Annotated in this window: 52 protein-coding genes and 1 tRNA gene (1 of these 53 running past the window's edge); 38 read left to right on the plus strand and 15 right to left on the minus strand. The window is 72.5% G+C overall.

The window, feature by feature from the left end; all coding sequences use genetic code 11:
* Positions 1-35 precede the first annotated feature (35 nt).
* From pafA to hisF, 3 genes are all read left to right on the plus strand, one after another.
* On the plus strand, positions 36-1397 hold the full coding sequence (gene pafA, locus QRT05_RS06740) for a Pup--protein ligase (RefSeq protein WP_289446270.1): 1362 nt from the start codon (positions 36-38) through the stop codon (positions 1395-1397).
* A gap of 127 nt (positions 1398-1524) precedes the next feature.
* Positions 1525-2403: an FKBP-type peptidyl-prolyl cis-trans isomerase gene (locus QRT05_RS06745; protein ID WP_289446271.1), complete on the plus strand. Its 879-nt coding sequence runs from the start codon at positions 1525-1527 to the stop codon at positions 2401-2403.
* Positions 2400-3170 carry an imidazole glycerol phosphate synthase subunit HisF gene (gene hisF / locus QRT05_RS06750; RefSeq protein ID WP_289446272.1) on the plus strand — a complete coding sequence of 257 codons (771 nt, stop codon included), beginning with the start codon at positions 2400-2402 and terminating at the stop codon, positions 3168-3170. Before QRT05_RS06745 ends, hisF begins: the two co-directional genes overlap by 4 nt.
* A gap of 12 nt (positions 3171-3182) precedes the next feature.
* On the opposite strand, the gene QRT05_RS06755 is transcribed toward hisF, so the two are convergent.
* The gene (locus QRT05_RS06755) at positions 3183-3827 is read right to left on the minus strand and encodes a TIGR03085 family metal-binding protein (protein WP_289446273.1); all 645 of its coding nucleotides are present in this window, start codon (positions 3825-3827) and stop codon (positions 3183-3185) included.
* Positions 3828-3978: 151 nt separating this feature from the next.
* On the opposite strand from QRT05_RS06755, the gene QRT05_RS06760 reads away from it, so the two are divergent.
* The 15 genes from QRT05_RS06760 to pyk all read left to right on the plus strand — a co-directional run bounded on the left by QRT05_RS06760 (position 3979) and on the right by pyk (position 23377).
* The gene (locus QRT05_RS06760; protein WP_289447371.1) at positions 3979-5796 is read left to right on the plus strand and encodes an ABC transporter ATP-binding protein; all 1818 of its coding nucleotides are present in this window, start codon (positions 3979-3981) and stop codon (positions 5794-5796) included.
* Positions 5793-7595 carry an ABC transporter ATP-binding protein gene (locus QRT05_RS06765; protein WP_289446274.1) on the plus strand — a complete coding sequence of 601 codons (1803 nt, stop codon included), beginning with the start codon at positions 5793-5795 and terminating at the stop codon, positions 7593-7595. The genes QRT05_RS06760 and QRT05_RS06765 overlap by 4 nt, the downstream gene beginning before the upstream one ends.
* A gap of 70 nt (positions 7596-7665) precedes the next feature.
* Positions 7666-8061, plus strand: coding sequence for a phosphoribosyl-AMP cyclohydrolase (hisI, locus tag QRT05_RS06770; RefSeq protein WP_289446275.1), 396 nt, complete (start codon positions 7666-7668; stop codon positions 8059-8061).
* A complete protein-coding gene (locus QRT05_RS06775) occupies positions 8058-9644 on the plus strand; it encodes an anthranilate synthase component I (protein WP_289446277.1) in 1587 nt (528 codons plus the stop codon). Before hisI ends, QRT05_RS06775 begins: the two co-directional genes overlap by 4 nt.
* 7 nt (positions 9645-9651) lie before the next feature.
* Positions 9652-10245: a Trp biosynthesis-associated membrane protein gene (locus tag QRT05_RS06780; protein WP_289446278.1), complete on the plus strand. Its 594-nt coding sequence runs from the start codon at positions 9652-9654 to the stop codon at positions 10243-10245.
* 67 nt (positions 10246-10312) lie between these two features.
* Positions 10313-10618 (plus strand): HGxxPAAW family protein, encoded by a 306-nt coding sequence (locus QRT05_RS06785; protein WP_289446279.1) that lies wholly within the window; start codon positions 10313-10315, stop codon positions 10616-10618.
* A gap of 141 nt (positions 10619-10759) precedes the next feature.
* On the plus strand, positions 10760-11230 hold the full coding sequence (locus QRT05_RS06790) for a CD225/dispanin family protein (RefSeq protein WP_289446280.1): 471 nt from the start codon (positions 10760-10762) through the stop codon (positions 11228-11230).
* A gap of 33 nt (positions 11231-11263) precedes the next feature.
* The gene (locus QRT05_RS06795) at positions 11264-11725 is read left to right on the plus strand and encodes a DUF2752 domain-containing protein (protein ID WP_289446281.1); all 462 of its coding nucleotides are present in this window, start codon (positions 11264-11266) and stop codon (positions 11723-11725) included.
* A 143-nt stretch (positions 11726-11868) separates the two neighbouring features.
* Positions 11869-12681, plus strand: coding sequence for an indole-3-glycerol phosphate synthase TrpC (gene trpC / locus QRT05_RS06800; RefSeq protein WP_289446282.1), 813 nt, complete (start codon positions 11869-11871; stop codon positions 12679-12681).
* 44 nt (positions 12682-12725) lie between these two features.
* Positions 12726-13976, plus strand: a complete 1251-nt coding sequence (trpB, locus tag QRT05_RS06805) for a tryptophan synthase subunit beta (RefSeq protein ID WP_289446284.1) — start codon at positions 12726-12728, stop codon at positions 13974-13976.
* Positions 13973-14794: a tryptophan synthase subunit alpha gene (gene trpA, locus QRT05_RS06810; RefSeq protein WP_289446285.1), complete on the plus strand. Its 822-nt coding sequence runs from the start codon at positions 13973-13975 to the stop codon at positions 14792-14794. Before trpB ends, trpA begins: the two co-directional genes overlap by 4 nt.
* Positions 14791-15672, plus strand: a complete 882-nt coding sequence (gene lgt / locus QRT05_RS06815) for a prolipoprotein diacylglyceryl transferase (protein ID WP_289446286.1) — start codon at positions 14791-14793, stop codon at positions 15670-15672. The genes trpA and lgt overlap by 4 nt, the downstream gene beginning before the upstream one ends.
* 153 nt (positions 15673-15825) lie before the next feature.
* Positions 15826-20400 carry a glutamate synthase large subunit gene (gene gltB / locus QRT05_RS06820; RefSeq protein ID WP_289446287.1) on the plus strand — a complete coding sequence of 1525 codons (4575 nt, stop codon included), beginning with the start codon at positions 15826-15828 and terminating at the stop codon, positions 20398-20400.
* Complete coding sequence (locus tag QRT05_RS06825; RefSeq protein ID WP_289446288.1) at positions 20393-21853, plus strand: glutamate synthase subunit beta; 1461 nt, start codon at positions 20393-20395, stop codon at positions 21851-21853. Before gltB ends, QRT05_RS06825 begins: the two co-directional genes overlap by 8 nt.
* A 93-nt stretch (positions 21854-21946) precedes the next feature.
* On the plus strand, positions 21947-23377 hold the full coding sequence (gene pyk, locus QRT05_RS06830) for a pyruvate kinase (protein WP_289446290.1): 1431 nt from the start codon (positions 21947-21949) through the stop codon (positions 23375-23377).
* Positions 23378-23446: 69 nt separating this feature from the next.
* Here pyk and QRT05_RS06835 read toward each other — a convergent pair whose 3' ends face one another.
* Genes QRT05_RS06835 through QRT05_RS06845 form a run of 3 tightly spaced genes read right to left on the minus strand, consistent with a single transcriptional unit; the run spans position 23447 to position 26221 of the window.
* Positions 23447-24343, minus strand: a complete 897-nt coding sequence (locus tag QRT05_RS06835) for an ABC transporter permease (RefSeq protein ID WP_289446291.1) — start codon at positions 24341-24343, stop codon at positions 23447-23449.
* The gene (locus QRT05_RS06840) at positions 24333-25121 is read right to left on the minus strand and encodes an ABC transporter ATP-binding protein (RefSeq protein WP_407650314.1); all 789 of its coding nucleotides are present in this window, start codon (positions 25119-25121) and stop codon (positions 24333-24335) included. The genes QRT05_RS06835 and QRT05_RS06840 overlap by 11 nt, the downstream gene beginning before the upstream one ends.
* The gene (locus QRT05_RS06845) at positions 25118-26221 is read right to left on the minus strand and encodes an ABC transporter substrate-binding protein (RefSeq protein WP_289446292.1); all 1104 of its coding nucleotides are present in this window, start codon (positions 26219-26221) and stop codon (positions 25118-25120) included. The genes QRT05_RS06840 and QRT05_RS06845 overlap by 4 nt, the downstream gene beginning before the upstream one ends.
* Before the next feature lie 546 nt (positions 26222-26767).
* On the opposite strand from QRT05_RS06845, the gene QRT05_RS06850 reads away from it, so the two are divergent.
* The gene (locus QRT05_RS06850) at positions 26768-27181 is read left to right on the plus strand and encodes a transferase (RefSeq protein WP_289446293.1); all 414 of its coding nucleotides are present in this window, start codon (positions 26768-26770) and stop codon (positions 27179-27181) included.
* A gap of 22 nt (positions 27182-27203) precedes the next feature.
* Here QRT05_RS06850 and QRT05_RS06855 read toward each other — a convergent pair whose 3' ends face one another.
* Positions 27204-27695, minus strand: a complete 492-nt coding sequence (locus QRT05_RS06855) for a MarR family winged helix-turn-helix transcriptional regulator (RefSeq protein ID WP_289446294.1) — start codon at positions 27693-27695, stop codon at positions 27204-27206.
* Positions 27696-27801: 106 nt separating this feature from the next.
* Here QRT05_RS06855 and QRT05_RS06860 point away from each other — a divergent pair, with 106 nt between their 5' ends.
* Entirely contained in the window at positions 27802-28425 is a 624-nt protein-coding gene (locus tag QRT05_RS06860; RefSeq protein WP_289446295.1) for an NADPH-dependent F420 reductase, read from the plus strand.
* A gap of 8 nt (positions 28426-28433) precedes the next feature.
* Complete coding sequence (locus QRT05_RS06865) at positions 28434-29309, plus strand: VOC family protein (RefSeq protein WP_289446296.1); 876 nt, start codon at positions 28434-28436, stop codon at positions 29307-29309.
* Here the strand turns inward: QRT05_RS06865 and QRT05_RS06870 are convergent.
* Positions 29306-30067, minus strand: a complete 762-nt coding sequence (locus QRT05_RS06870; RefSeq protein ID WP_289446298.1) for an ABC transporter permease — start codon at positions 30065-30067, stop codon at positions 29306-29308. The two genes, QRT05_RS06865 and QRT05_RS06870, sit on opposite strands and share 4 nt — an antisense overlap.
* A gap of 352 nt (positions 30068-30419) precedes the next feature.
* Between QRT05_RS06870 and QRT05_RS06875 the strand changes: the two genes are divergently transcribed.
* Genes QRT05_RS06875 through QRT05_RS06885 form a run of 3 tightly spaced genes read left to right on the plus strand, consistent with a single transcriptional unit; the run spans position 30420 to position 32834 of the window.
* Entirely contained in the window at positions 30420-31487 is a 1068-nt protein-coding gene (locus QRT05_RS06875; RefSeq protein WP_289446300.1) for a YihY/virulence factor BrkB family protein, read from the plus strand.
* A complete protein-coding gene (locus tag QRT05_RS06880; RefSeq protein WP_289446301.1) occupies positions 31484-32425 on the plus strand; it encodes an ANTAR domain-containing protein in 942 nt (313 codons plus the stop codon). Before QRT05_RS06875 ends, QRT05_RS06880 begins: the two co-directional genes overlap by 4 nt.
* 37 nt (positions 32426-32462) lie before the next feature.
* On the plus strand, positions 32463-32834 hold the full coding sequence (locus tag QRT05_RS06885; protein WP_289446302.1) for a DNA polymerase ligase N-terminal domain-containing protein: 372 nt from the start codon (positions 32463-32465) through the stop codon (positions 32832-32834).
* A gap of 43 nt (positions 32835-32877) precedes the next feature.
* Here the strand turns inward: QRT05_RS06885 and QRT05_RS06890 are convergent, their stop codons facing one another.
* A complete protein-coding gene (locus tag QRT05_RS06890; RefSeq protein ID WP_289446304.1) occupies positions 32878-33801 on the minus strand; it encodes a polysaccharide pyruvyl transferase family protein in 924 nt (307 codons plus the stop codon).
* Between the two features lie 137 nt (positions 33802-33938).
* Complete coding sequence (locus QRT05_RS06895; protein WP_289446305.1) at positions 33939-34409, minus strand: VOC family protein; 471 nt, start codon at positions 34407-34409, stop codon at positions 33939-33941.
* Positions 34410-34509: 100 nt separating this feature from the next.
* Here QRT05_RS06895 and QRT05_RS06900 point away from each other — a divergent pair, with 100 nt between their 5' ends.
* Positions 34510-35484, plus strand: a complete 975-nt coding sequence (locus tag QRT05_RS06900) for a helix-turn-helix transcriptional regulator (protein WP_289446306.1) — start codon at positions 34510-34512, stop codon at positions 35482-35484.
* Here QRT05_RS06900 and QRT05_RS06905 read toward each other — a convergent pair.
* Both QRT05_RS06905 and QRT05_RS06910 read right to left on the minus strand, forming a co-directional pair.
* The gene (locus QRT05_RS06905) at positions 35481-35954 is read right to left on the minus strand and encodes a CD225/dispanin family protein (protein ID WP_289446307.1); all 474 of its coding nucleotides are present in this window, start codon (positions 35952-35954) and stop codon (positions 35481-35483) included. The genes QRT05_RS06900 and QRT05_RS06905 overlap by 4 nt on opposite strands.
* Positions 35955-36047: 93 nt before the next feature.
* Positions 36048-37694, minus strand: coding sequence for a thiamine pyrophosphate-binding protein (locus QRT05_RS06910; protein ID WP_289447373.1), 1647 nt, complete (start codon positions 37692-37694; stop codon positions 36048-36050).
* Positions 37695-37794: 100 nt separating this feature from the next.
* On the opposite strand from QRT05_RS06910, the gene QRT05_RS06915 reads away from it, so the two are divergent.
* A complete protein-coding gene (locus QRT05_RS06915) occupies positions 37795-39702 on the plus strand; it encodes an FAD-binding monooxygenase (RefSeq protein ID WP_289446308.1) in 1908 nt (635 codons plus the stop codon).
* Between the two features lie 3 nt (positions 39703-39705).
* On the opposite strand, the gene QRT05_RS06920 is transcribed toward QRT05_RS06915, so the two are convergent.
* The gene (locus QRT05_RS06920; protein WP_289446310.1) at positions 39706-40596 is read right to left on the minus strand and encodes a phenylalanine 4-monooxygenase; all 891 of its coding nucleotides are present in this window, start codon (positions 40594-40596) and stop codon (positions 39706-39708) included.
* Between the two features lie 142 nt (positions 40597-40738).
* Between QRT05_RS06920 and QRT05_RS06925 the strand changes: the two genes are divergently transcribed.
* From QRT05_RS06925 to QRT05_RS06935, 3 genes are all read left to right on the plus strand, one after another.
* A complete protein-coding gene (locus QRT05_RS06925) occupies positions 40739-41266 on the plus strand; it encodes a gluconokinase (protein ID WP_289446311.1) in 528 nt (175 codons plus the stop codon).
* The gene (locus QRT05_RS06930) at positions 41263-42639 is read left to right on the plus strand and encodes a GntP family permease (protein ID WP_289446312.1); all 1377 of its coding nucleotides are present in this window, start codon (positions 41263-41265) and stop codon (positions 42637-42639) included. The genes QRT05_RS06925 and QRT05_RS06930 overlap by 4 nt, the downstream gene beginning before the upstream one ends.
* A 77-nt stretch (positions 42640-42716) precedes the next feature.
* Complete coding sequence (locus QRT05_RS06935; RefSeq protein ID WP_289446314.1) at positions 42717-43748, plus strand: aldo/keto reductase; 1032 nt, start codon at positions 42717-42719, stop codon at positions 43746-43748.
* Between the two features lie 57 nt (positions 43749-43805).
* On the opposite strand, the gene QRT05_RS06940 is transcribed toward QRT05_RS06935, so the two are convergent.
* Positions 43806-43879: transfer RNA gene (locus QRT05_RS06940), tRNA-Leu, on the minus strand.
* A 100-nt stretch (positions 43880-43979) separates the two neighbouring features.
* On the opposite strand from QRT05_RS06940, the gene QRT05_RS06945 reads away from it, so the two are divergent.
* Positions 43980-44657, plus strand: coding sequence for an ANTAR domain-containing response regulator (locus QRT05_RS06945; protein ID WP_407650315.1), 678 nt, complete (start codon positions 43980-43982; stop codon positions 44655-44657).
* Between the two features lie 12 nt (positions 44658-44669).
* On the opposite strand, the gene QRT05_RS06950 is transcribed toward QRT05_RS06945, so the two are convergent.
* Positions 44670-45437: an endonuclease/exonuclease/phosphatase family protein gene (locus QRT05_RS06950; protein ID WP_289446316.1), complete on the minus strand. Its 768-nt coding sequence runs from the start codon at positions 45435-45437 to the stop codon at positions 44670-44672.
* A 206-nt stretch (positions 45438-45643) separates the two neighbouring features.
* Here QRT05_RS06950 and QRT05_RS06955 point away from each other — a divergent pair, with 206 nt between their 5' ends.
* Positions 45644-46327 (plus strand): GNAT family N-acetyltransferase, encoded by a 684-nt coding sequence (locus QRT05_RS06955; RefSeq protein WP_289446317.1) that lies wholly within the window; start codon positions 45644-45646, stop codon positions 46325-46327.
* On the opposite strand, the gene QRT05_RS06960 is transcribed toward QRT05_RS06955, so the two are convergent.
* Positions 46243-46656, minus strand: coding sequence for a PaaI family thioesterase (locus QRT05_RS06960; RefSeq protein WP_289446318.1), 414 nt, complete (start codon positions 46654-46656; stop codon positions 46243-46245). The genes QRT05_RS06955 and QRT05_RS06960 overlap by 85 nt on opposite strands.
* Here QRT05_RS06960 and polA point away from each other — a divergent pair.
* The 3 genes from polA to QRT05_RS06975 all read left to right on the plus strand — a co-directional run bounded on the left by polA (position 46655) and on the right by QRT05_RS06975 (position 51521).
* Positions 46655-49384 (plus strand): DNA polymerase I, encoded by a 2730-nt coding sequence (gene polA, locus QRT05_RS06965; RefSeq protein WP_289446319.1) that lies wholly within the window; start codon positions 46655-46657, stop codon positions 49382-49384. The two genes, QRT05_RS06960 and polA, sit on opposite strands and share 2 nt — an antisense overlap.
* 134 nt (positions 49385-49518) lie before the next feature.
* Positions 49519-49872, plus strand: a complete 354-nt coding sequence (locus tag QRT05_RS06970; protein ID WP_289446320.1) for a DUF485 domain-containing protein — start codon at positions 49519-49521, stop codon at positions 49870-49872.
* A 17-nt stretch (positions 49873-49889) separates the two neighbouring features.
* The gene (locus tag QRT05_RS06975; RefSeq protein ID WP_289447375.1) at positions 49890-51521 is read left to right on the plus strand and encodes a solute symporter family protein; all 1632 of its coding nucleotides are present in this window, start codon (positions 49890-49892) and stop codon (positions 51519-51521) included.
* Between the two features lie 24 nt (positions 51522-51545).
* On the opposite strand, the gene QRT05_RS06980 is transcribed toward QRT05_RS06975, so the two are convergent.
* Positions 51546-52364, minus strand: coding sequence for a class I SAM-dependent methyltransferase (locus QRT05_RS06980; RefSeq protein WP_289446321.1), 819 nt, complete (start codon positions 52362-52364; stop codon positions 51546-51548).
* 131 nt (positions 52365-52495) lie between these two features.
* On the opposite strand from QRT05_RS06980, the gene QRT05_RS06985 reads away from it, so the two are divergent.
* From QRT05_RS06985 to QRT05_RS07000, 4 genes are all read left to right on the plus strand, one after another.
* Positions 52496-53521 carry a 6-phosphofructokinase gene (locus tag QRT05_RS06985; protein WP_289446323.1) on the plus strand — a complete coding sequence of 342 codons (1026 nt, stop codon included), beginning with the start codon at positions 52496-52498 and terminating at the stop codon, positions 53519-53521.
* Positions 53522-53714: 193 nt separating this feature from the next.
* A complete protein-coding gene (rpsA, locus tag QRT05_RS06990) occupies positions 53715-55211 on the plus strand; it encodes a 30S ribosomal protein S1 (protein WP_289446324.1) in 1497 nt (498 codons plus the stop codon).
* Positions 55212-55339: 128 nt separating this feature from the next.
* Positions 55340-55969 carry a dephospho-CoA kinase gene (coaE, locus tag QRT05_RS06995; protein ID WP_289446325.1) on the plus strand — a complete coding sequence of 210 codons (630 nt, stop codon included), beginning with the start codon at positions 55340-55342 and terminating at the stop codon, positions 55967-55969.
* A 144-nt stretch (positions 55970-56113) separates the two neighbouring features.
* Positions 56114-56391 carry the 5' portion of a hypothetical protein gene (locus QRT05_RS07000; RefSeq protein WP_289446326.1) on the plus strand. Its footprint extends 130 nt past the window's final position, so 278 of the gene's 408 nt are visible here — the first part of the coding sequence; the start codon lies at positions 56114-56116; its stop codon lies off the right edge, out of view.

Below are 56391 nucleotides of genomic sequence, written 5' to 3' on the forward strand. Positions count from 1 at the left end.
TCCGGGGCCGACGAGGGTGGAGTGAGGCGAGGGACATGGACAGGCGGATCTTCGGACTGGAGACCGAGTACGGCGTGACCTGCGCGTCCGACGACGGTCGCGGGCTGTCGGCCGACGAGGTGGCGCGGTACCTGTTCCGCAAGGTGGTGGCCTGGGGCCGGTCGTCGAACGTGTTCCTGCGCAACGGCTCGCGGCTGTACCTCGACGTCGGCTCGCACCCCGAGTACGCGACGGCCGAGTGCGACGACGTGCGGCAGCTCATCACCCACGACCGCGCGGGCGAGCGGATCCTGGAGGGGCTCGTCGCCGACGCCCAGCAGCGCCTCGAGCACGAGGGTCTGCCCGGAACCATCCACCTGTTCAAGAACAACACCGACTCGGCGGGCAACTCCTACGGCTGCCACGAGAACTACCTGGTGCGCCGGCAGGGGGACTTCGGGCGGCTCTCGGACGTCCTCGTCCCGTTCCTCATCACCCGGCAGATCCTCACCGGCGCCGGGAAGGTGCTCACGACACCCCGCGGCGCCGTGTACTGCCTGTCCCAGCGGGCGGACCACATCTGGGAGGCCGTCTCGAGCGCGACCACCCGGTCGCGACCCATCATCAACACGCGCGACGAGCCGCATGCCGACGCGGAGCACTTCCGGCGCCTGCACGTCATCGTCGGCGACTCCTCGATGGCCGAGCCCACCACGATGCTCAAGGTCGGTGCCACCGACCTGGTGCTGCGCATGATCGAGGCGGGCGTGCCCATGCGGGAGACGACGCTCGAGAACCCCATCCGTGCGATCCGCGAGATCAGCCACGACATGACGGGCAAGCACCCGATCACCATGGCCAACGGCCGCACCGCGACGGCGATCGAGCTGCAGGAGGAGTACCTGGGCCGCGTCGTGGACTTCGTCGACGCCCACGGCGGCCCCACGCCCGAGGTCAAGCAGGTGCTCGACCTGTGGGAGCGCGGACTGACCGCCCTCGCGACGGGGGACCTGTCCCTGGTCGAGCGCGAGCTCGACTGGGTGATCAAGTACCGGCTCATCGAGCGCTACCGGGCGAAGCACGGCCTGGAGCTGTCCGACGTGCGCGTGCAGCGCCTCGACCTGGCCTACCACGACATCTCCCGCACCGAGGGTCTGTACAACCTGCTCGCGGCACGGGGGCTCGTGGAGCGGCTCACGCACGACGTCGAGATCTTCGAGGCGACCGCGGTGCCGCCTCAGACCACGCGCGCCAAGTTGCGCGGCGACTTCGTGCGGGCGGCCCAGGAGGCCCGGCGCGACTACACGGTGGACTGGGTGCACCTCAAGCTCAACGACCAGGCGCAGCGCACGGTGCTGTGCAAGGACCCGTTCCGCAGCGTCGACGACCGGGTGGAGCGGCTCATCGAGTCGATGTGACGGCGGCCGCGGGCGAGACGCGCTGGCCGGCGCCCCAGGTCGGGGTCGTACAGTGTCCCGCGCGGAGGGCCCTCGGGTCCCGCCGAGCCGCGGTCAGCGGCGGACTCCACCGACGGGAAGGGACGACGTGCGACGACTGCAGGGCGCGCTCGCGCTCGTGCTGGCGACCACGCTCAGCCTGGCCGGGTGCACCGACGACGCCGCACCGCCGCCCGACGTCACCGTCTCGGGCGTGTCCGGCGTCGCGCCGACGATCACCTACCTCACGCCCCTCGAGGTGGACTCCACCACGCGCGAGCAGATCTGGACCGGCACGGGCGACGAGGTGGTGGAGGACAAGCCCGTGCTGCTCGACTACTGGATCGAGGACGCCACCGACGCGAGCCTCGTCAAGGAGAGCTACTCGACCACGCCGGTCGCCCGCGTCATGACCCGCGCGGACCTGGGGTCCGACCTCTACGCGACCCTGACGGGCCAGCGCGCAGGTGCGCGGGTGCTCCAGGTGAGCCCGGGCACGAGCACGGGCGCCGACAACGACCCCACGGTGACCGTGGTCGACGTGCTGCCGGTGCGCGCCAGCGGCACGCACGTGCCGCCGCGTGCGGACCTGCCTGCGGTGACGCTCGCGCCCGACGGCGCGCCGTCGATCAAGCCGACGGGCAAGGCGCCCCCCACCGACCTGGTCACGCAGCCGCTGATCCGCGGCACGGGGGCGCAGGTCACCGCGACCGACACGATCACCGTGCAGTACACGGGCTTCTCCTGGAAGTCGGGCGAGGCGTTCGACACCACGTGGACGCAGGGCATGCCGGTCTCGTTCTCGCTGCAGGACGTGCCGACGTGGGCCGAGGGCCTCGTCGACCAGCCCGCCGGGAGCCAGGTCATGCTCGTGGTGCCGCCCACCTACGCGCTCGGCGCGACGGCGAGCAAGGCGCTCTCGGGGCAGACCGTGGTGTTCGTCATCGACATCCTTTCCACCCGGACCCCTCAGGGAGCGGACTCGTGAGCCTCGCACTGCGTGTGATCCCGTGCCTCGACGTCGACGCGGGCCGCGTCGTCAAGGGCGTCAACTTCGAGAACCTCCGCGACGCCGGGGACCCCGTGGAGCTGGCGCACCGGTACGACGCGGAGGGCGCCGACGAGCTGACCTTCCTGGACGTGTCCGCCTCCTCCGGCAACCGGGCCACCACGTACGAGGTGGTGCGCCGCACGGCCGAGGAGGTGTTCGTGCCCCTGACCGTCGGCGGCGGCGTGCGTACCGCGGAGGACGTCGACCTGCTGCTGCGGGCCGGCGCCGACAAGGTGGGCGTCAACACCGCGGCGATCGCACGGCCGGAGCTGATCGCCGAGGTCGCTCACCGCTTCGGGAGCCAGGTGCTGGTGCTGTCGGTCGACGCCCGGCGCGTCACGGGCGAGACGCGCACCGACTCGGGGTACGAGGTCACCACGCACGGCGGCCGGCGCGGCACGGGCATCGACGCCGTGGCGTGGGCTGCGAAGGCCGCGCAGCTCGGGGCGGGCGAGATCCTGCTCAACTCGATGGACGCCGACGGCACCAAGGACGGCTTCGACCTCGAGATGCTGCGCGACGTCCGCGCCGAGGTGTCCGTGCCGTTGATCGCCAGCGGCGGAGCCGGAACGGCCGAGCACTTCGTCGCGGCCGCGAGGGCCGGGGCCGACGCCGTGCTCGCCGCGAGCGTGTTCCACTTCGGCGAGCTGACCGTCGCCGACGTCAAGGACGCGCTGCGCGCCGACGGCATCACCGTCCGCTGAGGCGTTCGGCGATCAGGCGGGCAGCCGGGCGCCCAGCACGCTGACGTCCGCGGGGTCGCCCTCGAGCCGGACGTCGCTCGCGGCCCCGCGACCGAGGGCCCACAGGACGAGCTCGGGGACCGCGCCACGCACGACGACGGTGCCGTGGTCGCCGCGCGGCTTGCGCGCGCGGGTGCGGACCCCGTCGTCGCGCACGAGGACCACGCCCACGGGCAGACGTCGCAGCCGCATGCCACCGGAACGCAGCAGCTGCTCCCAGAGCGCCTCGACGAGCGGGGGGTCGAGCTGCCGGGCCGGGACCGGACCGGAGCCGCGCCGCACGTCCTCGCCGTGCACGAACAGCTCGACGAGGTTGGCCAGGTCGCCGCCCAGGGCGACGGGGTTCCACCGGGACGGTCCCGCGGCGACGCGGTCGACGAGCTCGCGATAGCCGGCCTCGCTGCGTGCGGTGTCGGCGAGCGCCGCGATCGCGGACTCCGCGCGGGAGGCCAGCCCCGGCACCACGAGCGCCGCGGGGACGGTGGCCGACGACTCGCGCAGCACCACGTGCGCGGCGACGTGGCGGGCCTGCCACCCCTCGCACAGGGTGGGTGCCTCCGGGGAGACCTCCCGGAGAGCATCGGCCAGCTGCGCGCGCAGGAGCGGGTGCCAGGTCACCCGAGCATGCTCGCACGACCGCGGCCGGGCCGTGTGGGCAACGCGTGAGACGATGACGACTTCCCCTGCTCCACCCGCTCGAAGGAACGACGTCGTGCCTGCTCGCGCCCCGAACGTCCCCCACCCCGCCGCGCTGCAGGGCTCCACCGGCATGCGCGGGGTCCGGCTCGTCGGGCGGGCGCTGCGCTCGCACCCGTGGGTGTACACGGCGGCCATCGGCGTCTCCGCGGTCTTCGGTGTCGCCACGGTCGCGGTGAGCCGGGTGCTCGGGTGGGCCACGGACCAGGTGGTGGTGCCCGCGCTCGAGGGCGACCAGGCGGCGCGCGACCGCATCTGGCAGGCCGGGCTGGTCATGATCGCCGTGGCGGTCACTCTCGCCGTGTCGGTGGCCCTGCGCCGCATCCTCGCGGGCCTCGGCTTCTCCCTGGTCCAGGAGGACCACCGGCTCGCGGTCACCCGTCAGTACCTGCGCCTGCCGCTGTCGTGGCACCGGCGCCATCCCGCGGGTCAGCTGCTGTCCAACGCGGGGGCCGACGTCGAGGCGGCGACCACGGTCCTCAACCCGCTGCCGTTCGCGCTGGGTGTGCTGGCGATGATCTTCGTGGCGGCCTTCCAGCTGTTCCGCACGGACGTCTACCTCGCGATCGCGGCCCTCGCGGCGCTGCCGCTGACCCTCGTGGCGAACCTCGTGTTCCAGAAGTACATGTCGCCCGCCATCACCCGCGCGCAGCAGCTGCGTGCCGAGGTGGCGGACATCGCGCACGAGAGCTTCGAGGGTGCGGTGCTGGTCAAGTCGCTGGGCACGGAGGACCGCGAGGAGCAGCGCTTCGCCGCGCGCGCGTCCCAGCTGGCCGCGGCCAACGTACGCGTCGGCATCGTGCGTGCGTTCTTCGATCCCGTCATCGAGCTGCTGCCGAGCCTCGGCACGCTCGCCGTGCTGGTGGTCGGCACCGCGCGCGTCATCCACGGCGACATCGACACGGGCGACGTGGTGGGCGCGGCCTACCTGCTCACCCTGCTCGCGTTCCCGGTGCGCGCCTTCGGGTGGGTGCTCGGTGACATGCCCCGCGCCCTGGTGGGTCACGACCGCATCGCCCGCGTGCTGGACGCGCGCGCCGACCTTCCCCCGGGGGACCGCCGCTGGTCCCCGACGGGGGCCGGTGCCCGCGTCGAGCTCGACGGCGTGACGCGCACCGTGCCGACGCCGGAGGGGGAGGTCGCTCTGGTGCGGGACGCCCACCTCGAGGTGGCCGCAGGCACCACGGTCGCCGTCGTCGGTTCGACGGGCGCGGGAAAGACGAGCTTGGTCGCGCTCGTCGCGCGGCTCGCCGACCCGAGCGCCGGCGTCGTGCGGATCGACGGGCTCGACGTGCGCGAGGTGCTCCCGGCGGACCTGTCCGCGCACGTCGCGTTCGTGGCGCAGTCGACCTTCGTCTTCGAGGACACGGTCCGCGGCAACGTCTCGCTCGCCGACGAGGGCGACGTCGGGGCACCCACGGACGACGAGGTGTGGGAGGCGCTGCGCCTGGCGCGCGTCGACGACGTGGTGCGCGCGCTGCCCGGCGGCCTCGACGCGCCGCTCGGCGAGCGGGGGGCCAACCTGTCGGGCGGTCAGCGCCAGCGGCTGGCCCTCGCACGGGCGCTCGTGCGGCGGCCCAAGGTGCTCGTGCTCGACGACGCGACCTCGGCGGTGGATCCCCGGATCGAGCAGCAGATCCTCACCGGGCTGCGCGGGGAGGCCGGCGCGCCCACGGTGCTGCTGGTCGCCTACCGGATGTCCTCCGTGCTGCTCGCCGACGAGGTGGTGCACATCGAGGGCGGCCGCATCGTCGACCGTGGCTCGCACGCCGAGCTGCTCGCCCGCGACGAGGGCTACCGCGAGCTGGCGACCGCGTACGAGCAGGAGTCGGACCGGCGCGCGGCCGAGGCCGCCGACGAGGCCGCCGCGGAGATGGGGGTCGCGCGATGAGCGAGCACCGGATGGCACCCGCGAGCACCCTGGGCGTGCTCGCCACCCTGCGCCGCGGGACGGAGGTCTCGCCGCAGCTGCTGCACGGGCTCGCGGTGACCGTGCTGCTCGCGGTGCTCGCCGCGGTGGGGCGCGTGGTGGTCCCGATCGCCGTGCAGCAGACCGTCGACACCGGGATCCTCGCGCCGGGCGGCCCCGACCTCGAGCGCGTGGTCTGGCTGGCGTCGGCGGCGACGGTCGTGCTCCTGGTCGGCGCGGTGTGCTCGGCATACGTCAACGTGCGGCTCTTCCGGGCCAGCGAGGCCGGCCTGCTCGAGCTGCGCACGCGCGCGTTCCGGCACGTGCACGACCTGTCGGTGCTCACCCAGAACACCGAGCGGCGTGGGTCGCTGGTCTCGCGCGTGACCTCCGACGTCGACACCATCTCGCTGTTCGTCCAGTGGGGCGGCATCATGCTGCTCGTCTCCGGGCTGCAGATCCTGGTCGCCACGGTGCTCATGGCCGTCTACGCGTGGCAGCTCGCGCTGCTGGTCTGGCTTTGCTTCGTGCCCTTGGTGGTCGTCCTGCAGCCGCTGCAGAAGCGGGTCAACGCGCGCTACACGCTGGTGCGCGAGCGCTACGGCGCGATGCTGGGTGCGGTCTCCGAGGCCGTGGTGGGCGCGGAGACCATCCGTGCCTACGGCGTCGCCGACCGCTCCCAGCGGCGCATCGACGCCAGCATCACGGGAACGCGCGGCGCGATGGTCCGGGCGCAGAACCTGGTCGCCACCGTGTTCGCGTCGGGCGTGCTCGTCGCCAACACGGTGCTGGCGGTCGTGATCGTCGCGGGCACCTACCTCGGGGTCACGGGCGAGGTGAGCGCCGGCCAGCTGCTCGCGTTCCTGTTCCTGGTCCAGCTGTTCACCGGGCCGGTCCAGATGGCGACCGAGGTGCTCAACGAGCTGCAGAACGCCATCGCGGGCTGGCGTCGCGTGCTCGGGGTCATCGAGACGCCGGTGACGGTCGTCGACGCGGGCGAGTCGGGCGTGCCGTCGCCGCGCGGGCCCGCCGGCGTCCGGCTGGAGGGCGTCGACTTCTCCTACCCGGACGGCCCGACCGTGCTGCGTGGCGTGCACCTGCACGTCCCGGCCGGCTCGTCGGTGGCCGTGGTCGGCGCGACCGGCTCGGGCAAGACGACGATCGCCCGGCTCGTCGCGCGGTTCATGGACCCCTCGTCGGGCCGCGTGCTGCTGGACGGTGACGACCTGCGCGACGTGCCGCTCGCGACGCTGCGCGAGCGCGTGGTGCTGGTGCCCCAGGAGGGCTTCCTGTTCGACGGCACGCTCGGCGAGAACATGGCGTACGGGCTGCGCGACGGGCCGGTCGACGACGCTCTCGACCAGCGGGCGCTCGTGCGCGAGGCCGTGGACGCGCTCGGTCTCGACGGCTGGGTCGGCGAGCTCGGCGCGGGGCTCGACACCCCGGTGGGCCAGCGCGGCGAGTCGCTGTCGGCGGGGGAGCGGCAGCTGGTCGCGCTCGTGCGTGCCTACCTCGCGAGCCCCGACCTGCTGCTGCTCGACGAGGCCACCTCCGCGGTCGACCCGGCGACCGAGGTCCGGATCGCGCGCGCGCTCGCCTCGCTCACGCGGGGCCGCACGACGCTGACGATCGCGCACCGGCTCTCCACGGCGGAGGCGGCCGACGCGGTCGTCGTGGTGGATGCGGGCGTCGTGGTCGAGCACGGCCACCACGACGAGCTCGTCGCGCTGGACGGGGTGTACGCCTCGATGCATCGGGCGTGGGTGTCACAGACCCGCTGACGCCGGAGGCGGCTGCGAGCAGCGACGGACGGTGCCGTCGGCGCGCGTCGCCGCGTGGCAGGATCGGCACGTGCCTGAGCTCGACACCCCCCTGGATCCCGCCGTCGCAGCGCGCCTCAAGCGCGACGAGAACGGCCTCGTCGCTGCCGTCGTGCAGCAGCACGACTCGCTCGAGGTGCTCATGCTCGGCTGGATGGACGACGAGGCCCTGCGCCGCACGCTCACCACGGGCCGCGTGACCTTCTGGAGCCGCTCCCGCCAGGAGTACTGGCGCAAGGGCGACACTTCCGGGCACCGGCAGTACGTGCGAGCCGTCAGCCTGGACTGCGACGGGGACGCGCTGCTCGTCTCGGTCGACCAGGTGGGGGCGGCGTGCCACACGGGCGCACGCACCTGCTTCGAGGCCGGCGGGCCGCTTCCCGCCGTCGTCGGCGACCGCGAGACCAGCACGGGGGGATCGGCATGAGCTCCACCACCGCACGGCCGACCGAGCGGTCCACCCAGCAGGTGCCCGAGGTCACCGTCCCGTGGGGCGCGACGTGGCCCTCGCTCGAGGACTTCCGCGCGCTGGCGACCGACCGGCGCGTGATCCCCGTCGTCCGCCGGCTGCTTGCGGACGACACGACGCCCGTGGGGCTGTACCGGACGCTCGCGGCCGGGCGGCCGGGCACGTTCATCCTGGAGTCGGCCGAGTCCGACGGGACGTGGGGCCGCTACTCGTTCGTGGGCGTGCACGCACGCGCGACGCTCGGCGTGCGCGACGGCCGGGCGGTCTGGACGGGCGACGTGCCCGTGGGCGTGCCCGCCGAGGGAGACGTGCTGGACGTGCTCGGCGGGACCCTCGACGTGCTGCGCACCCCGGCCGTCCCCGGGCTGCCGCCGCTCACGGGCGGTCTCGTCGGCGCGCTCGGCTGGGACGTGGTGCACCACTGGGAGCCGACCCTGCCGCGCAAGGCGCCCGAGGAGCTCGACGTCCCCGAGCTCACGCTGCTGCTCGCCACCGACCTCGCCGTGGTCGACCATCACGACGGCTCGGTGTGGCTAGTCGCCAACGCGATCAACTTCGACGACACCGACGCGCGCGTCGACGAGGCCCACGCGGACGCCGTCGCCAGGCTGGACGCGATGCAGGCCGCCCTGCTCCGCCCGGCCGACCCGGGCGTCGCGGTGCTCGTCGACGAGCCCGAGCCGGAGCTGCGCTTCCGGTCGGCGCGCGAGGAGTTCGAGCAGCAGGTCCGGCTGGGCAAGGAGGCGATCCGCGACGGCGAGGTCTTCCAGGTGGTGATCTCGCAGCGCCTCGACCTGGACTGCCCGGCCGACCCGCTCGACGTCTACCGCGTGCTGCGCACCATCAACCCGAGCCCGTACATGTACTACGTGCAGCTGCAGGACCCGGACGGCCGCGACTTCGCCGTGGTGGGCTCCAGCCCCGAGACGCTGGTGAAGGTCTCGGACGGGCGCGTCACGACGTTCCCCATCGCCGGTTCGCGGCCGCGCGGCGCGACCCCGGAGGAGGACCGCGCCCTCGCCGACGAGGTGCTGGCGGATCCCAAGGAGCGCGCCGAGCACATCATGCTCGTCGACCTGTCGCGCAACGACCTGGTCAAGGTCTGCGAGCCGAGCAGCGTCGAGGTCGTCGACTTCATGGCGATCAGCCGCTACTCGCACATCATGCACATCACGTCGACGGTCGTCGGCCAGCTGCGCCCCGGCGCCACCGCGCTGCAGACGCTCACGGCGACGTTCCCCGCGGGGACGCTGTCGGGAGCGCCCAAGCCGCGCGCCATTGCGCTGATCGACGAGCTGGAGCCCGCCCGCCGCGGCATCTACGGCGGCACCGTGGGCTACTTCGACTTCGCCGGGGACATGGACATGGCGATCGCGATCCGGACCGCCCTCATCCGTGAGGGCCGCGCGAGCGTCCAGGCGGGTGGCGGCATCGTCGCGGACTCGGTGCCCGCGCTGGAGTACGAGGAGTCGCGCAACAAGGCCGCCGCGGCCGTGCGCGCCGTGCAGATCGCCTCGCGGCTGCGCCGCGCGGGGGCGTGACGAGGCCGTGACCGCACCGGAGGACGCCCGCCCGGAGCGCCGGCGGGGTGGGCGCGGCCGTGCTGCCGGCCTGCTGGTGCTGCTCGCCGCGCTGACCGGCCTGACCGCGCTGCCCACGTGGTTCACCACGACGGCCTCGACCGCGCTCGACCCCAGCGTCGTGGTGCACGCGTCGGGCGCCGACGTGGCACCCGCCGTGCCCGCGGCGGCACTCGTGCTGCTCGCGTGCGGGGCCGCGATCGCGCTCGTCGGGCGCATCGGTCGGTGGGTGGTCGTCGCGGTCGTCGCGGCGATGGGGCTGCTCGTGGTGGCGGCTGCGCTGCAGGCGCTGGCGGACCCCTGGGGCTCGGGCCTGCACCAGCTGGTGGTCGGGGCCACGAGCGTCGGCAGCGACGAGTCCGACGTGACGACGTCCGCCTGGCCGTACGTCGCGGTCGTGGTCGGGGTCGTGGTGCTCCTCGCGGCGGTCTGGCTGGGCAGCGCGTCCCGCCGCTGGGCCGCCCCGTCCCGCAGGCACGAGGGCACCACGGGCCCGAAGCCCGAGGTCCAGGACGAACGGTCCGCGTGGGACGCGCTCTCGCGCGGCGACGACCCGTCGTGACGTGCGGGTCCGTCCCGCGACGGTCCGCTAGGGTGAAGGCCGAACACCGCACGAAGGGCACTACCTGATGGCTGACAACACCCTGGCGCACCGCGCCCAGCACGCGACGACCACCGAGGCCGTGCACCTGCCGCCCACGGCGGCTCCCACCAACCACGGCAAGACGCTCGCGGCGTGGGTGACGTGCTGGACCATCGTGATCGGTGGCACGCTCGCCGGTCTGGCCGTTGCGTTCGCGCTCGTGTGGGGCTTCTGGGTGGGCATCGGCATCTGCGTCGCCGGCATCATCGCCGGGCTCGTGCTCAAGGGCATGGGCTACGGCCAGGGTGGCGCCGAGACGATCAAGCGTCAGAAGGCGAACGGCGGGCACTGACCGCCTGACCGCCGTACCGCTGTACCGCTGTACCGCTGCACGACGGTCCCTCGCGGACCGGCTCCACCGAGGTAACACCGACGTTCCCATGACGACCGCCCGGCCGTGCCTGGTGGCCGCACCCGCGATCCAGGAGGACCGATGACCACGCCGAACGAGCCGCAGAACCCGTACGGGGAAGAGCCGCAGAACCCCGCCGACCCGTTCCGCAAGCCCGAGCAGCCCGGTCCGCCGGCGCCGCAGTACGGTGCGCCCCAGGCCCCGCAGTACGGGGCGCCCCAGTACGGCGCGCCGCAGTACCCCGGTGCCTCGCAGTACCCGAGCGCGCCGCCGTACCAGGGCGGTTACGGTCCCGTCCCGCCGCCCAACTACCTGGTATGGGCGATCCTCTCCACCGTGCTGTGCTGCCTGCCGCTCGGCATCGCGTCGATCGTCTACTCGTCGCAGGTGAACACGAAGTTCGCGCAGGGCGACTACGCGGGTGCGCAGGCCTCTTCGCAGAAGGCCAAGAACTTCGCCATCTGGGGTGCCGTCATCGGCCTCGTCCTCGGCGTCGTCTGGGGAGTGGTCGTCGTCGTCACCGGCGGCATGGAGAGCTCGTCGCAGCTCTGAGCCGCGGCAGGTGAGCTGAGCAGGAGCGTGGGCATGGCATCGTCCGACCACCGGTCGCCGACCGCCGTGCCCACGCTCGCGCCCGGCACGCACCGCGGCATCGTCGCCCGGTGCGCGGGTCCCGCCGCGGTCGCGGCCGCTGCCGTGGGCGCCCTTGCCGTCCTGGCCCGGGTGGACCCGAACGCGCCGGGGCACTACCCGACGTGCCCGTTCCTGTTCCTCACCGGGCTGTACTGCCCGGGATGCGGGGCGTTGCGCGCCCTGCACGACCTCACGCAGCTCGACCTTGCCGGCGCGTGGGGCATGAACCCGCTGCTGGTGCTCGTCCTGCCCGCGCTCGTCGCGGCGTGGGTCGGGTGGACGGTGCGGTCCGCGCGCGGCCGGCCGCGCTCTCTCGTGGTGCCCGCGCGGTGGATCAACGCGTTCCTGGTGCTGGTGCTCGTGTACTGGGTGGCCCGCAACGTCCCGGCGCTCGCGCCGTGGCTGGCGCCCTGACCGGTATGGGCGGATCCGGACGACCGGTCCCACTCCTCGGGCTGTGGTCAGGGGCACCTGTGCCCGCCCGTACGATGGCGGAAGATCCCGCCCCGGTCGTCGGCTGAGCGGGGTGTGCGACCGGGGGAAGAGGTGAGGCTTCGATGACCGTCCTGGATGACATCGTCGCGGGCGTCCGTGAGGACCTCGCGCAGAGGCAGGCCGAGACGTCGCTCGACGCGCTCAAGGCAGCCGCGCTGAAGCGGCCGTCGGCCATCGAGTGCCTGAACCGCCTGCGGGTCGAGGACGCCGTCACCGTCATCGCCGAGGTCAAGCGCTCGAGCCCCAGCAAGGGTGCGCTCGCGAAGATCGCCGACCCCGCGGCGCTCGCCGCCGAGTACGAGAAGGGCGGCGCGACCGCCATCTCGGTGCTCACCGAGCAGCGTCGGTTCAACGGCTCCCTGGCGGACCTGGACGCCGTGCGCGCGACGGTCGACATCCCCGTGCTGCGCAAGGACTTCATCGTCACGCCGTACCAGGTGTGGGAGGCGCGCGCGCACGGTGCCGACCTGTGCCTGCTCATCGTCGCCGCGCTCGAGCAGACGGTGCTCGAGTCGCTCGTCGAGCGCGTGCATTCGCTCGGCATGACCGCCCTGGTCGAGGTGCACGACACCGAGGAGGTGGCCCGCGCGGTCGACGCGGGCGCCCGCGTCATCGGCGTCAACGCGCGCGACCTCAAGTCCCTCGAGGTGGACCGCACCACGTTCTCCCGCGTCGCCCCGGCCATCCCCTCGAACATCGTGAAGATCGCGGAGTCGGGCGTGCGCGGACCGCACGACGTCATGGACTACGCGCGCGCCGGTGCGGACGTCGTGCTCGTCGGCGAGGCGCTCGTCACCGACGACGCGCCGCGGGAGTCGGTCGCCGACCTGGTCGCGGCCGGCGCCCACCCCTCGCTGCGGGCGGTGCGCCAGTGACCGGCGGTGCCGCAGCGGGCCGTCCCGACGTCCACCCTCAGGCCGTGAGCGGCCCCCTCGCCTCGCACGCCGGCCCGTACTTCGGCGACTTCGGCGGCCGCTTCGTCCCCGAGGCGTTGATCGCCGCGCTGGACGAGCTCGACACGGCGTACCACAAGGCGCAGAGCGACCCGGCGTTCGGCGCCGAGCTGGCGCGCCTGCACCGCACCTACACCGGGCGGCCCAGCCCGCTGACCGAGGTGCCGCGGTTCGCCGCGCACGTCGGCGAGGGGGTGCGCGTGTTCCTCAAGCGCGAGGACCTGAACCACACGGGCTCGCACAAGATCAACAACGTGCTGGGCCAGGCGCTGCTGGTCAAGCGCATGGGCAAGACGCGCCTCATCGCCGAGACGGGTGCCGGGCAGCACGGCGTGGCCACGGCCACGGCCGCGGCGCTCATGGACCTCGAGTGCGTCGTGTACATGGGCGAGGAGGACACCAGGCGCCAGGCGCTCAACGTCGCCCGGATGGAGCTGCTCGGCGCGACCGTCGTGCCCGTCCAGGTGGGCACGCGCACGCTCAAGGACGCCATCAACGAGGCCCTGCGCGACTGGGTGGCCAACGTCGAGACCACGCACTACCTGCTGGGCACCGTGACCGGGCCGCACCCGTTCCCCGAGATGGTGCGTGACTTCCACAAGATCATCGGCGAGGAGGCGAAGGCACAGCTCGCCACGGAGATCGGACGCCTGCCGGACGCCGTCGCCGCGTGCGTGGGCGGGGGCTCCAACGCGATGGGCATCTTCAACGCGTTCCTGGACGAGCCCGACGTGCGCCTGTTCGGTTTCGAGGCCGGTGGGCTCGGCGTCTCGTCGGGCAAGCACTCCGCGCGCTTCTCCGGCGGCGAGCCCGGCGTGCTGCACGGCTCGCGCTCGTACCTGCTGCAGGACGAGGACGGCCAGACGCTGCCCAGCCACTCCGTCTCGGCCGGGCTGGACTACCCCAGCGTGGGGCCCGAGCACGCGTGGCTGCACGACATCGGCCGTGCGGAGTACCGGCCGGTGAGCGACCACGAGGCCATGGAGGCGTTCCGGGTCCTGTGCCGCACGGAGGGCATCATCCCCGCGATCGAGTCGGCGCATGCCCTGGCCGGCGCGATCCAGCTGGGCCGCGAGGCGCGCGAGTGGTCGGACGAGCCCGTGCTGCTGGTGAACCTGTCCGGGCGTGGGGACAAGGACGTGGCGACCGCGGCCGCGTGGTTCGACCTCATCGAGGACGAGCCCGTGGTCAAGGCGGACGAGGGGGAGCAGCTGTGAGCGTCACCGTCGCGTCGCAGGTGGGCGCGCACCTGGACGAGCTGAGGGCCCAGCAGGGCCGCGCGGCGCTCGTCGGCTACCTGCCGGTCGGGTTCCCGACCGTGCCGGGATCGGTCGACGCCGTCCGCACGATGGTCGACGCGGGCGTCGACGTCGTCGAGCTCGGCATGCCCTACAGCGACCCCGTCATGGACGGGCCGACCATCCAGCGCGCCGCGGACGTCGCCCTCGCCGGGGGCACGCGCGTGCGGGACACCATCGCCGCCGTCGAGCAGGTCTCGGGCCGCGGTGCGCCCATCCTGGTGATGACGTACTGGAACCTGGTGCTGCGCTACGGCGTCGACGCCTACGCGCGCGACCTCGCCAACGCGGGCGGCGCCGGGCTCATCACGCCGGACCTCATCCCCGACGAGGCGGCCCAGTGGCTCACGTCGTCGGACGCCTACGGTCTGGACCGCGTGTTCCTGGTCGCGCCCAGCTCGACGCGGGAGCGGCTGGCCTCGACCGCGGCCGCGTCCCGTGGCTTCGTCTACGCGGCGTCCACCATGGGCGTCACGGGCGAGCGGGCGACCGTGGGCGACCGCGCCGAGCAGCTGGTGGCCGACACCCGCGCCGCCGGCGCCGAGCGCGTGTGCGTGGGTGTGGGTGTCTCGACCCCTGAGCACGCGGCTCAGGTCGCCTCCTACGCGGACGGCGTCATCGTCGGTTCGGCGCTGGTGCGCACCCTGCTCGACGCGCCGGACCCGACTTCCGGGCTCGACTCGCTCGCCGGCCTCACGGCCGCGCTGGCGGCCGGCGTGGCCTCGGTGTCGCGGTGATCGCGTCGATCCCGAGCCCGTCGCAGGGCGTCTGGGAGCTGGGACCGGTCCCCGTGCGCGCCTACGCGCTCGCCATCCTGGTGGGCATCGTCGCGGCGGTGTTCATCGCTCGGCGACGGTGGGCGGAGCGCGGCGGCGACCCCGACACGATCCTCGAGATCGCGTTCTGGGCCGTGCCGTTCGGCATCGTCGGCGGCCGGATCTACCACCTCATCACCTCGCCCGACCAGTACTTCGGTCCGGGCGGCGACCCGTGGCGCGCCCTCCAGATCTGGGAGGGCGGCCTCGGCATCTGGGGCGCGATCGCGTTCGGCGCGGTCGGCGCCTGGATCGGTGCGCGACGCCAGGGCGTCAGGCTGCCGCCGTTCGCGGACTCGGTGGCCCCGGGACTGCTCGTGGCGCAGGCGATCGGACGCCTCGGCAACTGGTTCAACCAGGAGCTCTTCGGCAGCCCGACCACGCTTCCGTGGGGCCTGCAGGTCAGCGACGAGAAGGCGCTCGAGGCGGGCTACGAGCCCGGCACGCTCTTCCACCCGACGTTCCTGTACGAGCTGGTCTGGAACCTCGGTGGTGCCGCGTTGCTCGTCTGGCTCGACCGCAAGTTCCGGCTCGGGCACGGCCGGGTGTTCTGGCTGTACGTGATGATCTACACGAGCGGCCGGTTCTGGATCGAGATGCTGCGCATCGACGACCAGGCCTCGACGTTCCATCTGCTGGGTCTTCGTATCAACGTCTGGGTATCGATCGTGGCCTTCGTCGGCGCGCTGGTAGCGTTCGTGGTGGTCGGACGCCGCCACCCCGGACGTGAGACGACCCTTCTGCTGGCACCCCCGACCACGCAGGACGACGAGGACGAGGCTGCAGACCTGAGCCGCTGACCAGCGCAGGTGTGAGCCACCTCACAAGAGGCGATGCGTTCGGAAATGTTTCCGAGTTGTATCGTCGCCACACGTCAGGGCCGACGACGTCCCGCGTTCCCCCCATGTTCGTGCTATGCCCCGATGTCGTCGGGGTCCGTAAGGACGGTACTGATGTCGACGTCGCCCCTGAGCCCCCTCGTGGCGTCTCCGCCCGGCTCACGCTCGGCCGCGGGCCTGTACGACCCCGCCTCCGAGCACGACGCCTGTGGCTTCGCGTTCGTCGCGACCCTGCGTGGCACGCCCGGCCGTGACATCGTCGACGCCGGTCTGACCGCGCTGCTCAACCTCGACCACCGCGGCGCGGTGGGTGCCGAGGAGGACAGCGGCGACGGCGCGGGCATCCTCACCCAGATCCCCGACGCGTTCCTGCGCGACGTCGTGGACGCCGAGCTGCCCGCGGCCGGCTTCTACGCGATCGGCATGGCGTTCCTGCCGCGTGACCCCGCCGAGCGCGCGGGCACCGAGGCGGCCATCGAGGCGATCGCGGCCGAGGAGAAGCTCGAGGTGCTGGCCTGGCGCGACGTCGTCGTGACCGAGGACCTCGTCGGGCCCACGGCCCGCGCGTCGATGCCCACCTTCCGTCAGCTGGTCGTCGCGGACCCGTCGCGCGAGCTGTCGGGCGTGGCGCTCGACCGCCGCACGTTCCGGCTGCGCAAGCGCACCGAGCGCGAGCTGGGCACCTACTTCGCGTCGCTGTCGGCCCGCACGCTCGCCTACAAGGGCATGCTCACGACGGGCCAGCTGGAGCCGTTCTTCGCGGACCTGTCCGACCCGCGGTACGCGAGCGAGATCGCGCTGGTCCACTCGCGCTTCTCCACCAACACGTTCCCGTCCTGGCCGCTCGCACAGCCCTTCCGGCTCGTCGCGCACAACGGCGAGATCAACACGGTGCGGGGCAACCGGAACTGGGTCGCCGCGCGCGAGGGCATGCTCTCGAGCGACCTCATCGGCGACCTGAGCCCGCTGCTGCCCGTCTGTACGCCGGGCGGCTCGGACTCCGGCAGCTTCGACGAGGTGCTCGAGCTGCTCCACCTCGCGGGCCGCCCGCTGCCGCACGCCGTGATGATGATGATCCCGGAGGCGTGGGAGAACCACGCCCAGATGGACCCGGCCCGGCGCGCGTTCTACGAGTACCACTCCACGCTCATGGAGCCGTGGGACGGCCCCGCCGCGATGTCGTTCACCGACGGCACGCTCATCGGTTCGGTGCAGGACCGCAACGGCCTGCGTCCGGGCCGGTACTGGGTCACCGAGGACGGCCTGGTCGTGTGCGCCTCCGAGGCCGGCGTGCTGGACATCGACCCCGCGCGCGTCGTCGCGAAGGGCCGGCTCGAGCCGGGCCGCATGTTCCTCGTCGACACCGGCCAGGGCCGGATCATCGAGGACGACGAGATCAAGGGCCAGCTCGCCGCGCAGCGCCCCTACGCGCAGTGGGTGCGGGAGAACTCCGCGTACCTCGAGCAGCTGCCCGAGCGCGAGCACGTCGCGCACTCGGCCGCCTCGGTGCGCCGCCGCCAGCGCGCGTTCGGCTACACCGAGGAGGAGCTCAAGATCCTGCTCGCGCCCATGGCCTCGGCCGGCGCCGAGCCGCTGGGCGCGATGGGCTCGGACACCCCGATGGCCGTGCTCTCCAGCCGCCCGCGGATGCTGTTCGACTACTTCACGCAGATGTTCGCGCAGGTCACCAACCCGCCGCTGGACGCGATCCGCGAGGAGCTGGTCACCTCGATCGGCGGCGCGATCGGCCCCGAGCCGAACCTGCTCGCCGACGGCCCGGAGCACGCGCGCAAGCTGATCCTGCCGTTCCCGGTCATCGACAACGACGAGCTCGCGAAGATCGTGCACGTCGCCAAGGAGCCGTCGCTCGGCTTCCGCGCCACCACCATCCGCGGCCTGTACCGCGCGGCGGGTGGGGGAGAGGCGCTCGAGGCCCGCCTCGAGGAGATCTTCGCCGAGGTGGACCGCGCGGTCGACGACGGCGTGAGCTTCCTGGTGCTGTCGGACCGGAACTCGGACGCCGAGCTCGCGCCCATCCCGTCGCTGCTCCTGCTGTCCGCCGTGCACCACCACACGCTGCGGCGCCACACCCGCACGCAGATCTCGCTGGTCGTCGAGGCCGGTGACGTGCGCGAGGTGCACCACGTGGCGCTGCTCATCGGGTACGGCGCGGCGGCCGTGAACCCGTACCTGGCCATGGAGACGGTCGAGGAGATGGCCCGCTCGGGCTACCTCGGCGACGTCGCGCCCCCCAAGGCGGTCGCCAACCTCATCAAGGCGCTCGGCAAGGGCGTCCTGAAGGTCATGTCCAAGATGGGCATCTCGACGATCGCGTCCTACCGCGGCGCGCAGGTCTTCGAGGCGATCGGGCTCTCGCACGCGCTCGTGGAGAAGTACTTCACCGGCACCACGAGCCGCCTGGGCGGCATCGGCCTGGACGTCATCGCGGCCGAGGTGGCCGCTCGGCACGCCGACGCCTACCCGGCGAGCGGCAACCGCTTGGCGCACCAGCGACTCGCGGTGGGCGGCGAGTACCAGTGGCGGCGCGACGGCGAGGACCACCTGTTTGACCCGGAGACGGTGTTCCGGCTCCAGCACGCCACCCGCACGCGGCAGTACGACATCTTCCGGCAGTACACGCGCCGGGTGGACGAGCAGAGCTCGCGCCTGATGACGCTGCGCGGCCTGCTCGACTTCAAGACCGGCGTGCGCGAGCCCGTCGACATCGACGAGGTCGAGCCGGTGAGCGAGATCGTCAAGCGGTTCAACACCGGTGCCATGTCCTACGGCTCGATCTCGGCCGAGGCGCACGAGACCCTCGCGGTCGCCATGAACCGGCTGGGCGCCAAGTCCAACACCGGGGAGGGCGGCGAGGACTCCGAGCGCCTGCACGACCCGGAGCGCCGCTCGGCGATCAAGCAGATCGCCTCGGGCCGCTTCGGCGTCACGAGCGAGTACCTGACCAACGCCGACGACATCCAGATCAAGCTCGCGCAGGGCGCCAAGCCCGGCGAGGGCGGTCAGCTGCCGGGGCACAAGGTGTACCCGTGGGTGGCCAAGACGCGGCACTCGACGCCGGGCGTCGGGCTCATCTCGCCCCCGCCGCACCACGACATCTACTCGATCGAGGACCTGGCGCAGCTGATCCACGACGCCAAGAACGCCAACCCGAGCGCGCGCATCCACACCAAGCTCGTCTCGGAGTTCGGCGTCGGCACCATCGCCGCCGGGGTGGCCAAGGCGCACTCCGACGTCGTGCTCATCTCGGGCCACGACGGCGGGACCGGCGCGAGCCCGCTCACGTCGCTCAAGCACGCCGGGACGCCGTGGGAGATCGGCCTCGCCGAGACCCAGCAGACCCTGGTGCTCAACGACCTGCGCGACCGGGTCGTGGTGCAGGTGGACGGCCAGCTGAAGACGGGCCGTGACGTGCTCATCGGCGCCCTGCTCGGCGCCGAGGAGTTCGGCTTCGCCACGGCGCCGCTCGTGGTGAGCGGCTGCATCATGATGCGTGTCTGCCACCTCGACACCTGCCCCGTGGGCGTCGCGACGCAGAACCCGGAGCTTCGCGCGCGCTTCACCGGCAAGCCGGAGTTCGTCGTGACCTTCATGGAGTTCATCGCGCAGGAGGTGCGCGAGCTGCTCGCGCAGCTGGGCTTCCGCACGCTGCTCGAGGCCGTCGGCCACGTCGAGGTGCTCGACACGCGCGCCGTGATCGACCACTGGAAGGCCGAGGGCCTGGACCTGACGCCCGTGCTGGCGCAGCCCGAGCCGGTCGCCGGCTCGTCGCTGCACCACACGCGGGCGCAGGACCACGGGCTGGCGCGCGCGCTGGACAACCAGCTCGTCGCGCTCGCGTCGGACGCCCTGGAGCGGCGCGAGCCGGTCCGCATCGACCTGCCGGTCCGCAACGTCAACCGCACCGTCGGGACGATGCTCGGCCACGAGGTCACCAAGCGGTACGGCGGCGCGGGCCTGGCCGACGACACCATCGACGTGACCCTCACGGGCTCGGCGGGCCAGTCGTTCGGCGCGTTCCTGCCGCGCGGCATCACGCTGCGGCTGTTCGGCGACGCCAACGACTACGTCGGCAAGGGGCTGTCCGGCGGGCGGATCATCGTGCGGCCGGACCGCAAGGCCGTGCTGTCGGGCGCCCACAACGTGGTCGCCGGCAACGTGATCGGCTACGGCGCGACGTCCGGCCAGATCTTCCTGCGCGGGCTCGTGGGCGAGCGTTTCGGGGTCCGGAACTCCGGTGCCACGCTGGTGGTCGAGGGCGTGGGCGACCACGGCTGCGAGTACATGACGGGCGGCACCGTGCTGGTGCTCGGACGCACGGGGCGCAACTTCGGGGCCGGCATGTCAGGCGGCACGGCCTACGTGCTGGACCTGCGCCCCGCGCTCGTGAACGTCGACGCCGTCCGCACCGGCGAGCTCTCGCTGGACCCGCTTGACGACGAGGACTTCGCGCTCGTCGAGCAGCTGATCCGCGCGCACCACGAGGAGACGGGCTCGCCCGTCGCGGCCCAGCTCCTCGACGACCCTGCGGCGACGCGTGCCCGCTTCACGCGCCTGCTGCCCACCGAGTACGCCCGCGTCCGCCGCGCGCTGGCCAAGGCCGAGGCCGACGGCCTCGACCCGGCCGCGCCCGGCGTGTGGGACCAGATCCTGGAGGTGGCCCGTGGCTGACCCCCGCGGCTTCCTGAAGGTTCGCGACCGCGAGCTTCCGCCGAACCGTCCCGTCGAGGTGCGCCTGCGCGACTGGAAGGACGTGCACGCCCACCTCGAGCAGGGCCAGCCCTTCCTCAAGGAGCAGGCGGGCCGCTGCATGGACTGCGGCATCCCGTTCTGCCACAACGGCTGCCCGCTGGGGAACCTCATCCCCGAGTGGAACGACCTGGTGTGGCGCGGCCAGTGGGGCGACGCGATCGACCGGCTGCACGCGACCAACAACTTCCCCGAGTTCACGGGGCGCATCTGCCCGGCGCCGTGCGAGTCGTCGTGCGTGCTGGGCATCAACCAGCCGCCCGTGACCATCAAGAACGTCGAGGTCTCGATCATCGACGAGGCGTTCGACCGGGGACTGGTCACGCCGCAGGTGCCGCAGCGCCTGACCGGCCACACGGTCGCCGTCGTGGGCTCCGGCCCTGCCGGGCTGGCCGCCGCGCAGCAGCTCACGCGCGCCGGGCACACCGTCGCGGTGTACGAGCGCGACGACGCGATCGGCGGCCTGCTGCGCTACGGCGTGCCCGACTTCAAGCTCGAGAAGGTGCACATCGACCGGCGCCTGGAGCAGATGTCGGCCGAGGGCACGCGGTTCCGCGCTGGTGTCGAGGTGGGTCGCGACGTGACGTGGGCCCAGCTGCAGGCGCGCTACGACGCGATCGTCATCGCGACCGGCGCGACCGTGCCGCGTGAGCTGCAGGTGCCGGGCAAGGAGCTCGCCGGCGTCCACCCCGCCATGGAGTACCTGCACCAGGCGAACGCGGTCGCCGCGGGCAAGACCGTCGAGAACCAGATCTCGGCCGAGGGCCGGCACGTCGTCATCATCGGGGGCGGCGACACCGGCTCCGACTGCCTCGGCACCGCGCTGCGGCAGGGGGCGGCGTCGGTCACCACGCTGGCCATCGGCAAGAAGCCGCCGGTGGACCGGCCGGCGAACCAGCCGTGGCCCACGGACCCGATCACGTTCGAGGTGTCGTCGTCGCACGAGGAGGGTGGCGAGCGCGCCTACCTCGCGTCGACCGTCGAGTTCGTGGGTGGCGACCGGGTGCAGAGCCTGCGCCTGGCGACCACCGAGTACCTGCCGGACGGCCGTCGCGTGCCCACCCCGGGCACCGAGCGCGAGATCCCCGCGGACCTCGTCCTCGTGGCGATGGGCTTCACCGGCCCGGAGACCACCCCGCTCACCGACCAGCTCGGCATCGAGCTGACCGGCCGTGGGCTGGTCGCGCGCGACGACGACTTCGCCACGACCGTGCCCGGCGTCTTCGTCGCCGGCGACGCGGGCCGCGGGCAGTCGCTCGTCGTGTGGGCCATCGCCGAGGGCCGCGCCGCGGCCGCGGCGGTGGACACCTATCTGTCGGGTGCCACCGAGCTTCCGAGCCCGGTCACCGCGTCCACAGTGGCCTTGCGCCCCTGACCACACCCGGACCGTTCGCTACCGCCCGGGGACCTCGGTCGGCCGGGACGTTCGGTCCGACCATCAGAACCCGAAAGGCATAGGCTCGCTTTCATGCGTAGAGCAAAGATCGTCTGCACCCTTGGTCCCGCGACCGAGTCCCTCGAGCAGATCCAGGCCCTGGTCGACGCCGGTATGGACGTCGCCCGCATCAACCGGAGCCACGGCGAGGCCAGCGAGCACGCCCAGGTGATCGCCAACGTCCGCGCGGCCGCCCAGGCCTCCGGTCGCTCGGTCGCCGTCCTGGTCGACCTCCAGGGACCCAAGATCCGCCTCGGTCGCTTCGTCGAGGGCAAGCACGACCTCGCGGTCGGTGACACCTTCACGATCACGACCGACGACGTGGACGGCACCAAGGAGCGCGTCTCGACGACGTTCAAGGGCCTGACCGGCGACGTGAGCCCCGGCGACCCCATCCTCATCGACGACGGCAAGGTGCTGGTGCGCGTCATCAGCGTCGAGGGCAACGACGTCGTCACGCGCGTCGAGGTTCCGGGCACGGTCTCGAACAACAAGGGCCTCAACCTCCCGGGCGTCGCGGTCTCGGTCCCCGCAATGAGCGACAAGGACGAGGCCGACCTGCGGTGGGGCCTGGCGCAGGGCGCCGACTTCATCGCGCTGTCCTTCGTCCGCAACGCGGCCGACTACGACGGCGTGCGTCGCATCATGGACGAGGAGAACCGGGTGGTCCCGGTCATCGCCAAGATCGAGAAGCCGCAGGCCGTCGACAACCTGGCCGAGATCGTCGCTGCGTTCGACGGCATCATGGTCGCCCGTGGCGACCTCGGTGTCGAGCTGCCCCTGGAGCAGGTGCCGCTGGTCCAGAAGCGCGCGGTCGAGCTCGCCCGCCGCAACGCCAAGCCGGTCATCGTGGCCACCCAGGTGCTCGAGTCGATGACGACCAACCCCCGTCCGACGCGCGCCGAGACCTCGGACTGCGCCAACGCGGTGCTCGACGGCGCGGACGCGGTCATGCTCTCGGGCGAGACGAGCGTCGGCATCTACCCCATCGAGACGGTCCGCACCATGGCGCGCATCATCGAGGCGACCGAGGAGCTCGGCCGCGAGCGGATCGCGCCGCTCGGCTCGACCCCGCACACGCGCGGTGGTGCCATCACGCGTGCCGCCGCCGAGATCGGCGAGACCGTGGGCGTGAAGTACCTCGTCACGTTCACGCAGTCCGGTGACTCGGCGCGCCGCATGTCGCGTCTGCGCTCGGGCATCCCGCTGCTGGCGTTCACGCCCGAGCACTCGGTGGCCAACGTCCTCTCGCTGTCGTGGGGCGTCCAGTCCTACGAGGTCCCCTCGGTGGGCAGCACGGACGAGATGGTGCACCAGGTCGACCAGACCCTGCGCGCCAACGGCCTCGCCGAGGACGGCGACTACGTCGTCGTCGTGTCGGGCGCACCGGTCGGTGTCGCCGGCTCGACCAACTCGATCGTCGTGCACAAGATCGGTGACGACGCGGGCGGCCGCGTCGCCTGACGTCTGACAGCACGAGAGCGGGCCCGTGACCTCAGGTCACGGGCCCGCTCTCGTCATGTGCCGGCGGGCTCAGCTGGTCGAGACGCGGCCCGTCAGGCCACGGGCGCGCAGCACGTGCCGCTCGAGCGGGGCGAAGAACAGCAGCTCGATGGCGATGCCCACGAGGAAGATCAGGCCGATCGCGGCCACCACGAGCGCCATGTCGCTCGTGTCGCGCCCGATGGCCAGGACCTGACCCAGCCCGGTGCCGAGCTGCGGGGACATGGTGATGAGCTCGGCCGCCATGAGGGAGCGCCAGGCGAAGGCCCAGCCCTGCTTGAGCCCGCCGAGGAAGCCGGGCAGCGCGGCGGGCAGCAGCACGAACCGGATGCGGGTCCAGCCCTGGGCCCCGAGCACCTGCCCCACGCGCAGGTAGAGGGGCGGCACCTGGTCCGTGCCGGAGAGCAGGCCGTTGACGATCGACGGCACGGCTCCGAGGAGGATCACCGCGTAGATGGTCGCGTTGCTCAGCTGGAACCAGATGATCGCGGCGGGCACCCAGGCGACCGAGGGCAGGGTCTGCAGGCCCGTGATGATCGGCCCGAGGGCGCGGCGCAGGAAGCTCGACGCGGCCAGGGCGACACCGAGCGCGACGCCGACGACGACCGACATGGCGAAGCCGACGACGGCGCGCTGCAGGCTCAACGCCACGGCCCGGCCGGCCGTGCCGTCGCGCACGGCCTCGACGAACGCCGTCCACGTGTCGGCAGGACTCGGCAGGGCGTAGGGGGGCTTGAGCTCGAGCAGGTAGGCGACCTGCCACAGCAGCACCAGGGTGGCGAGCGCGGCGAGGACCGGCCAGACCGACCGCCAGGCCTCGCGCCACCAGGGGGCGTGCTCGGCGACGACGGGCGTCTCGAGGGCGTCGAGGCCCGCGGCGAGCTCGTCGGCCGAGGACCGTGTGAGCGGCGTCGTCTCAGTGGCCATGGCGGGCGATCTCCGTCCGGAGGTGGTCGGTGATCTCGAGGCTCAGCCGCGAGACGTCAGGGTCCTCGATGCGACGGGGATGGGGGATGTCGACCGTCCACTCGCGGGCGATCCGGCCGGGGCGGGACGACAGGAGGACCACGCGCTGCCCCAGTCGTACGGCCTCGCGCACGTTGTGCGTCACGAACAGCACGGCCCGGCCGGTCTCGGACCAGATGCGGGTGAGCTCCTCGTGCAGCACGTCGCGGGTGATCGCGTCGAGAGCGGCGAACGGCTCATCCATGAGCAGCAGCTCACCCTCCTGGGCGAGTGCCCGCGCCAGCGCCACGCGCTGCCGCATGCCGCCCGACAGCTCGTGCACGCGCTTCGCATGCGCGTCCTCGAGGCGGACCAGGCTGAGCAGGCGCAGGGCCTCGGCCCGGCGCTGGTTGCGCGGGACGCCGCGCAGGCGCAGGGCGAGCTCCACGTTGGCGCCCGCGGTGAGCCACGGGAACAGCGCAGGCTCCTGGAACATCAGGGCGGGGCTGCCCGCGGGCACCTCCACCGTCCCCGCGGTCGGCTGGTCCAGCCCGGCGACGAGCGCGAGGAGGGTGGACTTGCCGCAGCCGGAGGCGCCCAGGAGGCACACGAACTCGCCGGGAGCCACCGCGAGGTCGATGCCGTCCAGCACGGGTGGCCGCGAGGTCTCCCCGAAGTGGTGGGACACACCGGTCAGGCGTGCCGCGACGGCGGCCGGGACCGCGAGGCCCGGGCCGCCGACCGCCGTCGCGGTGCTCACGCGCCCTGACCCAGGCCGGCGTCGGAGACGGGCTCCTGACCGTCGGCCTTGAGCACCTCGTTGAGCAGCGTCAGGTCGTAGATGCCGTGCAGGTCGGTCTCCTTCGAGGTCCCCGCCGCGACGCCGTGGTCGGCCGAGGTCTGCAGGCTCGAGGCGATCGGGTCGAGCGTGATCCGCAGGTTGCCCCACGCCCGGTCCAGCACGTCCTGCGAGAGGGCCTTGTCGCTCAGCTTCTCGATCGCCTCGTTGGCCTTGGTCTTGGCGGCGTCGGAGTTCTGGGAGATCCAGTCGACCGTCTGCGACTCGGCCTCGAGCAGGTGCTTGACCGTGGCGGGGTACTTCTCGAGGTAGTCCGTGGAGACGATCAGGTGGGTCGTGACGAAGTCGCCCTGCGGCCACAGGTCCTTCTCGTCCACGAGCACGTGCGCGCCGGCGTCGACCACGAGCCGCGAGGCCCAGGGCTCGGGCAGCCACGCACCGTCGACCTCGCCCGCCTTGAACAGGTCGAGCGTCTGCGAGTTCTCCTGCGGCGCGATGTTGACGTCGCTGGCACCTCCCGTCAGGGACGTCTTGAGCCCCTGGTCGGACAGCCAGGCGCGCAGCGCGACGTCCTGCGTGTTGCCCAGCTGCGGCGTCGCGAGCGTGGTGCCCTTGAGGTCCGCCGGCGAGTCGATCCCGTCGCGGACCACCAGCTGCGCGCCGCCCGAGGTGGCGCCCGCGATGATCCGGACCGCCTTGCCGTCGGACTTCGAGAAGGCGTTGATGGCGGGGTTCGGGCCGACGAACGTCGCGTCGATCGCGCCGGCGAACAGCGCCTCGACCGCCTCGGGACCGGCGTTGAAGATCTGGGTGCTGAGCTTGGTCGAGCCGAGGTCCTTCTGGAAGGTGCCGTCGGCGACCCCCACGAGCGGGACGGCGTGCGTCAGGTTGGCGAAGTACCCGAGCCGCAGCTCGGGCGCCTGCTCGGCGGAGGCGCCCGACGGCTTGGTCGTGGCCTGGGCGTCGTCGGAGGAGCAGGCGGCGAGCGTGGCGACGAGTCCGGCGAGCGCGGTCGCGGCGATCGCGACGGTCAGACGGCGGGGGCGACGGGCGGAGTTCATGAGATTCCTCGAGGGCAGTGGCGCGAGGCGCCGGGGATCGGTGGGCAGCAGCTCTGGCGGGCACGACGAGGTCGACGACATCGACGGGAGCGGGCGCCGCGACGCGCAGCCGGATCAGGGGCAGCGTCGACGACCGGGGACGAGAGAACGGGCGCCATGCGGCGCAACCTCCGCGGGGGACGGATGGCGCGTGCGTCGCACCCGGCCGTCATCCATGACGGCGCGACCGGGCGTCGAACGCTCGGCCAAGGTGGGGGACAGGGGCCGGGAGCTCAGACGGTCCGCGGACAACAGGTGCCCGCGCACGGCATGACGCGGCGACACGTCATGGCTGCTCGGCTCGTCTGCATGGCATGAGGATGGCGCTCCGCCCGCGCGCGCGGCAGGGGCGTCTTGCAATGTGGACCAAACGACTCAGTTTTGGTGCCTATTGGTTCACCGGGCGCCGGAACTGGTTGGAATCTTGTGCGACGCTCGCTCGTTATGTCAGCTGAGAACGGTCCCGAGAAGCGGCGCGAGTGCGTCGTGGCGAGCACAGGAGGCCTAGTGGCACGAGTGGCATCACGCGTCGAGTTCGAGGCGGACAACGGCCAGGTGGTGAAGTACGTCCGGCACACCAACGGCGGTGGGCTCGTGTCGCCGCAGGCGCGTGTCGACGGTGACGCGTGGGTGGCGCCGACCGCCTACGTCGAGGCCGGCGCGCTCGTCGGCGCCCGGGCCCGGGTGGGCAGCGGGAGCTGGCTGGACGAGGGCGTGGTGGTGGGAGCGGACGCGCTCATCGGCAACAACGTCCGCCTCGGGCCGTCCACCCGGGTGGGCAACCGCGCCCAGGTGGGCGCCAACGCTCGCGTGGGCCGCGCGGTGGTCATCGACCAGGGCGCACGGGTCGACTCCGACGAGGTCGTCGCCGACGGCGCGTCCGTGGCCGGCGGAACCCGTCGCGGCGGCACGTCCGCCTAGCTCTGCGTCCGCCATCCTCGGCTCACGGTCGGGGCGTCGGCTCCGCGTGCATCGCGTTGGTCGGGTCGAGCACGCTCAGGACCCTGAGCATGATCCGGTCGAGGTCCGCCACGTCCGCGGGCGTGAGCGGGTCGATGACGTGTCGACGGACGGTGTCGACGTGGCCGGGCGCGGCGGCGACGACGACCGCGAGCCCGGCCTCGGTCAGCACGCCGTTCGTGGCGCGCCGGTCCTCGGCGCACGGTTCCCGGCGCACCAGGCCGCGTCGTTCGAGCCGGGAGACGACGTGGGAGAGCCGGGCGAGCGTCGCGTTCGTGGCCGCCGCCAGATCGCTCAGCCGCAGCGTGCGGTCGGGTGCCTCGGAGAGCATCGCGAGCGTGAAGTACTCGAAGTGCGTCAGGTCGGCGTCGCGCTGCAGCTGGGCCTCGAGCGTCCCCGGGAGCAGCTCGACGACAGCGATGAGCTTCTTCCAGGCGCTGAGCTGCTCGGGGGTGAGCCAGGTCGTCTCGGGCATGCGTGCACTCTAGCGAATACTTGACACGACAACTATTCGACGTACGATAGTTGAAGCGACAACAAAGGGTCCGATCGGGCTCATCGCGAGAGTCAGGAGCGTCGTCATGGTCTCCAGCACGAACGTCACCGTCGTGGGCGCCGGCTCCATGGGGGCAGCCATCGCGGCGCGGCTCGTCCAGGGCGGCGCCTCGGTCCAGGTGCTCGCGCGCGACGCCGGCAAGGCAGCCGCGCTGCCGGGGGTCGTGCCCGGCGCCATCGGTGACCCGATCACCGGCGGCATCGTGGTGCTCGCACTGCCCTATGCCGCGGTCGGCGAGGTCGTCGCACGGTACGCCGACCAGCTGGACGGCGCGGTGCTGGTGGACCTCACCAATCCCGTCGACTTCGCCACCTTCGACTCGCTCGTCGTGCCCGCCGGGAGCTCGGCCGCGGCCGAGATCGCGGCGCTCGCGCCCGGGGCGGCGGTCCTCAAGGCGTTCAACACCACCTTCGCCGCGACCCTGGCGAGCGGCACGGTGGGCGCGGAGCCGACGACCGTCCTGGTGGCCGGTGACGACGCGGACGCCAAGGCGGCCTTCACCACGGCGGTGGAGGCGGGCGGGCTCCGGGTGGTCGACGCGGGGTCGCTCAAGCGCGCGCACGAGCTCGAGGCGCTCGGGTTCCTGCAGATGACGCTGGCCGCAGCGGGTGCGACGTCCTGGTCCGCCGGCTTCGCGCTGGCCCGGTGAGCGCCGACATGAGCCCCATCCAGAGCTCCGACATCCTCGGGTCCGCGACGGACGTCGGGCCGGTGACCCTCAAGGTCGGCGACCTCGACGCCATGACCGACTACTACGCCCGCGGGGTGGGCCTGCAGGTGCTGGGTCAGGAGGGCTCGGTGGTGACCCTCGGTCGCGGCGGCGTCGCGTCCGTGGTGCTCGAGCACTCCCCGCTCCTCAAGCACGCATCAGCCTCCGCGGCGGGCCTGTTCCACACGGCGATCCTGTTCGAGGACCAGGCCGACCTCGCCGCCTCCGTCTACTCGGTCGCCCGCCGTTTCCCGCGGTCGTTCACCGGCAGCTCCGACCACGCCGTCTCCAAGGCGCTCTACTTCGACGACCCCGAGGGCAACGGCGTGGAGCTCTACTGGGACCGACCGCGCGAGGACTGGCAGTGGCGCGACGGCCGCGTGGTCATGGGTACGCAGTACCTCGACCCGAACGGGTTCCTCCAGGAGAGCCTCACCGAGGCCGGCGCCGAGGGGCCGGGCGACGGTGCGGCCGCCGTCGGGCACGTCCACCTCAAGGTGGGCGACATCGAGACGGCGCGTCGCTTCTACGTCGACACGGTGGGTTTCGAGGTCACGGCTCAGCTGGGCGACCAGGCGCTGTTCGTCTCCGCCGGCGGCTACCACCACCACCTCGGCATGAACACCTGGCAGAGCCGCGGCGCCTCCGGTCGGTGGCCGGCGCTCGGGCTCGGCGAGCTCACCATCGAGCTCGGGTCCCAGGACGATCGCGGGGCGTTGCGGGATCGGCTCGTCACGGGTGGCGTCGTCATCCGTGAGGACGACCAGGCTCTGGTGCTCGAGGACCCGTGGAAGAACGAAGTCCGGGTGACGGTGGTCTCCTAGCCGGCGGAGATCCTGCCGGCGAGGTCCGCGGGGAGCAGCCGGCCGGTCCGTATCACGCGGAACTCCGTGACCACCGTCAGCGTCTGCGCTCCGAGCAGGCCGACGAGCACGAGGACCTGCGCCATGGCGGCCTGCAGGGCGCTGCCGCCACCGAGTAGCACGCCGACGAACGCACCCGGCAGTGTGACGAGGCCGACTGTGCGCGTCTGGTCCATGCCCGGGACCAGGGCTTCCGGCACGAGCCTGAGCGCCACGAGGTCGATGGCGTCACGGGGCAGCAGGCCGAGCGCCAGCGCGGCCTCGCAGGTGTTCCACTGCTCTCTCAGCGCGCCGATCACGCGTCGTCCGGCGAGCGAGTGGGCATTCATGGTGCCGCCGATGATGATGCCGGCGAAGGGAACCAGCGCCGCCGCGCGGAAGGGAACCGCGCCGGTCGCGAAGACCACGGCCAGGACGGGAGCGATCCCCGCGGCCATCGCCAGGGCCGCCCACGGCCACGCACCGGGGACGCCGATCCGTCTCGTCGTGATGACCACCGCGACCGCGAACATGGCGAGGACGAACACCATCGACCAGGCCATCGACCGCAGCACGAGCGCGATGACGAGCGAGACGAGCGCCAGCTGCAGGACCGCCCGGAGCGCCGCGGAGGCGATCTGCCGTTCGGTGCGCAGCCGCCCCACCGCGGCCGCGCCGACGGCCAGGGCGACGAGCAGGGCGAGCGCGACGATCGCGGGTACGCCGGGCTGGGCGGGCACCGCGCCAGCCTATGCAGTCGGCGGCCGGTCGTCGGCAGGTCGTCCGCCCGGTCGGGACGCGGCCGTGTTCCGCTGCGGGTCACGTCCGGCGCCCCGCAGACGGCGGCGCGAGCGCTCCGGTGGCGGGGCGCGCGCGAGCGGCCTAGCGTCGTCCCACCATGCCGGTCCCGCGCGGGCCGGCACCTTCGCCGGGGGTAGGAAGCACCGCCCGACGCCGCCAGCGTGACGCGATGCGCGCACGGACCCAGCGCCGCCGCACGCCGCCGACCCAGGTCGCGGCGACCGCACGCGCGACCGACAGCACGACGGGCCGGGACGCCTCCCTGCCCGTCGCCCGCCCTGGGAGGACCTCATGACACACGACGACACCAGCACCACGAGCGCGGCGCCCGATCCCGAGGACTCGCGGAAGCCCGACTCTCCCGGCGAGCTCACGTCGCGGTCATGGACCTACATCGTGCGCAAGACCCTGCGGGAGTTCTCGCGGGACGAGTGCACCGACCTGGCCGCCGCGTTGACCTACTACGCCGTGCTGGCGATCGCCCCGGCGGCGCTGGCGATCGTCTCGATCTTCGGCCTGGTGAGCGATCCGAAGCCCATGGTCGACAACGTGCTCAAGATCGTCGGCGACGTCGGCTCGCAGTCAGCGGTTGACAGCGTCAAGCCGGTGCTGGACAGGCTCACGCAGGCACCGTCGGCCGGGGTGGCGCTCGTCGTCGGCGTGCTGCTCGCGCTGTGGTCCGCCTCGGGCTACGTCGCGGCGTTCAGCCGCGGTCTCAACCGTGTCTACGAGGTCGAGGAGGGCCGGCCGATCTGGAAGCTGCGGCCCGCACTCCTGCTCGTGACCCTCGTGCTCGTCGTCATCGCGGTGCTGGTCGCGGCGCTCATCGTGCTCTCCGGCGGTGTGGCGAGCTCGGTCGGTGACGCCATCGGCCTGAGCGACCCGGTCATCACGGTGTGGAACTACGGCAAGTGGGTCCTGGTCCTCGCGCTCGTCGTGCTCGGGGTCGCGATCCTCTACCACTCGACGCCCAACGTGAGGCAGCCGAAGTTCCGCTGGATCAGCCTCGGCGCGATCGTCGCGATCCTCGTGTGGATCGTCGCCTCGCTCGCGTTCGGCTTCTACGTCGCCAACTTCTCCAGCTACGACAAGACGTACGGCTCGCTGGCCGGCGTCGTCGTCGCGCTGCTGTGGCTGTGGATCACCAACCTCGCGCTGCTGTTCGGCGCGGAGCTCGACGCGGAGGTGGAGCGCGGCCGGGAGCTGCAGGGCGGCATCGAGGCCGAGCGGTCCATCCAGCTGCCGCCGCGGGACACCAAGGCGAGCGACAAGAAGCAGGCCAAGCTGGAGGACGATGTCCGCAAGGGCCGCGAGCTGCGCGAGCACGCCGAGCCGGACGAGGCACGCGGTGAGCGGTGACGCCTCCGCTCGACCGTCGGGCCGAGCCCGAGCGCCCCGATCCCGAGCGCCCCGAGCGCCCCGATCCCGAGCGCCCCGAGCGCCCCGAGTCCGAGCGGCCCGAGCCCGAGCGTCGCGGGGAGGAGCGTCCTAGAGTCGACGACGTGCCCGAGAACGTGATGAATGCCGTCGACGCCGACCCCCGGGTTGAGGCACCCGGTGAGGCCCGGGTCGAGCGCGCCGCGGCGATCACCGAGCTCCAGTCCATCCTGCTCGAGACCTCCGACGTTCAGGACCTGGTGCAGGGCGTGGCCGACGCGGCCGCGGCCCGCCTGGCGACGCGCGCGGAGGTGACGGTCACGCTGCGCCGGGAGGGACGGCTCGGGGTCGTCGCCAGCAGCGGCGACCGCGCGCGCTCGTGCGACGAGGTCGAGTACGACGCGGGCGAGGGTCCCTGCGTGGAGGCGGTGGACGGGGGCGTGGTCGTGCGCGTCCCCGACCTTCCCTCGGAGGAGCGTTGGCCCGCGTGGGCCGCAGCCGCCCGAGCTGCAGGCTTCGTCTCCGCGGCCGCCTTCCCGGCCGTGGTCGAGCCCGGCGTCGCGGTCGCCGTCAACGTCTACAGCGAGGACCCCGAAGGCTGGGGGCCGGTGGCCACCGATCGCGGCGTCATGTACGCCGCGGAGGTGGCCCGAGCGGTCCGCCTCTCCCTACGGGTGGCGCGCGAGGCGGAGGTGTCCCAGGACCTGCGCGCGGCCCTGTCCTCGCGTGCGGTCATCGACCAGGCGCTCGGCGTCATCATGGCGCAGAACCGGTGCGCGGCCGACGAGGCCTTCGCCATCCTGCGGCGTGCGTCGCAGCACCGGAACGTGAAGCTGCGCGACGTCGCCGTCTCGGTGGTCGCGAACATCACCGGGCAGGCGCCGAGCGCCGAGCGGTCCTTCGTCGAACGGTCGTCCTGACCGTGCGGGGCGCCGCGGCCGGGTCCTGCTCGACGCCGTGACGGCGGCCCCGCGGACGCGCCCGGCGTTCGTGCTGCACGACCACCGCCGGCCCCGCCCGCACTACGACCTCCGCCTGGAGGAGGGTGGGGTGCTCCGCTCGTGGGCCTTGCCGCGCGGGCTGCCGACGCAGGTGGGGCAGCCGCGACTGGCCATCGCCGTGCCCGACCACGACCTCGACCACCTGACGTTCACGGACGAGACCAAGTCCATCGCCGACACCGGGTGGTGGGAGCTGGAGGACCGCGACGAGCACCGGACGGTGCTGGTGCTGCACGGCCGGGGCGTGCCGGTGCGCTACGCGCTCGTGACGACCGACCGGGGGCTTCTCCTCAGTCGCACCGAGGAGCAGCCCGCGGCGTCGGCGTGACCACGGGCGGTCCCTGCGCGGGGACCGCCCGTGCGAGGCCAGCTCAGGCGCGAGCGCGCGGCCGCATGAACGGTGCCGCGGTGAGCAGCTTCTTGTAGTCGAACGTGATGGGGCGGGCGTCGAACCGGAACGCCTTGCGCAGCACGTCGACGGTCAGCGGCTGCGCGGCCGGGTCGAACTTGACCGGGTAGCGGTGCTTCTTGACCGACGCGAAGTAGTCGTGGAACTTGAACTCGCCGCCGCGCGGCGTGCCGGACGCGAGCCACGCGCTGGGGATGCCGTAGGCGTCGGACACGATCAGGCCGTGCAGCGAGGACGTGACGATGCGCTTGCAGGAGAGCATCTCGTCGATGATGCGCTCGATGTCGCCCGAGCCGTAGTCGATCACGCGCACGCCGGGCCCGACCTCGGCCTCCGCCCAGGAGCGCTCCGCCCAGCGCACGATGACGCCGACCTCGTAGGTGGGCGTGATCTTCGGCAGGTAGTACAGCGGAGCGAGCAGCGCGGGGTCGCCGTACACCGCGGGGCACGTGCCCTTGTAGTGCAGCACCTTGGCGCGCGTCAGCGGACCACGCACGGCCGTGTACCGCGCGTTCTTGGAGACGCGACCGCCGGCCTCGGTGCCGAAGGAGCCGGTGCCCCACACGATCGACTCATCGGTCGCGCGGCCCAGGATGGAGCCCACCGCGACGTACGCGCGCTCGCCCGGCTCGGCCAGGGACACCTTGCGGCCCGTCATCTTGGCCAGGAGCCACGGCGAGAGCAGGTCGCCGAAGTTGACGTGGTTGTCCCACCAGACCAGCGGGATCGAGCCGTCCTCGCGGAGCACCATGTCCTCGCTCGGAACGAACTGCTGCACGAGCTGCTGGTGGCGGCCGGGGCCGAGGGTGTGGGGGAAGCGACGGCCGAGTCGTGCGGAGACGAGGCGGCCCGCACGTCGGCGCGCGGCGCGCGTGAGGTCGGTCATGGGCCGCATGATTTCACGAACTGCCCGCCGGCCGGGCCGGGGCGACACGCCGCGGACCGTCGTGCGAGGGGCGGTCCCGGACGAACCGCCTACGCCGCGCACGGACGGTCCGCGTCCGGGCGCGGCCGGCGTGCGGATCAGCCCGCGGCCGGGGCCGCGCCGGCGACGCCGAGCACCCAGGTCACCCCGAAGCGGTCCGTGAGCATGCCGAAGCCGGCGCTCCAGGCGGATGCCGCGAGCGGCTCGACGACGGTGGCTCCGGCGGCGAGCCCGTCCCAGACCCCCTGCACCTCCTCGAGGGTGCTCGCGTCCACGGAGACGAAGAACGGCTGGTCGGTCAGCGTGACGCCGTTCTCGCGGCGCGTGGAACCGGCGGCCGTCGCGGACCCCTCCGTCCGGCCCGGCACGTCGTAGGCGAGCAGGCGGAAGCCGTCCTCGGTGGCGAGCCGGGCGAAGACCACCTTGTCGGCCTCCGGCGCCCCGGCGGGCATCCCGAGCTCGCCGTAGGTGGTGATGCTCAGCGCTCCTCCGAACACGGACTGGTAGAGCCGGAGCGCGTCGCGCGCGTCGCCGCGGAAGTTGAGGTGGGTGGCGGTCGTGAGACTCATGGCTCCTCCTGGGTCGTCGCCGGGCTCGTCCCGGCGTTCGGCCCGATCCTCAACCCGGTCTAGGTCAGTTCCTGTCCTAGACCGTGCCTAGCCTTGCACCATGTCCACGAGCCGCCAGCTCCACCTGCTGTCGCTCCTGCAGACCCGGCGCGACTGGCCAGGGACGGTTCTCGCCGAACGCCTCGGCGTGAGCAGCCGCACCGTCCGCCGTGACGTCGAGCGCCTGCGCGAGATGGGCTACAGCATCCGGGCGGACCTGGGCCCCGCCGGCGGCTACCGCCTGGACGCCGGGAGCGAGCTCCCGCCGCTGCTCTTCGACGACGACCAGGTGGTCGCCCTCGCGGTCGCGCTGCGGACGGCCGCCGTGAACGGCGTCGGCATCGACGAGGCGGCGCTGCGGGCGCTGACCACGGTGCGGCAGGTGATGCCGTCGAGGCTCCGTCATCGCCTGGACGCCGTGGACGTCACCGCGATCGCCGGCGGCGCCTCGCGCGCACCGGTCTCGCCCGACGTGCTCGTCGCCCTGTCGTCGGCTGTCCGGGCCCGTGAGGTCCTTCGCCTCGAGTACGCGGCGGTGCCCGGCGCCCCGGGCGCGCCGTCGGCACGACGAAGGGTCGAGCCGCACCACGTGGTCGCCACCCTCGGCCGCTGGTACCTCGTGGCCTGGGACCTCGATCGCGAGGACTGGCGGACGTTCCGCGTCGACCGCGTCACGCCGCTCACCCCCACGGGGCCGCGCTTCGCGCCCCGCTCCGTGCCCGGTGGCGACGTGCGCGCCTTCGTCGCCGGCCAGTTCAGGGGCTCGGGCGGCGCCGACGGGTGGCCGTGCGTGGGAACCGTCGTCCTGCACCGGCCGGCCGCCGAGGTCGTCCCGTTCGCCGGGGAGGGCCTCGTGGAGGTTCTCGGCCCGGACCGGTGCCGCGTCGAGCTGGGTTCGTGGTCGTGGATCGGCCTCGCGGCTTCTCTCAACCGCTTCGACGCCGACGTCCAGGTGGTCGGGCCGCCGGAGCTCGTCGCGGCCTTCGCCCAGCTGGCCGCACGGAACGCGGCGGCCGCCGGCCTCGCGGAGCGCTAGCCGCCCGAGCCGGGCCGGTCGGGCGCGCCCGGCCGGTCGGGAACCCCCAGCCGGTCGCGGTCGCCGAACGGGAGCTGCTGGCCGGAGTCCGGCCGCACGACGGTCCAGTCGTCGCCGTGGCGCTCGTGCACCGCGAGGGCGAGGACCACGCTGAGGATGATCGACGCGAGGATCGACAGGGCGACCAGCGCGCCGCCGACGATCACGCTGATGACGGCCCAGCGCCGGCCGCGTGCCGCCTCGACGTCGGCGACCTCGAGGTCGCCCGCACCGATGGCCTGCGCCGCCCGGTGCGACGCGAGCAGCGCGGGGATCCCCGTCGGCCAGAAGAGCAGCATCGCGGCGATGACCCACCCGACCGGCGCGGTGGGCACGGCGGGCCGCGCCACGTACGGGCTCGGGGGAGCAGGGACCTCGCCGGGCGGCGCGCTCGGCACCGGCGGCGGGACACTCTCGGTGGGTTGCGTCATGTCGTCCGACCTCCTTGGCTCGTGTGCGGCCACCGTAGGGCGGCATCCTGGGATATCCCTTTGAGCCGGGCCCGACGACGCTGAGCATCCCGGTCAGCCGCTCGCGCGCGAGATCTCCTCCCAGAACGGTGCGACCACCGAGCCGGAGATCCGCAGGTCCAGGAGGAGGAACGGGCGCTCGGCCACGGGTCGGGCGCCCCACTCCGCGACCATGTCGAGGTCGGCCACGGTCCGGACCGTCTCACCCTGGGCACCGAGCGCGGTGGCGACGCCGGCGAAGTCGACGTCGGGGATGAGCATCGGCTCGGTCGCCAGCCCCTTGCGCCCGTACAGGTGCATCTCGGCGCCGTACACGCCGTCGTTCCACACCACGGCGATCCCGCGGCCGGCCGCCACCCGGACGGCCGACTCGAGGTCGGACAGCGCCATGAGCCCGCCACCGTCGCCCGTGGTCAGCACCACGGTGGCCGTGGGCCGCGCGAGCGCCGCCCCGACCACGCTGGGGAACCCGAGGCCGATCGCCTGGAAGGCGGTGCCCACCAGCGCGATGCGATCGGGCGCTGCCACGGGCCAGTACATGTTGGACCAGCCCAGGAAGTGCCCACCGTCGGAGACGACCACCCTGTCCTCGGGGAGCAGCTCGGCGAGGCGGGCGGCCGCCGAGCGCGGGTCCATGCGACCGTCCGCCGCGGTGCCGTTCCCGCGATCACGACGCAGCGCGGCGCGCACGTCCACGCTCTCCCGCCAGCCGCTCGGTGCCGCGTCGGGCAGCGCACGAAGGATGGCGTCGGCCACGACGCCGGCGTCCCCGCGCACGTAGCCGCCCACGTGCGGGTGCGTCGCCGCGGGGCCGACGTCGACCTGGAAGACGGTGGTTCCCGCCGCGAACAGGTCACCGAACCTCATCGTGAACTGGTTGAGGGAGGCGCCGACGACGAGAGCCACGTCGGCCTGGCGGACGAGCGCCATCGCCGCCTCCGCGCCGAACCCGCCCGCGACCCCGAGGTCGAACTCCGTGCGGGGGAAGATGCCGCGACCGAGCGCCGTCGTGGTGGTCAGGGCGCCGGTGGCGTCGGCGATCGCGCCCAGCGTGTCGCCCGCACCGGCCACCCACGCTCCGCGTCCTGCGAGGAGGACGGGGCGCTCGGCACGTGCGAGGGCCGCGGCGATCTCACGCACCACGCCGTCGGCGAAGTCACCACGGACGGCCAGCGGCTGGGGGAGGCGCGGAGCCGGGGTGTGCGGGACCGGTCCGGTGTCGAGCGTGGCGACGTCGTAGGGGATGGCCAGCACCGTCGGCACCCGGTACGTCAACGCGTGCTCGACCGCGATCACGGTGGTCGCCGCCGCGTCCGCGTGGCCCACCGTGTAGGTGCGTGCGCCGACGGCGGACGCCATGGCGATCTGGTCGACGTCCCACGGGCGCGGGCCGGAGGTGGGCTCGTCCCCGACTACCAGGACGAGCGGCACGTGCGCCTGGACGGCCTCGGCCAGCGCGGTCAGGGTGTTGGTGAAGCCGGCGCCGTACGTGGTGGTCGCCGCGGCGAGCCGGCCCGACGTGCGATGGAAGGCGTCGGCGGCGACGACCGCGCCCGCCTCGTGCCGCACCGGGACGAACTCGGCCGCGGTCTGGCAGGTCAGTGCGTCGAGGAAGTACGCGTTGCCGTTCCCCATGACACCGAACACGTGGTCGACGTGGGCGGCCAGCGTGATGGCGACGTGCGCGGAAACCGACGGCATGTGCAGGGCCTCCCGGGCCGGGTCGAGCGGCGTCGTCGCGGCTCGGGAGGATAATATACGATCCGTCAGCCTCGACATCGGCGTCAGGGGAGCAGGCTCCATGCAGTTCCACCACCAGGGCTATGTCTCGGGCGACCCCCGCATCCAGCCGGTCGCAGGCGTCGGGCTCGACCGGCCGGACGAGCTGCCCGACGAGGTCGACGTGCTCGTCGTGGGGACCGGCCCCGCGGGCATGATCGCCGCCGCGCAGCTCTCGCAGTTCCCCGACGTGACCACGCGGATCGTGGACCGCCGGCCAGGGCGCCTGGAGATCGGCCAGGCCGACGGGATCCAGCCCCGCAGCGTCGAGACCTTCGCCGCGTTCGGCTTCGCGGGACGGATCGCGGAGGAGTCGTACCGCGTGATGGAGGTGTGCTTCTGGCACCCGGACCCCGCGGACCCGGCCCGGATCGTGCGCGGCGAGCGCACGCCTGACGACCCCACGGGCATCAGCGAGTTTCCGCACCTCTACGTCAACCAGGCGCGCGTGCTCGACTACTTCGCCGAGTTCATGGCGAATTCGCCCACCCGGATGACCCCCGACTACGGCTACGAGTTCCGCGACCTCGAGATCGCCCCGAGCGGCGAGCACCCCGTCACGGTGCACCTGGTCCGGTCGTCGGGCGACGACGCCGGCAGCGAGAAGGTGGTGCGGGCCCGGTACGTGCTGGGCGCGGACGGCGCGCACAGCGGGGTGCGGCGCGCCATCGGGTGCACGCCCGTCGGGGTGTCCGCCGCCCACGCGTGGGGAGTCATGGACGTGCTCGCCGTGACCGACTTCCCGGACATCCGCCGCAAGTGCGCAATCCAGTCCGGCTCCGGCGGCAGCATCCTGCTCATTCCGCGCGAGGGCGGCCACCTCTTCCGCATGTACGTGGACCTCGGCGAGGTGCAGCCCGAGGGTCACGGCGCGGTGCGGAGCACGACGATCGCGCAGATCGTCGCGCGCGCGAACGAGATCCTGCACCCCTACACGCTCGACGTGAAGGAGGTGACCTGGCACAGCGTGTACGAGGTGGGCCACCGGATCACCGACCGCTTCGACGACGTCCCCACCGACCAGGCAGGCGAGCGCACGCCGCGCGTGTTCATCGCCGGCGACGCGTGCCACACCCACAGCGCCAAGGCGGGCCAGGGCATGAACGTGTCCATGCAGGACGGCCTCAACCTGGGCTGGAAGCTCGGCTACGTCCTGTCCGGCCGGAGCCCGGAGAGCCTGCTCTCGACGTACTCCGCCGAGCGACAGGTCATCGCGCAGGACCTGATCGACTTCGACCGGCAGTGGTCGTCCCTCATGGCCAAGAAGCCCGACGAGTTCGAGGACCCCGCCGAGCTGGCCGACTTCTACGTGCGGACCACCGAGTTCCTGTTCGGCTTCATGACGCAGTACTCGCCGTCGATGCTGGTCGCCGAGCCCGTGCACCAGGCGCTGGCGACGGGCTTCCCGGTGGGCAGGCGGTTCAAGTCCGCGCCGGTGGTCCGGGTCGCGGACGCCAACCCGCTCCACCTCGGCCACCAGCACCGCGCCGACGGGCGCTGGCGCGTGTACGCCTTCGCGGACGGCGCGCCCGCCGGGCCGGGCACCGCGCTCGCGGATTGGGCCGACTGGATGGCGTCCTCGCCCGACTCCCCGGTGCGGGCGCACACGCCCGAGGGCGCGGACGTCGACGCGGTCCTGGACGTCAAGGTCGTCTACCAGCAGCGGCACACGGACGTCGAGCTGTCGGCGGTCCCGTCGCTCTTCCTCCCGCGCACCGGGCCCCTGCGGCTCGTCGACTACGAGAAGGTGTTCGCCGTCGACCCCACGGCCGACATCTTCGCGCTGCGCGGCATCGACCGCGGCGGGTGCGTGGTCCTCGTGCGGCCCGACCAGTACGTCGCCGCCGTGCTGCCGCTGGCCGCGACGGAGGAGCTCGCCGCGTTCTTCCGCGGGCACCTGCTGGTGCGCGACCGGCAACCGGTCGGCTGAGCGTCAGACGCCGGCGTTGCGGGGCAGGCGGGCGGCGGTCTCGTCGTCGAACTCGGCGAAGAACCCGGCCACCCGGTCCGTGAGCTCGCTCATCCCGTCGCAGGCGAACAGGATCGGCTGGTAGTGGCTGATGTCGTACGCCAGCGTCGCCATCTGGTCGAAGTCGACCGGCCGGATGTCGGCCCCGCGGAACTCCTCGATCTCGCCGAAGGACGACAGCAGGCCGGCGCCGTAGGCGCGCAGCTCGCCGTGCTCGTACATGACGCCGAACTCGATGGTGAACCAGAAGACATCGGCCACGTACTGCAGCCCCTCGGGCGTCTCGCAGCGACGCGCGGCCTCGCCCGCCCGGCGCTTGACCTCAGCGATCGCCGGGTTGGCGAGCAGGTTGCAGTGCCCCACCACCTCGTGGAGGATGTCCGGCTCTGGCGTGTACAGCGGCTGCGACGGGTGACGCAGGTACTGGGTCGAATGGAAGACGCCGTCCGCGAGCGAGCCGTAGAACACGTCCAGCGGGACCAACCCCGCGGCGGGGTAGAGCTGGAACCCGCTGATCGGGCCCAGCCCCGCGCTGACCTCGTCGAGCTGGGGCACGTGGTCGCTCGGCAGCGCGAGGGCCTCCTTGCCCTCGAGGTAGCCGCGGATGGCGAGGCGCTCGTGCTTGGGCGCGAGCTCGCGGCACACGGTGCGCCAGATCTCGTCCTCGGAGTCCGTGTACTGCACGCGGGGCACGGGGTCACCGGGTCGCCAGTCGAGCGCGGGTCCGGCGATCTCGTTGCGGCGACGGCGGTAGTCGTCGTCCTTCGCTCCCGGGTGGTCGTCGGCGAGGTGCACCGTGGCCCGGCCGTCCTCGTCTGCGGTGACGGGGGCGTACAGCTGTCCCTCTTCGAACATGCGATCCGTTCTACGCCACATCGTTCGGCCACGCATCCCCCCGAGAGGGCGCGCCAGCAGGCCCGGGCGAGCGGGCGGCTCGTCACCGTGCCAGGGTCGGTGCAGAGCAACGGAGCCACGCGGACGGCAGGGGGACGGCCAGATGAGCGAGAGCGTCCACATCGTCGTGATGGGGGTCGCCGGGTCCGGCAAGACGACCGTCGCACGCATCCTCGCGGAGCGGCTGGACCGTCCGTACGCGGAGGCCGACGAGTTCCACCCGCCGGAGAACATCGCCAAGATGTCGTCGGGCGCGGCGCTCACGGACGAGGACCGCTGGCCGTGGCTGCGCGCGATCCGCGACTGGCTGACCGAGCGGAGCCGAGCCGGCGAGAGCGCTGTGGTGACGTGCTCGGCGCTCAAGGTCGCCTACCGCGACCTGCTGCGCGAGGCGGAGGGCCGCGTGCGGTTCCTGCACCTTCAGGCGCCGGCCCCTCTCCTCGAGGAGCGGATGGAGCACCGCACCGGTCACTTCATGCCGACGTCCCTGCTCGCGTCCCAGCTCGACACCCTCGAGCCGCTGACCGACGCCGAGGACGGGGTGACGATCTCGGTCGAGACCCCGCCGGAGGACGTCGCCGACCGGGCCGTGGCGGCCCTGCACCTGACGCCGACGAAGGAGCACTCATGACCGTCCACGCCCTCGCCGCCGAAGCCGCCGCAGGCGTCAGCGACACCCGCCTGATCGTGGCCGCGGTGATCGGGATCTTGGTGATCGTGGCTCTGATCGTCGGGCTCAAGCTGCACCCGTTCCTCGCACTGACCCTCGGATCCGGCATCCTCGCGGTCCTGGCCGGCATCGGGTACGCCGATGCGTTCACGAGCTTCGTCGAAGGGGTCGGCACGACGGTCGCGGGCGTCGGGCTGCTCATCGCGCTCGGCGCGATCATCGGAAAGCTCCTGATCGACAGCGGCGGTGCGGATGCGATCGTCGACACGATCCTCGCGAAGACGCCGGTCCAGCGGCTGCCGTGGGCCATGGCGCTGATCGCGTTCGTCATCGGGATCCCGCTGTTCTTCGAAGTCGGCGTGGTGCTGCTGGTCCCGATCGTCATGCTCGTGGCACGGCGGTCGAAGTTGTCGATGATCGCGCTCGGCATCCCCGCGCTGGCGGGCCTGTCGGCCCTGCACGGCCTGGTGCCTCCGCACCCGGGTCCGCTCATCGCGATCGACGCGCTGGGTGCCGACCTCGGGCTGACCCTCGGCCTCGGCCTGCTGGTCGCGATCCCGACCGTGATCATCTCCGGCCCGCTGCTCGCCAAGCCGTTGACGCGCTGGGTCAAGCTGCCGCCCCCGGACGCGTTCCTCGGGGAGGCGCGGCAGGACGAGGACGCTAGGCGGCCCCGGTTCGCCATCGCGCTCATGGTTGTGCTGCTGCCCGTGGTGCTCATGCTGATGCGTACCGTCGTCGAGTCCGTCGGGGCCGACGAGAGCACGCTCGGCAAGTCGCTGGTGTTCGTGGGCACTCCTCTGGTGGCGCTCCTCATCACGACGCTGGTGGCGATCGTCGTGCTCGGGACGGCCCTGGGCAGCACGCGGGCGCAGGTGAGCAAGCTGGTCGACTCCGCCTTCGCGCCCATCGCCGGCATCCTGCTCATCGTGGCCGCGGGCGGCGGCTTCAAGCAGACGCTCGTCGACTCCGGGGTCGGCGACGTCATCGCCAAGGGGATCACCGACGCGGCCATCCCCACGCTCCTGGCCGGGTGGCTCGTCGCCGTGCTGATCCGGCTCGCCACGGGTTCCGCCACGGTGGCGACCATCACCGCCGCGGGCATCATGGCCCCGCTCGCGGGCGACCTCACCGACACGCACGTCGCGCTGCTGGTGCTCGCGATCGGCGCCGGCTCGGTGTTCCTCAGCCACGTCAACGACGCCGGGTTCTGGCTGGTCAAGGAGTACTTCCGGATGACCGTCGGCCAGACGTTCAAGACGTGGTCGCTGATGGAGACGGTGCTGTCGGTCACCGCGCTGGTCTTCGTGCTGCTGCTCGGGCTCGTGGTGTGACGCGGGCGGTGGCGGCTGCCGGCGGGCCGTGATGTCCTCGGAGAGGTCCAGGTCCACGTCGCAGCAGGAGGTCGTCCATGCAGTACCGCACCCTCGGAACGAGCGGCACCGTCGTCTCGGCACAGTGCCTGGGCACGATGACGTTCGGGTCGGAGGCCGACGAGGCCACGTCCGGTGACATCCTCACGGCCTTCGTCGAGCACGGCGGCACCTTCGTCGACACCGCGGACGTCTACTCGGCCGGCGCGTCGGAGGAGATCATCGGCCGGTGGCTCGCGGCCCATCCCACCGAGGCGGCGCGGCTGGTCGTGGCGACCAAGGGTCGCTTCCCGATGGGCGAGGGTCCGAACGACGCAGGCCTGTCCCGTCGCCACCTGCGTGACGCGCTCGACGCGTCGTTGCGGCGCCTCGGCGTCGACCACATCGACCTGTACCAGCTGCACGCCTGGGACGCGCTCACTCCGCTGGAAGAGACGTTGCGGTTCCTGGACGACGCGGTGCGGGCGGGGAAGATCTCGTACTACGGCTTCTCGAACTACCTGGGCTGGCAGCTGACCAAGGCGGTGCACGTGGCCCGGGCCCAGGGATGGGCCGCCCCGGTCACGCTCCAGCCGCAGTACAACCTGCTGGTCCGGGACATCGAGCACGAGGTCGTGCCCGCCTCGCTCGACGCCGGGCTCGGCCTCCTGCCGTGGTCCCCGCTGGGTGGCGGGTGGCTCACGGGCAAGTACCAGCGCGACGTCCCGCCGCAGGGGGCGACGCGCCTGGGCGAGAACCCCGCCCGTGGCATGGAGGCGTGGGAGGCGCGCAACGCGCAGGACAGGACCTGGCGCGTGGTCGACAAGGTGCGCGAGGTCGCGGAGGCCCGCGGCGTCACGATGTCCCAGGTGGCGCTCGCGTGGCTCGGCAGCCGACCGGCGGTCACCTCGGTCATCCTCGGCGCGCGCACCGTCGACCAGCTCGTCGACAACATGGGCGCCGCCGACCTGGAGCTGACGGCCGACGAGCTGGACCGGCTCACGGAGGTGAGCGCGCCGGTCGTCGACGACTACCCCTACGGCGTGGCCGGCGTCGCGCAGCGGCATCGCGCGTTGACGGGGGGCCGCTGAGCAGGGTGGGGGAGGACGGTGGTGACGTCGTCGTGAGTCACCACGGACAGGTCACGGTGCCCCGAGTGGGATTCGAACCCACACTGGATCGGGTTTGAGCCGAACGCCTCTGCCGGTTGGGCTATCGGGGCCAGCGGAAAGCATAGTTGGCCGCGGCGCAGGCGCGGACCGGCACGTGTCTCCGCTCACAGCGCAATGTGCTGCGCCGGCCTGGTAGGGCACCGTTACGCTGTGCACGTGACCAAGGACGACGCCACCGCCACCGATGCCATCGACATCACCACGGCCGGTGAGGCCATCGAGCCCGAGGTGGTCCCCGCCGACCGCCCGAAGCGTCGTGCCCTCGTGGTCGAGGACGAGGCGCTCATCCGCATGGACGTCGTCGAGACGCTGCGCGACGCCGGCTACGACGTGGTCGGCGAGGCGGGCGACGGCGAGCAGGCGGTCGCGCTGGCCACCGAGCTCAAGCCCGACATCGTCGTGATGGACGTGAAGATGCCCGTCCTGGACGGCATCTCGGCCGCCGAGCGCATCGGCAAGGCGCACCTCGCGCCCGTCGTCCTGCTGACGGCCTTCTCCCAGACCGAGCTCGTCGAGCGGGCGCGCGACGCCGGCGCCATGGCGTACGTCGTCAAGCCCTTCAGCCCGGCGGACCTGCTGCCCGCCGTCGAGATCGCGATCTCGCGGTACGCGCAGATCACGGCGCTCGAGGCCGAGGTCGCCGACATGGCCGACCGGTTCGAGACCCGCAAGCGCGTGGACCGGGCCAAGGGTCTGCTCATGTCGAAGATGGGCCTGTCGGAGCCGGAGTCGTTCCGCTGGATCCAGAAGACGTCGATGGACCGGCGCCTGACCATGCGCGAGGTGGCCGACGCGGTCATCGAGCAGGTCGGCGGCGGCGCGTCCTGATCCAGGGCTGAGCTAGCCCTCGGCCCGGCCCGGGACCACGTCGACGACGAGTGCCCGGTGGTCCGACAGGCCGGTGTCGATCGAGGTCGCGGGCCCGGTGGCGCGCACGTCGCCGTCGCCGAGGATGTGGTCGATCTGGCGCGTCGGCGTCCCCACGGGGTAGGTCGGCTCGGTCGCGAGGGCACGGAGCGTCGAGGCCGCACCGACCTGAGCGGGCGTCATGTTGAGGTCGCCCATCAGCACGAACGGCCGGGGGAGACCTTCGGTAGCCTCGAGCAGCGAGGTGAGCTGGCGCGAGTGCCAGTCGGGAAGCCAGCTGAGGTGCGTCCCGACGACGGTGATCGGACCGTCCGGCGTCTCGACGACCGCCGTGACCGCCGCGCGGGGCTCGTCGCGGACGGGCCGGCGCACGCGCCCCGACCCGACCCAGGCGATACCGGGGCGCCGGGGAAGCCGCACGGTGCTCCAGGAGGTCACGGGCAGCCGGGACACGAGCGCCACGCCGTACGCCGGCCGGGACGTGCGCAGGTCGTCGTGGGCCGTCCGCCACAGGCCGGGGAGGCCATGCATCGTGGCGACGAACCGGACGTCGCCGCCCATGGCTTCGGCCGCCACCGTGGCCAGGTCGGCCCGTCGTGAGCGGGACTGCCCGCGGTCCACCTCCTGCAGGGCCACGACGTCGGCGTCCAGAGCGCGCACCGCGGTGGCGAACCGGTCGACGTCCACCCTGCCGTCCACGAGCGAGCGGCCGTGCAGGACGTTGTAGGTCGCCACGCGCATGCCGCGATTGTGCCCGGAGAGCGTCGTCGGCGCGCGGGACGACCGCTTTCCGGTCAGATGTCCAACTTTTCTGTGGGATTGGTCACCTGACCGGCTGGAAGGTCTAGGCAAGGCGCCGGTGTTGGGCCATGATCGGCGGGACGCCATCGAGGGCAGCGGCGGTGTCACCCCGACCGGATCCCCCCCGTCCCGTCTGGAGGCTGCCCGTGCGCCCCGGAGTTCACGTCAGTGCCGCTCGACCCGAGGACCTCGACTCGCTCGTCGAGCTGTGCCTCGCCGCGCGCGCCGAGTCGGCGGTCGGGGCCCAGCTGTGCACGGACGACGCGGAGCGCCTGCGCGACCAGCTCGGTGCGCTCCTGGCCGTACCCGGCGGTCTGGCCCTGATGGGCACCGTGGACGGCGTGCCGGCGGGCATGCTCCTGGCGCGCCTGGTCGGTCCCAGCCTCTTCACCGACGTGGTCAGCCTGAACCTCGAGGCCGTGTACGTCGTCCCGGACGCTCGCCGACGCGGCCTCGGGCACATGCTGCTGTCCGCCGCCACGCAGCAGGCCGACGAGGCCGGCGCCGCCGACGTGTACGCGACGCCCCTGCCGGGCTCGCGCGGCATGCAGCGGTTCCTGGCGCGGCTCGGCTTCGCGCCGGCCGCCGCCCACCGCGTCGTCGCCACCTCGGCCCTGCAGCGCCGGCTCGCGCACGAGGGTGCGCCCGCCGCGGCGGGACGCCGCCCCTCGCCGCGCGGCCTGGAGGACCTCATCGCCCGACGCCGTCAGGCGCGCGAGGGTCGCGCCGCCTCCGCAGCGGGCGATCAGGCGACGGCGTCGATCAGCATGCAGGTCAACCGCGCCGTGCAGATGCGTCGCCCGTCGGCGTCGTCGACCACCACCTGGTAGGTCGCCAGGGTGCGGCCCAGGTGCAGGGCGGTCGCCGTGCCGGTCACCAGACCCTCGCGCGCCGAGCGGTGGTGCGTGCAGCTGAGCTCGATGCCCACGGCCGCGCGGCTCGCCCCGGCGTGCTGCTGCGCGGCGTAGGAGCCGAGCGTCTCGGCGAGCACCGCCGACGCGCCGCCGTGCAGCAGGCCGTAAGGCTGGGTGTTGCCCGCGACCGGCATGGTCCCGACCGCCCTCCGCGCGGTGGCCTCGGTGATCTCGATGCCCATGCGTTCGAGCAGGGTGCCGGCGATCTCGGGCAGCGGCGTCTGGGCGCCGGTCGTGTCGGTCATGGCAGATAGGTTGGCACCCGTGAGCGACGCACAGCCAGCCCGACTTCTTCTCATCGACGGACACTCGATGGCGTACCGGGCCTTCTTCGCCCTGCCGGTCGACAAGTTCGCGACCTCGACGGGCGAGCCGACCAACGCGGTCTTCGGGTTCGTGTCGATGCTCGCCAACCTGCTGCGGGACGAGGCTCCCACGCACGTGGCGGTCGCGTTCGACCTGGGTCGCACCACGTTCCGCACCGAGGAGTACGAGTCCTACAAGGGCAACCGCGACGCGACCCCGGCGCCGTTCAAGGGCCAGGTCGACGTGATCCGTCGCGTGCTCGACACCATGCACATCCCGGTGCTCACCAAGGAGCGGTTCGAGGCCGACGACATCCTCGCCACGCTCGCGGGACGCGCGGAGGCCCAGGGCATGCAGGTGCTGATCTGCTCGGGCGACCGGGACTCGTTCCAGCTCGTCACGCCGGACGTCACCGTGCTCTACCCGGTCAGGGGCGTCTCGGAGCTCGCCCGCATGACGCCGGAGGCGGTGGAGGCGAAGTACGGGGTCAGCCCGGCCCGGTACCCGGACCTCGCGGCGCTCGTCGGCGAGTCCAGCGACAACCTGCCCGGCATCCCGGGGGTGGGGCCCAAGACGGCGGCCAAGTGGATCGCGCAGTACGACGGGCTGGAGGGCGTGCTCGCCCACGCCGGCATGGTGCCCGGCAAGGCGGGGGAGGCGCTGCGCGAGAACCTCGAGCAGGTGGCCCTCAACCGGCGCCTGAACGCGCTGGTGACGGACCTCGACCTCCCGCTCGGCCCCGAGGACCTGGCGGCGCGCCCCTGGGACCGCCCGGCGCTGCACGCGATCCTCGACGAGCTCGAGTTCCGGACCCTGCGCGACCGCCTGTTCGCCATGCTGGACGACGAGGAGAAGGACGCCGCCGTGACCGCGGCTGCCGCGCACCTCGACGTCGCACAGCTCGAGGCTGGCGAGCTCGCGGACTGGCTGGGCGAGCGGGCCGGTCAGCTCCTGGGGGTGGACGTGCGGGGCTCGGGTGCGCCCGCCGCGCCCGATGCGTGGGGCATCGCGTTGGCCGACGACGCCGGCCGCGCGGCCGCGTTCGACCTGCAGCAGATCGCTCCCGTCGACGAGACGGCCTTGGCCGCGTGGCTCGCCGACCCCGAGGCGCCCAAGAGCATCCACGGCGCCAAGGTGGCGTGGCACGCACTCGCGGGCCGCGGCCTGTCGCTGGCGGGGGTCGTGTTCGACACCGAGCTCGCCGCGTACCTGTGCCAGCCCGACCGGCGGGCGTACGACCTGCCCGACCTCGCCATCGGCTACCTGCGTCGCGAGCTGGGCGAGGACGACGCGGCGACGAGCGGACAGGGAGCGCTGGACCTCGAGCTGGACGGCTCCGACGAGGGCCGCCGTGCCGCCGTGCGCGCCGCCGCCGTGCGTGACCTCACCGACGTGCTGGACGGCGAGGTCGGCGACCGCGGGCTGACCCACCTGCTCACCGATCTCGAGCTGCCCCTGCAGGACGTGCTCGGTCGCATGGAGCGCACGGGCATCGCGATCGACACCGAGTACCTGAGCGGCCTGGAGCGGTCGTTCGACGCGACGGTGCGCGAGGCGGCCGCGGAGGCCTACGCGGTGATCGGCCGTGAGGTGAACCTCGGCTCGCCCAAGCAGCTGCAGGAGGTGCTGTTCGACCAGCTGGGCATGCCCAAGACCAAGAAGAACAAGACCGGCTACACCACCGACGCCGCGGCGCTCACCGACCTGTTCGCCCGCACCCAGCACCCGTTCCTCGAGCACCTGCTCGCGCATCGTGACGCGATCCGGCTGCGTCAGACGGTCGAGGGCCTGCTCCGCTCGATCGCTCCCGACGGCCGGATCCACACCACCTTCCAGCAGACCATCGCCGCCACCGGGCGGCTGTCGTCGGCCGACCCCAACCTCCAGAACATCCCCATCCGCACCGAGGCCGGCCGCCAGATCCGCCGCGCCTTCGTGGTCGGCCAGGGCTACGAGACGCTGGTGACCGCCGACTACTCGCAGATCGAGATGCGGATCATGGCGCACCTGTCCGGCGACGAGGGCCTGATCGAGGCGTTCCGTTCCGGCGAAGACCTGCACAGCTACGTCGGCTCGCGCGTGTTCGGCGTGCCGACCACCGAGGTGACGGCGGCCCAGCGCTCCAAGATCAAGGCGATGAGCTACGGCCTCGCGTACGGCCTGTCGGCCTACGGTCTGTCCCAGCAGCTCGCCATCGAGGTCTCGGAGGCGTCCGCCCTCATGGCGGACTACTTCGAGCGGTTCGGCGGCGTGCGCGACTACCTCACCGGCGTGGTCGGCGAGGCGCGGGCGACGGGATACACCGCCACGCTCCTGGGTCGGCGGCGGTACCTGCCGGACCTGACGAGCGACAACCGCCAGCGGCGCGACGTCGCGGAGCGGATGGCACTCAACGCCCCCATCCAGGGCAGCGCCGCCGACCTCATCAAGGTCGCGATGCTGGGGGTCGACGCGGAGCTGAGCCGCCAGGGCCTGGCCTCGCGCATGCTGCTCCAGGTGCACGACGAGCTCGTCGTCGAGGTGGCCCCGGGGGAGCGCGACGCCGTCGACGCGCTCCTGCGCGAGCAGATGGGGGCGGCGGGCGATGCCGTGCCCGGCGGACCGTTGCAGGTCCCCCTCGACGTGAGCGTCGGGGTCGGCGCGAGCTGGCACGAGGCGGGGCACTAGGTCCTCGTCGGGGAGCGCCGCGGCGGGGCCGAGCCCGGCGCGGCGTGTCGATAACGGTTTCAACGTGCGGATCGGGTGAATTGCGACACCCTGGTGCCGGTGGCAACGGGGCCACCTTGCACCTTGGAGGCGCAGTGAGCGAAGCCGCCGACGGTCTCGAGACCGACTACCAACGTGTCCAACGCAGCGACGAGTTCCAGGCCCTCAAGCGACGCTTCCGGAACTTCGTGTTCCCGATGACGGCGCTGTTCCTGGTCTGGTACTTCGTCTACGTCCTGCTCGCCGACTACGCGCACGACTTCATGGCGACCAAGGTCTGGGGCAACATCACCGTCGGCCTGCTGTTCGGCCTCGGCCAGTTCGCCAGCACCTTCATCATCACCATGGTCTACGCCCGCTGGGCCAACACCCGGCAGGACGCGGTGGCCGAGCGCCTCCGGCTGCACATCGAGGAAGGCACCGTGGGCCAAGGGGGTGGTGTCGCGTGATCGCCGCCGTCGCACCCATGGCCACCGAGACCGAGCAGATCGGCGAGCCGGCGGTCAACATCGCCATCTTCGGCGTGTTCGTGCTCATCACGCTCGTGATCGTGTTCCGGGCGTCCCGCAACAACAAGACCGCCGCCGACTACTACGCCGCGGGCCGGTCCTTCACCGGGCCGCAGAACGGCACGGCCATCGCCGGCGACTACCTCTCGGCGGCGTCGTTCCTGGGCATCTGCGGCGCGATCGCCATCAACGGCTACGACGGCTTCTTGTACTCCATCGGCTTCCTCGTGGCCTGGCTCGTGGCGCTGCTGCTCGTCGCGGAGCTGCTGCGCAACACGGGCAAGTTCACGATGGCGGACGTCCTGTCGTTCCGGCTCAAGGAGCGGCCCGTGCGCATGGCGGCCTCGCTGGCCACCCTCGCGGTCGTCTTCTTCTACCTCCTCGCGCAGATGGCGGGCGCCGGGGGCCTGGTCGCGCTGCTCCTCGGCATCGAGGGGACCGGCGCGCAGGGTGTCGTCATCGCCGTCGTCGGCGCGCTGATGATCCTGTACGTGCTGGTGGGCGGCATGAAGGGCACCACCTGGGTGCAGATCATCAAGGCGATCCTGCTCATCGCCGGCGCCGCCGTGATGACCGTCTGGGTGCTGTCCAAGTACGGCTTCAACCTGTCCGACCTCCTGCAGGGCGCCGTCGACAAGGCGGGTGAGGGCGGCGAGGCGCTGCTCGGGCCGGGCAAGCAGTACGGCGCGACGTCGATGAGCCAGCTGAACTTCCTGTCGCTCGCGCTGGCACTCGTGCTCGGCACCGCGGGCCTGCCGCACGTGCTGATGCGGTTCTACACCGTGCCGACCGCCAAGGAGGCGCGTCGCTCGGTGGTGTGGGCGATCTGGCTGATCGGCATCTTCTACCTGTTCACGCTGGTGCTCGGCTACGGCGCCGGAGCGCTGGTGGGTCCGGAGGCGATCAAGGCGGCACCGGGAGGCGTGAACTCCGCGGCCCCGCTGCTCGCCTTCGAGCTCGGCGGGACGATCCTGCTCGGTCTGATCTCGGCGGTGGCGTTCGCGACGATCCTCGCGGTGGTCGCCGGCCTCACCATCACGGCGGCCACGTCGTTCGCGCACGACATCTACGCGTCGGTCATCAAGAAGGGCCACATCAACCCCGACGGGGAGGTGCGGGTGGCCCGCGTGACGGTGCTCGCGATCGGCATCCTGGCCATCGTCGGCGGCATCTTCGCCAACGGGCAGAACGTGGCGTTCCTCGTCGCGCTCGCCTTCGCGGTCGCGGCCAGCGCCAACCTGCCGACCATCCTCTACTCGCTGTTCTGGAAGCGGTTCAACACGTCCGGAGCGCTGTGGAGCATGTACGGCGGCCTCATCTCGTGCCTGGTGCTCATCACCTTCTCGCCGGTCGTGTCCGGCAAGGTCGACCCGGTCACGGGCGCGAGCCTGTCGATGATCAAGGACACGTCGGTGGACTTCCACCTCATCGAGCTCGAGAACCCCGGGCTGATCACCATCCCGCTCGCGTTCATCCTCGGCATCGTCGGGACGTACCTGAGCAAGGGGAAGTCCAGCCCGGAGAAGTACGCCGAGATGGAGGTCCGTTCCCTGACGGGCGCCGGCTCCGAGAAGGCCGTGACGCACTGACGCGGGCGTCCCGGGGTGGGTCGCTCATCCCGGGACGTGCGTCACGAAGATCGCGGTGCCCGGCAGCAGCGCGCCGCGCAGCGGCGACCAGCCGCCCCAGACGGCGTCGTGGCCCTCGGGCCACTCCGGCTCGACGATCGCGTCGATGACGAGGCCGGCACCGACGACGTCGGCCACGTGGTCGCCGATCGTGCGGTGGTACTCGGCGTAGAGCACCGCGCCCGACGCCCCCAGCTCGGCGTACGGCCGACGGTCGAAGTACGGCCGCGTGGCCGTCAGGCCCCGCTCGCTCGGGTCGTCGGGGAACGCCCAGCGCACGGGGTGGGTCACGGCGAACACCCACCGGCCGCCCGGTCGCAGCACCCGGGCGGCCTCGCGGTGCACGCGCTCGGCGTCGGGCACGAAGGGGATGGCCCCGTAGGCAGTGAACGCGACGTCGAAGGTCGCGTCGGGGAACGGCAGGGCGCGCGCGTCGGCGGCCACGACAGGCGTGCGCACCCCCGTGGACTCGTCGTACGCGAGCCCGGCCCGCAGCATGCCCTCGGCGACATCGGTCGCGACGACCTGCACGCCGCGCCCGGCGAGCCACCGCGAGCACTGCGCGGCACCCGCGCCGATCTCGAGCACGCGCGACCCCGCCACGTCGCCCAGCAGACCCGCGTCGGCCTCGCGCAGGCCCTCCGGGCACCAGACGAAGTCGGCGGGGCCGAGGAACGCGCCGTGCTCGTCGAGGTACTCCGTCGCGTTGGCGTCCCACCACGCGCGGCCGGATCCCGAGGCGGCCTGCGGGTCCACGTCGAGGTAGCCGGCGCTGTCCGTGGGCTCTGGCTCGGGTGCGCGCATGATGCCAGTCTGGCCGACGACCTGGGACCGAAGGCATGCCGGACGCGTGTCGTGGCTGGTTAGGCTGGCCGCAACGGTTGCTCGACGACGCGCACCGGCCTCGTAGACCAGCGATGAAGGAGTGCCCCAACGTGCGAGTCGGACTGCTCACCGGCGGCGGCGACGTCCCCGGCCTGAACGCGGCCATCCGTGCCGTCGTCAAGCACGGCGAGGGCCACTACGGCCATTCGATCATCGGCTTCCGCAACGGCTGGAAGGGCGTGGTGGAGGGCCACTCCGTCCCGCTGACCCGCGAGCTCATCAGGAACGTGCTCCCGGTCGGCGGCACACTGCTCGGCACCGCGCGCTTCCACCCGCACGCCGACGACGGCGGCCTCGACGCCGTCCTCGCGACCCTTGAGGCCGAGCGCATCGAGGCGCTCATCTGCATCGGGGGCGACGGCACGCTGCACGCCGCCAGCAAGGTGGCCGAGTCGGGCGTCCGCATCGTCGCGATCCCCAAGACGATCGACAACGACGTGTGGGGGACGGACCAGTCGATCGGCTTCGACACGGCGGTGACCATCGCCACCGAGGCGATCGACCGCATCCACACCACGGCCGAGAGCCACAACCGGGTCATGATCGTCGAGGTCATGGGCCGCCACGCCGGCTGGATCGCCGCGACCTCGGGCATCGCCGGGGGCGCGGAGCTGGTCCTGGCGCCCGAGCAGCCGTTCGACATCGACAAGATCGAGCGCTTCCTCAAGCACCGGCACCGCGCGCACGCGAGCTTCTCCATCGTGGTCGTCGCGGAGGGCGCAGTCCCGGCGGAGGGCACCTCGATGCACTACGAGACGCAGATGGGCAAGTTCGGCGAGATCGTCGCGGGTGCCATCGGCGAGCGGCTCAAGGCCGAGATCGAGCAGCGCACCGGGTTCGACACGCGCGTCACCGTGCTGGGGCACATCCAGCGCGGTGGCACGCCGACACCTGCCGACCGGATCCTCGGGTCGCGGTTCGGCGTGGCCGCCATCGACGCGATCACCCGTGGCGAGTCGGGCGTCATGACTGCCCTGCGCGGAGAGTCGGTCGTGACGGTGCCGCTCTCCGAGATCGCCGGGAAGGTCAAGTACGTGCCCGAGGACCTGCTGGGGGTGGCGCGGGCGCTCGCCTGAGCCCGGGCTGACCCGCTTTGACCCGCCCGACGGGGCGGAGATAGGGTAGACGGCGGTGCCGCGCGCCTTCTTCCGGTCGAATCCACGCGAGTCTGACATGTGGTCGTCCGGTGCGATTCCTTCCAGGATCACCAGTCGTCGGCCCGTCAACCTGTCCGAACAACTTCCTGTCCGCAACGGAGCCCATCCCTACATGAGCATCACCACCCCCGCGAAGCCCGCCTCCCCGCAGGTCGCGATCAACGACATCGGCTCGGCCGAGGACTTCCTCGCCGCGATCGACGCCACCATCAAGTACTTCAACGATGGCGACATCGTCGAGGGCACCATCGTCAAGGTCGACCGTGACGAGGTCCTGCTCGACATCGGTTACAAGACCGAGGGCGTCATCCCGTCCCGTGAGCTGTCCATCAAGCACGACGTGGACCCCGGAGACGTTGTCAAGGTCGGCGACGCAGTCGAGGCCCTCGTCCTCCAGAAGGAGGACAAGGAAGGCCGCCTGATCCTGTCCAAGAAGCGCGCGCAGTACGAGCGGGCCTGGGGCACGATCGAGAAGGTCAAGGAGGAGGACGGCGTCGTCACCGGCACCGTCATCGAGGTCGTCAAGGGCGGCCTCATCCTCGACATCGGCCTGCGTGGCTTCCTGCCCGCGTCGCTGGTGGAGATGCGTCGCGTCCGCGACCTCCAGCCGTACGTCGGCAAGGAGATCGAGGCGAAGATCATCGAGCTCGACAAGAACCGCAACAACGTGGTCCTGTCGCGTCGCGCGTGGCTCGAGCAGACGCAGTCGGAGGTCCGCTCGACCTTCCTGCAGACGCTCCAGAAGGGCCAGGTGCGCCCCGGTGTCGTCTCGTCGATCGTGAACTTCGGTGCGTTCGTGGACCTGGGTGGCGTGGACGGGCTCGTGCACGTCTCGGAGCTGTCCTGGAAGCACATCGACCACCCGTCCGAGGTCGTCGAGGTGGGCCAGGAGGTCACCGTCGAGGTTCTCGACGTCGACTTCGACCGCGAGCGTGTCTCCCTGTCGCTGAAGGCGACGCAGGAGGACCCGTGGCAGGCCTTCGCCCGCACGCACGCCATCGGCCAGGTCGTCCCGGGCAAGGTCACCAAGCTCGTCCCGTTCGGCGCGTTCGTGCGCGTCGAGGACGGCATCGAGGGCCTCGTGCACATCTCGGAGCTGGCCGTGCGCCACGTCGAGATCCCGGAGCAGGTCGTCCAGGTCAACGACGACGTCTTCGTCAAGGTCATCGACATCGACCTGGAGCGTCGCCGCATCTCGCTGTCGCTCAAGCAGGCGAACGAGGGCTTCGACCCGGCCAGCGAGGACTTCGACCCCGCGCTGTACGGCATGGCGGCGGAGTACGACGAGGCCGGCAACTACAAGTACCCCGAGGGCTTCGACCCGACCACCAACGAGTGGCTCGAGGGCTTCGAGTCGCAGCGTGAGACGTGGGAGGGCCAGTACGCGGCCGCTCACGAGCGCTGGGAGGCCCACCGCAAGCAGGTCGCCGAGGCCGCCAAGGCTGACGCCGACGCTGCCGCCGGTGGCGAGACCGGGGGCGCCTCGTCCTCGTCCTCGGCTCCTGCCGCTGCCGTGTCGACGTACTCGTCGTCCACCGAGGAGGCCGCCGGCACCCTCGCGTCCGACGAGGCGCTCGCCGCTCTGCGCGAGAAGCTCACGGGCAACTGATCGCAGCCGGGTCACGGACCCGGTATCGACGGGCCGGTCACCTTCGGGTGGCCGGCCCGTCGGCGTCTCGGCCGAGACGTGCCGGAACCGGGGGCGCGGTCGGCCGCGGACTCGGGCAGGATGGTCGGATGCAACGCATCGGGCTCACCGGCGGGATCGCGTCAGGCAAGTCCGTGGTGGCCACCCGCCTGGCCGAGCTCGGCGCGGTGGTGATCGACTCCGACGTCCTCGCGCGGCAGGCGCTGGCACCCGGGTCGGCGGGGCTCGACGCCGTGGTCGAGGCGTTCGGGCCGGGCGTCCTGGCGGAGGACGGTTCCCTGGACCGCGCCGCTCTCGCGGGTCGCGTGTTCGCCGACGACGAGGAGCGCGCGCGGCTCAACGCGATCGTCCACCCGATCGTGCGCAGGCTGTCCGCGGAGCGTGAGGCGGCCGCCGCGGTGGCCGACCACGGGGCGATCGTCGTGCATGACATCCCCCTGCTCGTCGAGACCGGGCGGGCCGATGCGTTCCACGTGCTCGTCGTGGTGCAGGCGCCCGCCGACGAGCGTGCGCGGCGGCTCGTCGAGGGCCGCGGCCTGACCCGTGCCGAGGCCGAGGCGCGGATCGCCGCCCAGGCGACCGACGAGCAGCGCCTCGCCGTGGCCGACGTCGTCCTCGACGGCTCCGGGAGCGTCGACGGGCTGCGCGCGCATGTGGACGAGCTCTGGAGCCGCCTGTCGGCGGAGTCCGCGGACGAGGTGGCCGCAGAGACCCCCTGAGCGCGTCCCGCTCGCCCATTCGGGGGTGCGTTACCCGGATGATCCGGACCCCTGGTGGTTCACACGGGTGAGCCTCGGTTAGTGTGCGGTTCGTCACAGTGGACGTCGGACCTTCGGCGGGCCACGAAGCTTGAGGAGCACCGCATGCCGAAGCCCGCGCAGACCCGCGCATCCGTGTCCGTCGGGACGGGCCTGCCCGTCAGCCGAGTCGCCGACCTGGCAGCCAAGGCCGCGTCGTCCGTCGACGACCCCGCCGGGCGGGTTCGCGTCGAGTCGCGCTCGCTCGCCTCGGTCGAGCTCTCCGTGCGGGACCACATCGAGGGCAAGGAGCTCATGCGCTTCGACGTGGTCATCGACCGCGCGCTGGGCCGCACCAACTCGCGCACCGTGATCTCGAAGTTCGAGGTGAAGGGCGGCGTCTC

Origin of the sequence: Cellulomonas edaphi (genome assembly GCF_030362815.1) — a bacterium.
Lineage (GTDB): Bacteria > Actinomycetota > Actinomycetes > Actinomycetales > Cellulomonadaceae > Cellulomonas > Cellulomonas edaphi.

Excerpts from the sequence above, each read along its gene's own strand:
- pafA (WP_289446270.1), top strand. The coding sequence starts at position 36 with ATGGACAGGCGGATCTTCGGACTGGAGACCGAGTACGGCGTGACCTGC.
- QRT05_RS06760 (WP_289447371.1), top strand. The coding sequence starts at position 3,979 with ATGCGCGGGGTCCGGCTCGTCGGGCGGGCGCTGCGCTCGCACCCGTGG.
- QRT05_RS06765 (WP_289446274.1), top strand. The coding sequence starts at position 5,793 with ATGAGCGAGCACCGGATGGCACCCGCGAGCACCCTGGGCGTGCTCGCC.
- QRT05_RS06775 (WP_289446277.1), top strand. The coding sequence starts at position 8,058 with ATGAGCTCCACCACCGCACGGCCGACCGAGCGGTCCACCCAGCAGGTG.
- QRT05_RS06785 (WP_289446279.1), top strand. The coding sequence starts at position 10,313 with ATGGCTGACAACACCCTGGCGCACCGCGCCCAGCACGCGACGACCACC.
- QRT05_RS06790 (WP_289446280.1), top strand. The coding sequence starts at position 10,760 with ATGACCACGCCGAACGAGCCGCAGAACCCGTACGGGGAAGAGCCGCAG.
- QRT05_RS06795 (WP_289446281.1), top strand. The coding sequence starts at position 11,264 with ATGGCATCGTCCGACCACCGGTCGCCGACCGCCGTGCCCACGCTCGCG.
- trpC (WP_289446282.1), top strand. The coding sequence starts at position 11,869 with ATGACCGTCCTGGATGACATCGTCGCGGGCGTCCGTGAGGACCTCGCG.
- gltB (WP_289446287.1), top strand. The coding sequence starts at position 15,826 with ATGTCGACGTCGCCCCTGAGCCCCCTCGTGGCGTCTCCGCCCGGCTCA.
- pyk (WP_289446290.1), top strand. The coding sequence starts at position 21,947 with ATGCGTAGAGCAAAGATCGTCTGCACCCTTGGTCCCGCGACCGAGTCC.
- QRT05_RS06835 (WP_289446291.1), bottom strand. The coding sequence starts at position 24,343 with ATGGCCACTGAGACGACGCCGCTCACACGGTCCTCGGCCGACGAGCTC.
- QRT05_RS06845 (WP_289446292.1), bottom strand. The coding sequence starts at position 26,221 with ATGAACTCCGCCCGTCGCCCCCGCCGTCTGACCGTCGCGATCGCCGCG.
- QRT05_RS06855 (WP_289446294.1), bottom strand. The coding sequence starts at position 27,695 with ATGCCCGAGACGACCTGGCTCACCCCCGAGCAGCTCAGCGCCTGGAAG.
- QRT05_RS06860 (WP_289446295.1), top strand. The coding sequence starts at position 27,802 with ATGGTCTCCAGCACGAACGTCACCGTCGTGGGCGCCGGCTCCATGGGG.
- QRT05_RS06865 (WP_289446296.1), top strand. The coding sequence starts at position 28,434 with ATGAGCCCCATCCAGAGCTCCGACATCCTCGGGTCCGCGACGGACGTC.
- QRT05_RS06875 (WP_289446300.1), top strand. The coding sequence starts at position 30,420 with ATGACACACGACGACACCAGCACCACGAGCGCGGCGCCCGATCCCGAG.
- QRT05_RS06890 (WP_289446304.1), bottom strand. The coding sequence starts at position 33,801 with ATGACCGACCTCACGCGCGCCGCGCGCCGACGTGCGGGCCGCCTCGTC.
- QRT05_RS06895 (WP_289446305.1), bottom strand. The coding sequence starts at position 34,409 with ATGAGTCTCACGACCGCCACCCACCTCAACTTCCGCGGCGACGCGCGC.
- QRT05_RS06900 (WP_289446306.1), top strand. The coding sequence starts at position 34,510 with ATGTCCACGAGCCGCCAGCTCCACCTGCTGTCGCTCCTGCAGACCCGG.
- QRT05_RS06905 (WP_289446307.1), bottom strand. The coding sequence starts at position 35,954 with ATGACGCAACCCACCGAGAGTGTCCCGCCGCCGGTGCCGAGCGCGCCG.
- QRT05_RS06910 (WP_289447373.1), bottom strand. The coding sequence starts at position 37,694 with ATGCCGTCGGTTTCCGCGCACGTCGCCATCACGCTGGCCGCCCACGTC.
- QRT05_RS06915 (WP_289446308.1), top strand. The coding sequence starts at position 37,795 with ATGCAGTTCCACCACCAGGGCTATGTCTCGGGCGACCCCCGCATCCAG.
- QRT05_RS06920 (WP_289446310.1), bottom strand. The coding sequence starts at position 40,596 with ATGTTCGAAGAGGGACAGCTGTACGCCCCCGTCACCGCAGACGAGGAC.
- QRT05_RS06925 (WP_289446311.1), top strand. The coding sequence starts at position 40,739 with ATGAGCGAGAGCGTCCACATCGTCGTGATGGGGGTCGCCGGGTCCGGC.
- QRT05_RS06930 (WP_289446312.1), top strand. The coding sequence starts at position 41,263 with ATGACCGTCCACGCCCTCGCCGCCGAAGCCGCCGCAGGCGTCAGCGAC.
- QRT05_RS06935 (WP_289446314.1), top strand. The coding sequence starts at position 42,717 with ATGCAGTACCGCACCCTCGGAACGAGCGGCACCGTCGTCTCGGCACAG.
- QRT05_RS06950 (WP_289446316.1), bottom strand. The coding sequence starts at position 45,437 with ATGCGCGTGGCGACCTACAACGTCCTGCACGGCCGCTCGCTCGTGGAC.
- polA (WP_289446319.1), top strand. The coding sequence starts at position 46,655 with ATGGCAGATAGGTTGGCACCCGTGAGCGACGCACAGCCAGCCCGACTT.
- QRT05_RS06960 (WP_289446318.1), bottom strand. The coding sequence starts at position 46,656 with ATGACCGACACGACCGGCGCCCAGACGCCGCTGCCCGAGATCGCCGGC.
- QRT05_RS06975 (WP_289447375.1), top strand. The coding sequence starts at position 49,890 with ATGGCCACCGAGACCGAGCAGATCGGCGAGCCGGCGGTCAACATCGCC.
- QRT05_RS06980 (WP_289446321.1), bottom strand. The coding sequence starts at position 52,364 with ATGCGCGCACCCGAGCCAGAGCCCACGGACAGCGCCGGCTACCTCGAC.
- rpsA (WP_289446324.1), top strand. The coding sequence starts at position 53,715 with ATGAGCATCACCACCCCCGCGAAGCCCGCCTCCCCGCAGGTCGCGATC.
- coaE (WP_289446325.1), top strand. The coding sequence starts at position 55,340 with ATGCAACGCATCGGGCTCACCGGCGGGATCGCGTCAGGCAAGTCCGTG.